Source organism: Arthrobacter sp. G119Y2, assembly GCF_038069765.1.
Classification (GTDB): Bacteria; Actinomycetota; Actinomycetes; order Actinomycetales; family Micrococcaceae; genus Arthrobacter_B.
Genome location: NZ_JBBPFS010000008.1, coordinates 115,344 through 160,718, shown reverse-complemented (window position 1 = coordinate 160,718; position 45,375 = coordinate 115,344). Strand labels below are relative to the sequence as shown.

The 45,375-nt window shown below is 67.4% G+C and carries 37 protein-coding genes and 1 riboswitch; of the genes, 10 read left to right on the top strand and 27 right to left on the bottom strand.

Annotation, left to right across the window (positions count from 1 at the left end):
* Positions 1–37 precede the first annotated feature (37 nt).
* Complete coding sequence (locus tag WKB88_RS16285; protein WP_341395606.1) at positions 38–1,444, bottom strand: xylulokinase; 1,407 nt, start codon at positions 1,442–1,444, stop codon at positions 38–40.
* A 115-nt stretch (positions 1,445–1,559) separates the two neighbouring features.
* Positions 1,560–2,747, bottom strand: coding sequence for a xylose isomerase (gene xylA / locus WKB88_RS16280; RefSeq protein ID WP_341395597.1), 1,188 nt, complete (start codon positions 2,745–2,747; stop codon positions 1,560–1,562).
* A 233-nt stretch (positions 2,748–2,980) separates the two neighbouring features.
* Between xylA and WKB88_RS16275 the strand changes: the two genes are divergently transcribed.
* On the top strand, positions 2,981–4,174 hold the full coding sequence (locus WKB88_RS16275; RefSeq protein WP_341395596.1) for an ROK family transcriptional regulator: 1,194 nt from the start codon (positions 2,981–2,983) through the stop codon (positions 4,172–4,174).
* A 45-nt stretch (positions 4,175–4,219) separates the two neighbouring features.
* Here the strand turns inward: WKB88_RS16275 and WKB88_RS16270 are convergent, their stop codons facing one another.
* On the bottom strand, positions 4,220–4,756 hold the full coding sequence (locus WKB88_RS16270) for a TIGR03086 family metal-binding protein (RefSeq protein ID WP_341395595.1): 537 nt from the start codon (positions 4,754–4,756) through the stop codon (positions 4,220–4,222).
* A 146-nt stretch (positions 4,757–4,902) separates the two neighbouring features.
* Here WKB88_RS16270 and WKB88_RS16265 point away from each other — a divergent pair, with 146 nt between their 5' ends.
* Positions 4,903–5,805, top strand: a complete 903-nt coding sequence (locus WKB88_RS16265; RefSeq protein WP_341395594.1) for a helix-turn-helix transcriptional regulator — start codon at positions 4,903–4,905, stop codon at positions 5,803–5,805.
* Here the strand turns inward: WKB88_RS16265 and WKB88_RS16260 are convergent.
* The 12 genes from WKB88_RS16260 to WKB88_RS16205 all read right to left on the bottom strand — a co-directional run bounded on the left by WKB88_RS16260 (position 5,702) and on the right by WKB88_RS16205 (position 22,516).
* Complete coding sequence (locus WKB88_RS16260) at positions 5,702–6,841, bottom strand: NAD(P)/FAD-dependent oxidoreductase (protein WP_341395605.1); 1,140 nt, start codon at positions 6,839–6,841, stop codon at positions 5,702–5,704. The two genes, WKB88_RS16265 and WKB88_RS16260, sit on opposite strands and share 104 nt — an antisense overlap.
* A 7-nt stretch (positions 6,842–6,848) precedes the next feature.
* Positions 6,849–8,426, bottom strand: coding sequence for a GMC family oxidoreductase (locus WKB88_RS16255; protein ID WP_341395604.1), 1,578 nt, complete (start codon positions 8,424–8,426; stop codon positions 6,849–6,851).
* Between the two features lie 44 nt (positions 8,427–8,470).
* Positions 8,471–9,157: a hypothetical protein gene (locus WKB88_RS16250; RefSeq protein WP_341395593.1), complete on the bottom strand. Its 687-nt coding sequence runs from the start codon at positions 9,155–9,157 to the stop codon at positions 8,471–8,473.
* The gene (locus WKB88_RS16245) at positions 9,154–10,191 is read right to left on the bottom strand and encodes an NAD(P)-dependent alcohol dehydrogenase (protein ID WP_341395592.1); all 1,038 of its coding nucleotides are present in this window, start codon (positions 10,189–10,191) and stop codon (positions 9,154–9,156) included. The genes WKB88_RS16250 and WKB88_RS16245 overlap by 4 nt, the downstream gene beginning before the upstream one ends.
* A gap of 92 nt (positions 10,192–10,283) precedes the next feature.
* A complete protein-coding gene (locus WKB88_RS16240) occupies positions 10,284–11,249 on the bottom strand; it encodes a D-2-hydroxyacid dehydrogenase (RefSeq protein WP_341395591.1) in 966 nt (321 codons plus the stop codon).
* A gap of 164 nt (positions 11,250–11,413) precedes the next feature.
* Complete coding sequence (locus WKB88_RS16235) at positions 11,414–13,576, bottom strand: zinc ribbon domain-containing protein (protein WP_341395590.1); 2,163 nt, start codon at positions 13,574–13,576, stop codon at positions 11,414–11,416.
* A gap of 189 nt (positions 13,577–13,765) precedes the next feature.
* A complete protein-coding gene (locus WKB88_RS16230; RefSeq protein WP_341395589.1) occupies positions 13,766–15,034 on the bottom strand; it encodes a zinc ribbon domain-containing protein in 1,269 nt (422 codons plus the stop codon).
* Between the two features lie 3 nt (positions 15,035–15,037).
* Entirely contained in the window at positions 15,038–16,405 is a 1,368-nt protein-coding gene (locus WKB88_RS16225) for a hypothetical protein (protein ID WP_341395588.1), read from the bottom strand.
* Between the two features lie 215 nt (positions 16,406–16,620).
* Positions 16,621–17,667, bottom strand: a complete 1,047-nt coding sequence (locus WKB88_RS16220; RefSeq protein ID WP_341395587.1) for an SGNH/GDSL hydrolase family protein — start codon at positions 17,665–17,667, stop codon at positions 16,621–16,623.
* Positions 17,667–19,718 carry a zinc ribbon domain-containing protein gene (locus tag WKB88_RS16215; RefSeq protein WP_341395586.1) on the bottom strand — a complete coding sequence of 684 codons (2,052 nt, stop codon included), beginning with the start codon at positions 19,716–19,718 and terminating at the stop codon, positions 17,667–17,669. Before WKB88_RS16215 ends, WKB88_RS16220 begins: the two co-directional genes overlap by 1 nt.
* Positions 19,719–19,760: 42 nt before the next feature.
* On the bottom strand, positions 19,761–21,821 hold the full coding sequence (locus tag WKB88_RS16210) for a hypothetical protein (RefSeq protein WP_341395585.1): 2,061 nt from the start codon (positions 21,819–21,821) through the stop codon (positions 19,761–19,763).
* A 317-nt stretch (positions 21,822–22,138) separates the two neighbouring features.
* Positions 22,139–22,516 (bottom strand): excalibur calcium-binding domain-containing protein, encoded by a 378-nt coding sequence (locus WKB88_RS16205; RefSeq protein WP_341395584.1) that lies wholly within the window; start codon positions 22,514–22,516, stop codon positions 22,139–22,141.
* Between WKB88_RS16205 and WKB88_RS16200 the strand changes: the two genes are divergently transcribed.
* The 8 genes from WKB88_RS16200 (at position 22,497) to WKB88_RS16165 (ending at position 32,519) form a co-directional block, all read left to right on the top strand.
* Positions 22,497–22,883, top strand: coding sequence for a hypothetical protein (locus WKB88_RS16200; protein ID WP_341395583.1), 387 nt, complete (start codon positions 22,497–22,499; stop codon positions 22,881–22,883). The genes WKB88_RS16205 and WKB88_RS16200 overlap by 20 nt on opposite strands.
* 715 nt (positions 22,884–23,598) lie before the next feature.
* On the top strand, positions 23,599–24,111 hold the full coding sequence (locus WKB88_RS16195; RefSeq protein WP_341395582.1) for a hypothetical protein: 513 nt from the start codon (positions 23,599–23,601) through the stop codon (positions 24,109–24,111).
* A gap of 129 nt (positions 24,112–24,240) precedes the next feature.
* A riboswitch (SAM riboswitch) is annotated at positions 24,241–24,329 on the top strand.
* Positions 24,330–24,422: 93 nt separating this feature from the next.
* Complete coding sequence (locus tag WKB88_RS16190) at positions 24,423–26,108, top strand: ABC transporter substrate-binding protein (RefSeq protein WP_341395581.1); 1,686 nt, start codon at positions 24,423–24,425, stop codon at positions 26,106–26,108.
* A 2-nt stretch (positions 26,109–26,110) separates the two neighbouring features.
* Positions 26,111–27,070, top strand: coding sequence for an ABC transporter permease (locus tag WKB88_RS16185; RefSeq protein WP_341395580.1), 960 nt, complete (start codon positions 26,111–26,113; stop codon positions 27,068–27,070).
* 23 nt (positions 27,071–27,093) lie between these two features.
* Positions 27,094–27,981, top strand: coding sequence for an ABC transporter permease (locus WKB88_RS16180; RefSeq protein ID WP_341395579.1), 888 nt, complete (start codon positions 27,094–27,096; stop codon positions 27,979–27,981).
* A 14-nt stretch (positions 27,982–27,995) separates the two neighbouring features.
* Entirely contained in the window at positions 27,996–29,738 is a 1,743-nt protein-coding gene (locus WKB88_RS16175) for an ABC transporter ATP-binding protein (protein ID WP_341395578.1), read from the top strand.
* A 55-nt stretch (positions 29,739–29,793) separates the two neighbouring features.
* Positions 29,794–31,137 (top strand): acyl-CoA dehydrogenase family protein, encoded by a 1,344-nt coding sequence (locus WKB88_RS16170; RefSeq protein WP_341395577.1) that lies wholly within the window; start codon positions 29,794–29,796, stop codon positions 31,135–31,137.
* Positions 31,134–32,519 carry an LLM class flavin-dependent oxidoreductase gene (locus WKB88_RS16165; protein WP_341395576.1) on the top strand — a complete coding sequence of 462 codons (1,386 nt, stop codon included), beginning with the start codon at positions 31,134–31,136 and terminating at the stop codon, positions 32,517–32,519. The genes WKB88_RS16170 and WKB88_RS16165 overlap by 4 nt, the downstream gene beginning before the upstream one ends.
* Before the next feature lie 318 nt (positions 32,520–32,837).
* On the opposite strand, the gene WKB88_RS16160 is transcribed toward WKB88_RS16165, so the two are convergent.
* From WKB88_RS16160 to WKB88_RS16105, 12 genes are all read right to left on the bottom strand, one after another.
* Positions 32,838–34,046, bottom strand: coding sequence for an alpha-hydroxy acid oxidase (locus WKB88_RS16160; protein WP_341395575.1), 1,209 nt, complete (start codon positions 34,044–34,046; stop codon positions 32,838–32,840).
* A 174-nt stretch (positions 34,047–34,220) separates the two neighbouring features.
* Positions 34,221–36,332: an NAD(P)/FAD-dependent oxidoreductase gene (locus tag WKB88_RS16155; RefSeq protein ID WP_341395574.1), complete on the bottom strand. Its 2,112-nt coding sequence runs from the start codon at positions 36,330–36,332 to the stop codon at positions 34,221–34,223.
* A 445-nt stretch (positions 36,333–36,777) separates the two neighbouring features.
* A complete protein-coding gene (locus WKB88_RS16150; RefSeq protein ID WP_341395573.1) occupies positions 36,778–37,209 on the bottom strand; it encodes a hypothetical protein in 432 nt (143 codons plus the stop codon).
* 5 nt (positions 37,210–37,214) lie between these two features.
* Positions 37,215–37,796: a hypothetical protein gene (locus WKB88_RS16145; protein ID WP_341395572.1), complete on the bottom strand. Its 582-nt coding sequence runs from the start codon at positions 37,794–37,796 to the stop codon at positions 37,215–37,217.
* Positions 37,747–38,745 (bottom strand): hypothetical protein, encoded by a 999-nt coding sequence (locus tag WKB88_RS16140; RefSeq protein ID WP_341395571.1) that lies wholly within the window; start codon positions 38,743–38,745, stop codon positions 37,747–37,749. Before WKB88_RS16140 ends, WKB88_RS16145 begins: the two co-directional genes overlap by 50 nt.
* Positions 38,742–39,239, bottom strand: coding sequence for a hypothetical protein (locus tag WKB88_RS16135; protein ID WP_341395570.1), 498 nt, complete (start codon positions 39,237–39,239; stop codon positions 38,742–38,744). Before WKB88_RS16135 ends, WKB88_RS16140 begins: the two co-directional genes overlap by 4 nt.
* Positions 39,240–39,355: 116 nt before the next feature.
* Complete coding sequence (locus WKB88_RS16130; RefSeq protein WP_341395569.1) at positions 39,356–39,967, bottom strand: phosphatidic acid phosphatase; 612 nt, start codon at positions 39,965–39,967, stop codon at positions 39,356–39,358.
* A 41-nt stretch (positions 39,968–40,008) separates the two neighbouring features.
* Entirely contained in the window at positions 40,009–40,440 is a 432-nt protein-coding gene (locus WKB88_RS16125) for a GlcG/HbpS family heme-binding protein (RefSeq protein ID WP_341395568.1), read from the bottom strand.
* A 113-nt stretch (positions 40,441–40,553) separates the two neighbouring features.
* Positions 40,554–41,387 carry an ABC transporter ATP-binding protein gene (locus WKB88_RS16120; RefSeq protein ID WP_341395567.1) on the bottom strand — a complete coding sequence of 278 codons (834 nt, stop codon included), beginning with the start codon at positions 41,385–41,387 and terminating at the stop codon, positions 40,554–40,556.
* The gene (locus tag WKB88_RS16115; protein ID WP_341395566.1) at positions 41,384–42,505 is read right to left on the bottom strand and encodes a FecCD family ABC transporter permease; all 1,122 of its coding nucleotides are present in this window, start codon (positions 42,503–42,505) and stop codon (positions 41,384–41,386) included. The genes WKB88_RS16120 and WKB88_RS16115 overlap by 4 nt, the downstream gene beginning before the upstream one ends.
* A complete protein-coding gene (locus WKB88_RS16110) occupies positions 42,502–43,542 on the bottom strand; it encodes a FecCD family ABC transporter permease (RefSeq protein ID WP_445818943.1) in 1,041 nt (346 codons plus the stop codon). Before WKB88_RS16110 ends, WKB88_RS16115 begins: the two co-directional genes overlap by 4 nt.
* The gene (locus tag WKB88_RS16105) at positions 43,539–44,558 is read right to left on the bottom strand and encodes an iron-siderophore ABC transporter substrate-binding protein (RefSeq protein ID WP_341395565.1); all 1,020 of its coding nucleotides are present in this window, start codon (positions 44,556–44,558) and stop codon (positions 43,539–43,541) included. Before WKB88_RS16105 ends, WKB88_RS16110 begins: the two co-directional genes overlap by 4 nt.
* Positions 44,559–45,375 lie beyond the last annotated feature (817 nt).

The following is a 45,375-nucleotide window of genomic DNA, read 5'->3' as shown; positions in this document are numbered from 1 at the left end:
GGGTGGGGTGGCCGGGGCGGGGCGGGGTGGAGGAAACTTACCGGGCGGCGGCGGCAGCCTGCCGGTAGCGTTCCAGGACCTGCGGAGCCGGCGGCACCTCCACCACTGATACATCGGCCGCAGTCCACTGCGGCCACTCGCCGGTGAGGACGGCGGCGGCCTGCCGGGCAGCGCCGTCAGCCACGTACTCCCCCGGCGCCGGCACGGTGACCGGCATGCCAAATACTGCCGAGACCGCACGCTGCAGGGCCTCGGACCTGGCCGCTCCGCCCACCAGGATGATGCGGCGGGCCTCGATGCCCAGATCGGCCAGCGCAGCCAAACCGTCCGCCAGCGAGCAGGCAATGCCTTCGACGGCGGCGCGGGCCAGGTTGGCCGGCGTGAAGTTCGCCAGGGTCATCCCGTGCAGCGACCCCGTCGCGTCGGGCAGGTTGGGTGTGCGTTCGCCCTCGAAGTACGGCACCAGACTCAGGCCGCCGGCGCCGTCGGACGCCCCGAGCGCCAGGCGGGTCAGTGCGGGGAGATCCACCGAGAGCAGTTCCGCCGTGGCGTCCAGGACGCGGGAGGCGTTCAGGGTGCAGGCCAGGGGCAGGTAATGGCCGGTGGCATCGGCAAAACCGGCCACCAGGCCGCTGGCATCGGCGGAAGGATCCGCTGCCACGGCGAAGACCGTGCCGGAAGTCCCCACGGAAACGACGACGTCGCCCACCCCGGCACCTACGCCCAGGGCCGCCCCGGCGTTGTCTCCGGTGCCCGGCGCAATGAGGGCGCCGCAGGCGGTCTGCTGATCCGTCTCGAGCGGGCCGAGGACCCGGGGCAGCAGCGGCACGTGGCCCAGCGTCTGCTCCAGCACTGCCGGCAGGTATTCTCCCGTGCGCGGAGACCAGTAGCCGGTTCCGGAAGCGTCGGAGCGGTCGGTGCGCAGCGCTTCGAGTCCCGCGCGGCCGCTGCCCGGCCCGTGCCCGGCCAGGCGCCAGCTCAGCCAGTCGTGCGGCAGGCAGACGGCTGCCGTGCGGGCCGCGTTCTCAGGTTCGTTTTCGGCCAGCCAGCGCAGTTTGGCCGCGGTAATGGAGGCCACCGGAACGGTTCCGGTCTCTTCCGCCCAGTACCGTGCGCCGTCGGGCCCGGCCTCGGAGATCAGCTTTTCGGCGGCTGCCGCGGAACGGGTGTCATTCCACAGCAGCGCCGGACGGACCACGGCGCCGTCCTCGTCCAGGCACACCATTCCGTGCTGCTGCCCGGAGACGGCCACCGCCTCCACGTCCGCCAGACCGCCGGCGGCCTGCAGCGCTTCCTGCAGGGCCGACCACCAGATCTCGGGGTCGATCTCGGTGCCGGCCGCATGCCGGGCGCTGCCCGAGCGGACCAGGGCGCCGGTGGCGGCATCCCGGATGACCACTTTGCAGGATTGGGTGGAGCTGTCCACTCCGGCGACCAGGGCCATGGCGGTACCTTTCGTCATTTTCAGCGTGTTCGATGGTTCGGGCGATCTTACCCGGACGCCCGAACCGCCGGGCCCGTGCAGACACGGACCCGGCGGCAGGAATCTGCTTCAGGGGTTAGCGGGCACCCATCAGGTGTTCCACGGCGAGCTGGTTCAGCCGGACGAAGCCGAAATCGCGCTCCCCGGCCTTGTCGGCGTCGTAATCCTCGAAGGAGGCGGTGTCCGCCAGGAAGTCGGCGGTGCTCTCCCCGGCATCGAGGGTGGACTGGCCCAGCTCGAAGACGCCGGAGACGGCCAGTGCTTCCTGCACCTCGGGATCGGCGCGGAACGCCACGGCGCGCTCCTTGAGCAGCAGGTACATGGACATGTTGGCCGCCGCGGAGGCCCACACGCCGTCGTAACCGTCGGTGCGGGAGGGCTTGTAGTCGAAGTGCCGCGGACCGTCGTAGGTCGGGCCGCCGTTGGGGAAGCCGTTCTCGAGCAGGTCCACCGTGAAGAACGCACTGGTCAGGTCGCCGTGGCCAAAGACCAGGTCCTGGTCGTACTTGATCGACTTCTGGCCGTTGAGGTCAATGTGGAAGAGCTTTCCGGACCACAGCGCCTGGGCAATGCCGTGGGTGAAGTTCAGGCCCGCCATCTGCTCGTGGCCGGTCTCGGGATTCAGGCCGACAATGTCGCCGTGCTCCAGCTGCTCGATGAAGGCCAGCGCATGGCCGATGGTGGGCAGGAAGATGTCGCCGCGGGGTTCGTTCGGCTTGGGCTCCAGCGCAATGCGCAGGTCATAGCCCTTTTCCTTGATGTAGCCGGCGGCGGTGTCAATGCCTTCCTTCATGCGGTCAAACGCGGCGGCGAAGTCCTTGGAGCCGTCGTACTCGGAGCCTTCGCGGCCGCCCCACATGACAAAGGTTTCCGCTCCCAGCTCGGCGGCCAGGTCCAGGTTGGCCAGGACCTTGCGCAGGGCGTAGCGGCGGACCGAACGGTCATTGGAGGTGAAGCCGCCATCCTTGAACACCGGGTGGCTGAACAGGTTGGTGGTCACCATGGGGACCTTCAGCCCGGTTTCCGCCAGGGCTGTGGTGAAGTTCTTCAGGATCTGCGTCCGCTCGCTGGCACTGGCGTCGAAGGGAATCAGGTCATTGTCGTGGAACGTGACGCCGTACGCGCCAAGTTCGGCCAGCTTGTGCAGCCCCTCGATCGGGTCCAGCTCGGAACGGGTCGGAGCGCCGAACGGATCATTTCCGGTCCAGCCCACCGTCCAGAGGCCAAAGGTAAAGCGGTCCGATGGCGATGGCGTCAGTGTCACAGTTCACTCCAAAATCCGGTATTAGTTGGATTCAACAACATATGGCCCGGAAGGGCTAGTGTCAATGGGGTGAACACAACTCCGCTGCTCATCCGGCGCCCCCTGCCGGGTTTTCCACCCCGGCGGGAGCAGGTGGCCCGGTCCGGGATACGCTGGAAAACCGCCGGCTCCCGCCACCGAAGCCCGGGCGCTTTCCATGTCCTTGTCATCCACTCCAAAGAAACGGCAGCAACATGAGTGCAGGCACCTCCCCGGGTACCGATATCCGCGGACAGAACCTTTCCCGGGTCCTGACCCTGCTCCACCGCCGGGGTCCGCTCTCCCGCGCCGATCTGACCCGCATCTGCGGCTTCAACCGCTCCACCGTGGGCGCCCTGGTGGGCGAACTCGCCGCGCTCGGCCTGGCCTACGAGACCGATCCGCCCGCGCTGAAACGCGTCGGCAGGCCCTCTCCCCTGGTGCATGCCAATGAGAGAGTCGCAGCGATCGCGGTCCATCCCGACGTCGACGCCGTCACCGTGGGCCTGGTGGGCCTGGGCGGCACGGTCCACCGCAGGGTCCGGTGCGATGCCGGCACCCCGCCCACCGTCGCGGACACCGTCGCCATGGCTAGGGGGGTGCTGGAAGACTTGCAGCCCGAGCTGGCCGGCATGACCCGGATCGCCGGTGTGGGCGCCGCGGTTCCCGGACTGGTCAACAGCCATGACGGTTCCGTGCTGCTGGCGCCTCACCTGATGTGGTCCGGCGAACCACTGGCCGCCGAGCTGTCCGCCGGCCTGGGCTTGCCCGCGCGCGCGGCGAACGACGCCAATCTGGGCTCACTGGCCGAAAGCCTCTTTGGTGCGGCGGTGGGGGCGTCCGACGTCGTGTATCTCAACGGCAGCGCGAGCGGCATCGGCGGAGGCGCCATTGTGGGCGGGATGCCGCTGCGCGGTGCCGCGGGTTATGCCGGCGAACTGGGCCATACGGTGGTTAACCCGCAGGGCATCCCCTGCCACTGCGGCCGGCGCGGCTGTCTGGAGACCGAAGTGAGCCTGGGGAGGCTGCTGGCCGTCCTGAAGCTGGACCATGCGGACCAGGACCAGCTCGAGGCCGCCATGGCCCGGGACAATTCCCCGGAACTCGTCGCCGAGACCCACCGCCAGCTGGATCTGCTGGCCGTCGCACTGACCAACTTCGTGAACATCTTCAATCCCGGCACGATTGTGCTGGGCGGCTTCCTGGGCGTGCTGCATTCGTTCGCCGCGGGCCGGCTGGAGGCGGCAGTGGCCGACGGCGGCATCGGCGGCCTGGGCAGCGAGGTCACCATCTCGCGGGCTGCCCTGGGCACGGATTTGCTGCTGGTGGGTGCCGCCGAACTGGTCTTTGCCGGGCTGCTGGCGGATCCGGCTTCGGTGGGCGCCCTGCCACAGGCCGCGCTGCGCTGACCCCGTCCGGCTCCGGACCGGCGGCCCCGAGGGGCCCGCGGGCTACTAGGCCCGGCGCCCGGTCCGGGCCAGCACCCGGCGGATCGGTTCGGCGTCGTCGGGCACCGGAACCGGCGGCGCAAACAGCCCGGGAGCGTAGGCCTGCTCGCCAAACCCGTCCATGGCCGCATCCACAGCCGCCAGGTCTTCTTCAGACAGTTCAGCGTCCAGCCCCTGGGAGGCGGCCAGATCCCAGCGGTGCACAATCAGGTCTCCCCCGTAGAACCCGGCAAGCGTTTCGCCGATCGTGCTCGGCCCGAAATACCCGGCAAACTCCCGGTCCGCGACGGCCGGATCAGCCAGCAGCTCCGCCACCCGGCGTTCGTGCTCCAGCCACAGCTTCCCGGGGTCGGCGGTGTCCGCCGCAGCGCCCGCCAGCCCGTGCTGCTCCAGAAAGTCCCGCTCGGTGGAGACCACGTGCTCCACCAGGTCCCGCGCGGTCCAGCCCTCGCAGGGCGTCTGCGCGCCCCAGTCCGAAGTCCGGGAGACGAGTGCGCTAAACGGCCCGGCGTTCTTGCGCCAGATCTCAAGAGATGCTGTCATGATCGCTCCTTAGGTGCGGGGTCTGGAGTGGTATCTGCGGTCCACGGTAGGCCGGTCCGGACAGCTGTGTCTTGAACAAATCCGACAGCGTAAATCCAAGAGCGCAAATCCAACAACAACCCGACGGCAGAAACGGAAGCGGCCAGGTGTTCGACGAGAGCGGGTTGAGCGAAATCGGCAGGGGCCACCTCAGCGACCCGTCCGACCGCTCCTTCACGATCCACCGCTACAGCCCCTCACCGCCGTCGGCCCCGTGGCTGCGCGTGTTCTGGATTCCCGTTTGGCGCGTTCCCGGCGGTGAGACCCGAGAACAGCGCATCCTCACCTACCCGACCTGCCTGCTCAGCATCACTGACACCTATGCGCGTCTGATCGGCCCGACGACGGCGGCGGCCCGGGTGGCGCTGTCCGGCAGCGGGTGGGCCTTCGGCGTCATGCTCCGGCCGGGCGCCGGCCGAACCCTGCTCGGCGGCGACGTGGCCACGCTGACCAACCGCCACGCCGATCTGGCGGAGTTCCCTCTCCTCGCCGGCCTCGTTCCGCTCATCCGGGAGGAGATGTCCGCAGACCCGTCGCGACCCGCAGCCCATGCCGCGGCCCGGCACCTGGTGGAGGACCGCTTCTCGTCCCTTCCCCCGCCGGCAGGGGATGCCGGTCTGGTGAACCGGATCGCCGCGCGCGTGGAGGAGGACGCATCGATCACCACCGTGGCCTCGCTCTGCGCGGTTTTTGAACTGCAGGAGCGCACGCTGCAGCGGTTGTGCACGCGGTATCTGGGGGTTGCCCCGCTGTGGCTGATTCGCCAGCGCAGGCTCCAGGAAGCCGGCGAGCAGCTGCGGCAGCATCCCGGCCCGCTCGGCGATTTGGCGGTGCGCCTGGGCTACGCCGACCAGGCCCACTTCTCCCGCGACTTCCGCCGGGCCACGGGATGGACGCCGGGTGAATTCACGGCGCTGGCGCAGCGCGGAAAACCGACAGAGCCGGGTCCTGCGCCGCCAGCAGCCGGTCGGGGCGGAACGGCGCCAGCACCGGATGCGGACGCCCGGTAAGGAGTTCAGCCGCCATCAGCTCCCCGGCGATGATGCCCAGCGTGGCCCCGGAATGCGTGAACGCCACGAAGCAGCCCGGCAGCCCGGGAACCCCGCCCAGGACGGGCAGCCCGTCGCCGGGCACCGGTTTGAGTCCGATCCGCCAGCTCTGCGGCACCAGCCGGGGATGCCCGGCCAGGAGCGAGGACGCTTCGTCCACCAGGTCCTGCGCCACCTGCGGATCCACGGTCCACCCGCCGTCGCCGGCCGGCGAAATCTGGTCCAGGTACCAGGTGTGATCCATCGCCAGCCGGGATCCGGGGTGCGGACGGACCGAGACCCTCGGGGTGTTCAGCACCGCCCGCAGTCCGTGGGCCTTGGGTTCGGTCACCACCAGCATGGCCAGATCCGACCGGTCACCGAGCTGATAGCCCAGCCGGTGAAGGACCGCCGAAGTGCCGGCACCGGCGGCCACCAGAACGGCGTCGGCGGGGTAAAACTCCCCGGCTTCACTGCGCAGCCCGACGGCGGTCCCGCCCTCGACGACGACGGCGGCGGTGCCCGCGCCGGTCACCAGGGCGCCGCCGCGGAGCGCAAACTCATGCAGCAGGTGCCGGATCAGGTGCGGCAGGCTCACCCATCCCTCCCCGGCATTGAACAGGACCGCGGGCGGCAGCGCCGCAGGATCCAGGCCAGGCACCAGAACGGGGACGTCGGCGGCGGGGAGCAGCCGCGCGTCGTACGCCTTGTTCCGCTGGCTCTCATACCGTTCCGCGAGCGTGTCGCTGTCCCAGTGCAGGCCGCCGTCGAACCGGATCCAGTCGATCCCCGGATTCCGTGTCAGCAGCGTCCGGTAGCGGTCCATCCCCGCCAGCCGCAGCTGATGGTAGGGCTCCGGGTACTCGCCGCCGGAATTCAGCCAGGACAGGGACCGGCCCGAGGCTCCGCTCGCCGGGTGCCCCTCCGTCACCAGCGTGACGCGGGCACCGCAGCGCAGCAGTTCCACCGCGGCCGAGATCCCCAGGATCCCGGCGCCCAGCACCGCCACGGATGTCATCACGCCCTCAGATCTCGCCGAGCGCCATCTGCGCCGCCAGGTACTCGGCCTGCCGGATGGCCAGCGCCACGATCGTCAGCGTGGGGTTGGCCGCGGCGCCGGTGGTGAATGCCGAGCCGTCGGAAATGAACAGGTTCGGCACGTCGTGGGTCTGGCCGAATCCGTTGCAGACCCCGTCTTCGGGGCGGGTGCTCATCCGCGCGGTGCCCAGGTTGTGGGTGGAGGGGTACGGCGGCGTCCGCACCGCCGACGTCGACCCCACCGCCTCGTACAGGGCCTGACCCTGCCCGTACCCGTGTTCGCGCATCGCGACGTCGTTGGGGTGGTCGTCGAAGTGCACGTTCGGCACCGGCAGTCCCAGCGGGTCCGTCACCGTGGTGTTCAGCGTGACCCGGTTGGTTTCCTGCGGCATGTCCTCCCCCACGATCCACATCCCCGCCGTGCGCCGGTAGCCGTCCAGGATCGCCGCGAACCCCGGGCCCCACGCACCGGGATCCACAAAGGACGCCAGGAACGCCGGGCCCAGCGAGATGGTCTCCATGTAGTAGCCGCCGGCAAACCCGCGGTCGGTGTCGTGCCGGGATTCGTCGGCGATCAGCCCAGCCATGGTCTCCCCGCGGTACATATGCACCGGGGATTCGAACTGCGCGTAGACCGACCCGGTGGTGTGGCGCATGTAGTTCCGGCCCACCTGGCCCGAGGAGTTCGCCAGCCCGTCCGGAAACAGCGGCGAACCCGAGAGCAGCAGCAGCCGCGGAGTTTCGATCGCGTTGCCGGCCACCGCCACCACCCGCGCCTTTTGGTGGTGCAGCTGCCCGTCGGCATCGGCGTACACCACCCCGTCCACCCTGCCCTCGGGGGTGTGGGTGATCTGCACGGCCTGGCTCTCCGGACGCAGGTCCAGGCGGCCGGTCTTCAATGACTTCGGGATTTCCGACACCAAAGTGGACCATTTGGCGCCGGACTTGTCGCCCTGGAAGTTGAAGCCGTCCTGCACCGAGGCCGGCCTGCCGTCGTAGGGCTCCGCGTTCGTCGCGTAAGGGCCGGTGGCAAAATGCCGGTAGCCGAGCTTCTCCGCACCGTTGGCGAACACCTTGTAGTTGTTGTTCGCCGGCAGCGGCGGACGGCCGTGGACGTGGGTGGACCCCATCTTCCGTTCCGCGCGGTCGTAGTACGGCTCGAGGTCCTCCAGCGTCAGCGGCCAGTCCAGCAGGTTGGCGCCGTCGATCCGCCCGTAGACGGTCCGGGAAACAAATTCGTGCGGCTTGAACCGCGGGGTGGCTCCGGACCAGTGCGTGGTGGTTCCGCCCACGGCTTTGACAATCCAGGCCGGCAGGTTCGGGAAGTCCCGGGCGATCCGCCAGCTGCCGGAGGTGGTGCGCGGATCCAGCCAGGCCATCTGGTTGAATGCTTCCCACTCATTGTTCACGTAATCCGAGTTGGTCAGGAACGGCCCGGCCTCGAGCAGCACCACGCGGATGCCCTTCTCCACCAGTTCATGGGCGAGGGTGCCGCCGCCGGCACCGGAGCCAATGATGACGACGACGGACTCGTCGTCGAGGTCAAAGTGCGCCGACGCCGCCATGGGGTCCGCGGACCCGCCGGGCTGAAAACTCGATATTTGTCCGCTCATGCCGCTCCTCCTCCTCCGTGCTGCCGGGGTGCCTGCGCCCCGGTGCCGGAATCCGGTGCCGGTCCTGCCGCCCGCGCCGCTGCCGGGCCTGCTGCGGCGTCGCGGTCCGGCGCACTGTCCGCGTTCCCGGCAGTGGCTTCGCTGCCGCCGGCGCCGGGTGCACCTGCCGCCGGACGCTGCCCGGGCCGGGACACCGGGTACGGCAGCGGGCCGGTGTCAGGTACGTAGCCCTCGGGTGCTTCGATCCGCGGGGTCGGCAGCCAGTCCAGGTCATCGAAGCCGCGGTTGAGGTAGCCGCCCTTATCGAAGGAGGGACCTTCGTAGCCCAGCACCTCCCACACCTGCGGGTCGTCATAGAGGTTCAGGACGGTGGTGCGGCGGATGAAGCCAAAAAACTCCAGGTCGGAAACCCTGCGCAGCACCGCCAGCGCGCGTTCGTCGGAGAGTTCCAGGAACGGCTCCTCGGACTGCGCTCCCAGGGCGATCAGTCCCTGGGTCAGGACAACCCGGAACCAGGTGGACGCATCAGCTTCGGTGACGATGCGGTCGGTCATCCGCTCATACGCGGCATCGGGGAAGTCCGGATGCGGAAAGGCGGTCCGGATGATCCGCTGCAGGATGGCCCTCGCTTCGGGGGTCAGATTGGTTTCGTTGAGGGTGGGATATTTGGCGGGGTACGTCATGATGTCCTTCCTGCTGCCGGCGGGATGAGGATGGCGCGGCCGGTGAGCTTGCCGGCGTCGAGGTCGTGCATGGCCTGGACAGCGTCTTCGAGGTCGTAGGCGGTGGTGTGCAGGGTGATGTCCCCGGCGGCGGTCAAAGTCATCAGTTCCACCAGGTCCTGGTAAGTGCCCACCAGGTTTCCCACCACGGAGATCTCCCGGGAAATCAGCTCAATGGTGGGAATTCGGATTTCACCGCCGTAGCCGATCGAGTAGTAGCTGCCCCGGTTGCGGAGCATGGCCACGCCCTGCGCTTCGGTGCCGTGTTCGCCGACAAAGTCGAACACGACGTGCGCCCCGCCTCCGGTGGCTTCCAGGACGGCTGCGGTGTCGGGGCTGCGCAGCACCGTGTCCGCGCCCAGCGCGCCGGCCAGTTCCAGGGCTGCCTCGGAAGTGTCAATGACGGTGATGTTTGCGGCGGTGAGTGCCTTCAGGGACTGCACGCCAATGTGGCCCAGCCCGCCGGCGCCGATCACCACGGCCTCGGTGCCGGGGAACAGCAGCGGCGCCGCCTTGCGGACTGCGTGATAGGCGGTGAGCCCGGCGTCGGCGAGGGCGGCGATGTCCGCCGGCTGCAGGGACGGATCGAGTTTCACGACGGCCCGGGCGTTGGTCTTGAGCTGCTCGGCCATCCCGCCGTCAGCGTTAAGACCGGGGAACACGGCGTTTTCGCAGTGCGAATCTTCCCCGGCACGGCACGGCGGGCACAGTCCGCAGGTCACCAGCGGGTGCATGATCACGGTGTCGCCGGGGGCCACGTTGACGACGGCGGAGCCTACTTCACGCACCCACCCGGCGTTTTCATGGCCCAGGATGTAGGGCAGCCGGGGATGCTGGATCGCGTCCCACTGGCCCTCGATCACGTGCAGGTCGGTGCGGCAGAGCCCGGCGGCGCCGACGTCCACAATCACGTCCCACGGACCGGTGATTTCCGGCTCGGGCACTTCATCGATCTGCGGATCCTCGCCGTAGCGGTGCACCCGGACAGCTTTCACGCCGCACTTCCTTCTCCCTTGAATTCCGTCAGCACTCGGACCCCCAGTCTTATCCGGAGCGGCGTACGGGTCAACGGTGCCGGGTTCCCCGGTCAGGACGGAACGAAGCCCAGCTGCTTGTCCACCACGTTGGCCAGCGGCCGCCCGGCCTTGAACGCTGCCAGGTTATCCGCGAACTGGCGGGCCAGCGCCGGGAGCTGGTTCTGCGAATCTCCGGACAGGTGTGGAGTGATCAGCACGTTCTCCAGCTCCCAGAGTCCGCTGTGCTCCGGGAGCGGTTCGGTCTCAAACACATCCAGGGCCGCTCCGGCGAGGGCGCCGCTGCGCAGGGCTTCCTCCAGCGCCGCCTCGTTCGCGAGGGCGCCGCGGCCCACGTTGATGAGGACCGCCGTCGGCTTCATGGCGGCGAGGACCTCCCGGCTGAGCATTCCGCGCGTGTCCGGCGTCAGCGGAGCCGCCAGGATCACGTAGTCGTAGGCGCCCGCCACGGCGGTGAGATCAGTGCCGGCATGGATGGTGCCGAAGTCCCCGTCTCCGCTGCGGGCGGTGCGGCCCATGCCGTCCACGCGCAGGCCGACGGCGGCCAGCAGCCGGGCGGTGCACCGGCCAATGCTGCCGGTCCCGACCACCAGCGCGGAAGCGCCGGCCAGGTCTGCGGTGGCATAGTGGCGCCACTGCCGCTGCCGCTGCTGGGCTGAAGCGTGGCCAAAGTCCTTGGCGAAGTGGAACATGGCCGCCAGGACGTGCTCGGCCATCGGCCGGTCAAAGATGCCCCGCGCGTTGGTGAGCACCACGTCCGAAGCCACCAGTTCAGGGAACATCAGCTTGTCCACTCCGGCCGCCGGAACGTGGATCCAGCGGAGGGAGTCCGCTGCCGGCCAGGCCCGCCGGACGCCGTCGGCAAAATAATCCCAGAGGTAAAGGATGTCGGCTCCGGCCAGTGCTTCGGCCAGCCCGGCGTCGGCGGTCACGCGGACTTCAGCCTCCCGCTGCAGCTCTTCCAGGCCCACGAGGGGACGGTTTCCGGCAAGGACGGCGATGACGGGCTGGGATTTCATGCCCCCAGCCTAGCGAGAGAACACCTGGCCATCGGACAATGCAGCGGCAGAACAAAAGAACCGGCCGTCGCGTCATGCGCCGGCCGGTTCCGTTTGTTTTGTGCTTATGGTGCTGCTGGGCCCCGCTGGAACTCTGCTGGAACTCCGCTGCGGGGCCGGGCAGCTTATTCGAAGGTGAGCGTGTAGTCGACTTCGCTGCCGCTGCCCGTTCCCTTGACCAGTTCCAGTTTCAGGATGTGTTCCTTCCCGTCATCCGGAACGGGGATAGCGAGTTCTTCCGGATCGTTGCCGACGGCGACGGTGTACTCCTTGCCGTCCAGCGTTGCCACCAGGCTGCCCGGCTTGTCCCATTCGGAGAAGCTGCCCATGGCCTCGAGCACCAGCTGCACGTCGTTGCCCTTGGGGACCTCGACGGTGATCTCTTCCGTGGGTCCGGGGTATTCGTCGAGCGTGAGGTAGCCGTATTCTTCCCCGGGGTAACCGTTGATCGTCGGATCCTCGACAACTCCCTCGAGGGTCATCGAGGTCGAGTACTGCACGTCGTTGCCGTTTTCGGCGAACTTCTCGGCCCACTCGTCACCGGCGTAAATCACCACTTTGTACTCTCCGGCGGGGGTTTCTTCCCGCAGGTAGCTGTCCGCAGAGGTGATGGTTTCCTTGCCGTCCGGCGAGTAGACCGTCAGGGCACTGTAGTCATCGGTGCTGTCCAGGATCATGGCCTCGTCCAGCTCCAGCTTCATGACGGCGTACCCGGCGGAGTTGAATTTCAGGTCGGTTTCCTCGCCCACCGTCATGGTTCCGGCGGCGTCCTCGCTGCGGGCCAGGTCCAGCATGGCCAGTGCCTGCTCGCGGGTGATGGAATCGAGCCACTGCAGTGTCCAGTCGGTGGTGGTGTCCATGAGGCTGACCTTCCAGTCGCCGTCTTCCTTCACGGTGGACATTCCCAGCGGCGGAAGGGCACGCACCACGGCTTCGCCGTCGACATTGCCCTCGAGCATGACGTACCCGGACTTCCCGCGGCACATTTCATCCGAGCCGTCGAGTTCGATGCAGTCGGAGGTCACCCGCAGCTTGTCCCCTTCCACCTCCGCTTCCAGGGTTTCCACAGTGGCGCGGCCGCGGTCGCCGTCCTGTTCCGCGTCCTTGAACGTATTGGCGGTCAGCTTCAGGTCGATGTTGGATCCGCCGCCCGCGGCATCATCCAGCGCACGCCCGTAGTAGTGGACGGCGTTGCCTTCGTAGCTGACGAGGTAGTTGCCCACGTCGGTGATCTTGCCGCTCTGCACAATGCCCGGCACTGCTCCGATCAGCGCCTGCACGGCTTCCGCCGGCGAGCCGCTGCCGTCAACACCCTCGGGCAGGGTGCCGCGCTCGTTGCCCGTGGACTGGGTAATCAGTTCCAGACCGGTGTAGAGCGGGCTGAGGTACCAGCGACCGTTGTCCTTGACGGCCGCCATCAGCAGCGGATCGCCGTCGATTCCCAGCTCGGAGAACTCGGTGGTCTCGTCGATCTTTTCCATCTCGTCAGCTGCTTCCAGCGCTGAACGGACGGCACCGGTGGTCTGCTCCGGATCCACCTGGACCCGGACGCTGCCGGAGTCAAAAGCCAGGACGGCCAGCTGGTCATCAACCTCGGTGACCTTCGGCTCCACATTCTCGAACGTCACGGTGATGCCGTCGAAGCTGATGTCGTCGTCCACGTCCTCAAGGTCTTCGCCAACCTTGTTGGCCGCCTCAAGGATGCCGAACTCCTCGACTTTCTCGGTGAGGCCTTCACGCAGCCGGTTGAGGGAGTCGCGCTCCGCCGGAGCAACCATGGTGGCCAGGGCAACGCCGTCCTTGGCTTCCACCGACTCCATCAGCTTTTCGGCAACCTGCCCGGGTGAACCGGCGCCGCCGCGGATGATGTTCTGGATGAAGAGGAAGGCGCCCACGCCGGCCACCACCAGGACGACGGCGAGCGTCGCCAGGACGAGTGTCTTGCGGCTGGCCTTCTTCCGCGGTCCGTCGGTGCCGTCGGTGCCGTCCCCCGAGCCGTCATCGCCGGGGCCGGGCTGTCCGCCGGTGCCACCGGGGCCGTTGCCTGGCCCACCGGGTACGGCTGCACCGGGCTGCGGCTGAGGCTGCTGGGTGGGGTTCTGAGACTGCTGGTCCTGCTCGGTGGAGTTCTCAGGGGTGGGGTTTTGCGGACCAGGCTGGCTGCCCGCAGGCGGCTCAGCGGCCGCGGAGCCCTGCTGCTCTCCGCCTTCGCCAACGGGGCGCCGGCAGTTGCCGCAGAAACGCCATTCAGGCTGCAGCGCAGTGCCGCAGGACATGCAGTAATTCATTTATTCCCCCAAGATCTACACGGGGAGGTAATGCAATGCAATATCCCCCCGGAAATAACAACGCAATTACCGGATTCTAACATGCGAAAGGGCCGCCCCTTTAAGCCGGGAAAAGCAGGCACGGGCATAATGACGCCTGCGCCTGCTCTCTCCCATCAACCGCCGGTCCGGACTTCGGCCCGAATTACCCTACGGACAATTGACCCGGCTCTCTTCGGGGGTAAAACCGTTCTGCAGCCATACCGCGTACGTTCCATTCGCCTCCGCCATCGCGCAGACCGACGCAGTGTCACTGCCCGCCGGCAGATAGGCGGCATAAATCGGCTCCCGGTTTCCGCGGTCATCGGAGGTCCGGTTGAACCCGTCGCAGGACAGGTCGGTGCGCAGATATCGCGCGCCGGGGTGCTGCTCAAGCTGCACTTTGATCTCCGCGGCAGCGTTCGCCGCACCGAAGCTGCTCACCAGCAGCACGGCGGCTGAACCGTCGCACTGCGGATAGTCGATCGGCTTCGCCAGGCCCAGGTCTCCGGGCCGGAACGGGTCCTGGTCCGGCGTGACGTAGGTGGTGACCTTGTCGCTGGCGATCACGTCGCCGTTCAGGGTAATCGTGAAGGCCGCCGGGCTGATCTCGTAACGGGTGTTGCCCAGCACCCCGGCATAGCCGGTGGGAGTTTTCTGGGCTCCGGTGCTCATCGTCAGCCCGTTGCTCTTGTCCAGGCCGCGGTAGACCATGCCTCCGTTGCGCATGCAGATGATGCCCTGGAATTTGGGTGAGTCCGCCACGGTGACAAATTCGCCGTCGTGCTGGCAGTACGCGGCGTTCAGCGCCCCGGTGTCCCATCCCGCGGCCCCGTAGCTTCCGGTGTTTCCGGACGGCGGACCGGCTGTCGCCGTCGGCCGCGGGGAGGAAGTTGGTGACGACGACGACGACGGCGAGGCCGAAGCCGTGGCCTTTGCCGGTGGCGTTTCGGCGGGGGTGGGAGCTGCCGTGGCCGAAGCCGCGGACGGCGAGGGTTGCCGGGTGGCAACCGCCTGGTGCGAACCGGGTTCGTCGCCGGAGGTGAGGTATCCGTAGCCAAAGTAGGCACCGGCGCCGAGCACCAGAACAACTGCCGCAATCATGGCGGTCACCAGCCAGGGCGACCGGCGCTGCTTCTCGTCGTCGTCGTCGTCGGTGCCGGTGCCGCCGTCGGTCCAGGCCTGCTCCGGTTCCCCGGTAACGTCTGCGGCCCATGCCGTGATGGTCTCCGGTGCAGCGGGCGGCGCCGGAGCTGCGGGAGTCTGCGCCGCCGGGAAGGCCTCCGTGGCTGCAAAAGCCTCCGTGGCCGGCGAGGAATCGGTCTCCGGCGGAAGAGTCTCCGCCGGAGCGCCGCAGGCCCGGCAGAACCGTGCGGCGGCGGGCAGCTGCTGGCCGCAGCGGGCGCAGAACTGCCCCGGTGTGTTTGTTTCAGGATTCATCGGTTACCACCACGGTCCCGGATAGATGCCGTTGTCATTGGCTTCAAGGGAGTACGTTCCGTCGCTCTCATCGGTCACGAGGGTCCAGTCGGCGCTGACGGCCCCGGCGGGCCGCACCTTCCAGTCGGCCGCCAGCTTTTCACCGGTCAGGGCATCCAGGACCGGCTGCTCGTCGGTGTTTTCGATGTAGAGCTTGGAGCCGAACAGATACAGCGTCTGCAGGTTCAGTGCCTCGCCCTGTTCGCTGGTCACCTCCAGGGTGGAGGCCCAGGTGGTGGTGTCATAGACGCGCAGCGCCGGCAGGGTGGCATCGGAGGTTCCATACTCGACAACCGCCAGCGGTCCGGCCGAATCGAACTTCACGCTTTGGGCGCCGGTGAGCTGGGTGCGCAGTGCTCCGCTGGCCGGGTCGACGACGGCAACGAAGTCTTCGTTGCCGTTCACCGCCACCGTGAGGCCGCCGGCGTCCAGCGCCGCCGAACAGCTCGGGTACGTCACCGTGCCGTAGTTGTTTTCCCACAGCTTGGCGCCCGTAGCGGTGCTCCAGGCCGAGATCAGGCAGTCGTCGTTCCGGTCGGACAGAATCACCGTCGTGCCGTGGTGCGCGGTGAACAGCCCGGCGCCTTCGCCGACCTGCTCGAGCGCGGCGTTGAAGAACCGCACCGACGGCTCGCTGTACGACTCGCTTTCCAGTGCGATCGAACCGTCGCTGCTTCCGTGCAGGGTCAGCTCGTGGAAGTCGTCGTGCTCGGTTCCCGTGACTGGTGCTTCCGCCAGCGGCGCCGTCTTTTTGTCGTCATAGGTGCGCAGCACCGTTGCGTACTGCTCCGGGTCCAGCCCGGAGGCCGGGGTGCGGATTTCCACCAGAGCTGCCAGCTTCGGTGCTTCGCCGGTGCCGATGATGTCGAGGGTGCTGCCGGATACTTCTTGGCCGGACGGCGCCGCGGGCAGCGGGTACGTACGCGCTATGGATTCGCCCGGGACGTGGGCGGAAACCCCGTTGGACGTCCGGTACACCACCATGCCGTCGCGGACTTCGGACGTCGACGGGTTGAAGCCGGAGAGCGGAATGCTGTCCGTTGCCTTGGCCGCTGCCGAGGAACCCGACGACGGCGATGCGCTGGCTGAACCGCTCGGAGAGGCGCTCGGGGTGGACTTGGCCGTAGAGCTGGGGCTGGCCTTGGCGGACGCTGAAGCGGAGGATGACGGCGACGGCACAGCCCCGGCTGCTTCCGTCTGGTCATTCCAGGGTTCCCACACATAGACGCCGGCAGCCAGCGCCGCCGCCAGGATGACGGACCCGGCGACTATAAGCGGGGTCCGGCGTTTTTTCGAAGACTTCGGATCGCCCTGCATTCCGGGCTGCGGCACCGGCTGCGGATCGTGCCGGGCGGGAGGCCCGGGAGGTGCGGGTGCTGCCGGTGGCGGCGGCGGGGCAGCCGCTGATGCCGCTGGGGCCGCCGTCCCGCAGTTAGTGCAGAAGCTGACTCCGGACTCCTGCGGTTCCCCGCATGCTGAACACTTCATGTTTTCCTTCCAATGGATCAAAGCGTTGTCTCAAGCTGCGGTTCGCCGCGTCGCCGGCGCTAGGCCGGATGTTCTTCCAGCCACTGCAGGAGGTCCGCAGTCAGAACCCGGTAGCCTTCCGCGGTGGGATGCAGTATTTCCTGGGATGCGGCAGCGGAGGCCGCTGCACCCAGGAGCGGTCCGATGCGGGCCGTCGTGACCAGCGGATCCGTGCTGCAGGCACCCCGCCGGGCAAAGGAGTCTTCCAAGGCATCGACGTACCGCACGTTCGGAAGCCCGGCTCCCAGCACCGACTGCTCGATCGTCCCGTTCAAGGCGTCGGTCACCTCCAGCCCGAAAGCCTGTTCCCCGCCGGTCAGCCGCCCGCAGTCCCCCGCACCGGCGTCGAACATCCGCGGATAGGGCAGAACGAGCACCGGGGAGCGGACAGCAGCGCCCAGCTTCCGGTACATGTCCTCGAGTTCGGGACGCAGCTGGTGCAGCCTTTGCTCGGTGTCCTCCCGAAGTCCCGGGTCCTGGCCGCACGGAGCTGTATCGGCGATGCACGCCTGCAGCAGGTCCGCGAAACCCAGATCGTTGCCGCCCAGATAGAGCAGGACAAGATCCGGACGGATTCCTGCCGTCTGCTCCAGCTGCGCCGGCACTCCCCCGGAGCCGTGCCCCTCCACCGGCTGCGTTGATTCCAGTGCGGAGATGCGCGCGCGGGAGCACGCGAAGTTGTGGAGAACAATGGCTGAGCCGTCCGCTCGGGTTCCCGCTGCGGCCGCTGCCAGCGACTCCGAGCTGCGGTGGCAGCGACTCTCCGCGACGCCGTCGACCGGTTCATAGGAGCCGGCGCCTTCACCGGATGCAAAGGAGTCCCCGAGCAGGACCACATGCGCGGCCCTCCCCGCTTTGGCGCCGATAAGCGGTGCCAGTCTGTCGCCGGCCTCGGCAGCCGGCGCAGGCGGAGCCGGCGGGTAGGAGGTTGCCGTCGTGTGCGGTGTTGCCGTTGTTTGCTGCGGGCCGCGGCCGGCGGACGGCGTGCTGTCTTCAGCGGCAGGGACGGGCGAGCAACCCGTCAAAAACATCCCTGCCAGAAGCACGCCGGCCGCCAGCTTTTTCATCAGCTGCGCTGGGCCAGTGCCTGGTCCACTGCGGGGTCACCCAGCTGGCCAAGCCAGGTCAGCAGTGCCGGGTAGGTGGACGGGTTGGCCGCCACGGCGGGGCGGGTCTGCGGATGGTTGGCCGCCAGTTCCTGCAGACGGGCCAGCGGTGTCTGCGGATTTGCCGCTTCAGTCATCAGCTCCGAACCGGCGGCATCGGCAGCCTGCGCTACCGCCCCGTCGGTGTGCCCGGGCTGGTGCTCTTCGGCTGCTGCAGCGGGGGTTTCCGCCTTGGCTGCGGTCCCGGCCTTGACGTCAGGCTGAGCTTTCGCCTCGGACTGGACCCCGGAGTCGGCCTGAGCCGGCTGGGGAGAGTGCTCGGCCTGAGCCGGCTGGGGAGAGTGCTCGGCCTGAGCCGGCTGGGTCTGTGCCTGCTGGGGAGCGTGCTGAACCGGCTGCGTCTGGCCGGCCGGCTGTACCGGCGCCTGCGCGGGCTGCGCTGCGGGAGCACCGGCAAAAGTGAAGCCGGACGTTCCGGAGGCGTTGCCGCCGGGCAGGGACCTGAAATGTTCACGGGAAGCCCGCGGCAGCCACAGAACCGAAAGGATGGCTGCGGGAACCACGAACGCCAGCAGCATGATGACCGCGCCGAGGTGGCCCTCATGCTGAACGGCCCAGACGATCATGAGCACCAGGCCCAGAACAAACAGCAGCCCGGCGTAGCCGGTGGGGATGATGTAGGCGGAGCGGGGCTCCTTGGCCATCAACCGCAGAGTCACCACAGCGCCCGCAGTCAGCAGCAGTCCGAAGAACAGGGCGAGGACCTCAGGAACATAGCCGTCGGAGTAGTCGCTGGTGACTTCGGTGATCAGGCCAATCGCCGCACCGATGGTGAGGACGGCGCTGAACCCGGCGGCCAGGAGCAGCCACGGCTGCAGCCGGCTGCGGGGATCGGTCGGTGCCACGGCCGAGCCTTCAGTGAGGCGGGCAATGGACGGTGCGGAAACGGCCGCCCCGAAGGCCATCCAGAACATCAGGGAGAACCCGGGAGAGATGGAGTTGAGGCTCAGGTTCAGCAGCGTCTGGTCTTCAAAGAGTGCCACCAGTGAAAGGAACGCAGCGCCGAAGGCCAGGACCACGCCCGCTGAACGCCAACGGTCCGAACGCTTGTGAACCTGCAGTGCGATGAAGACCAGGACGGCTGCGCTGGCCAGGGCCATCACGGTGGCCAGGATTCCCCAGCCGGTGGTACCGGAACCGGCATCGCCCATGGCCACCCAGTACCGGATGATCTGGACCAGGGCCACCGCGGCTGCCAGCGCCGCAACACCGAAGCTGACGTAAATCCAGCGCTGGTTGCGGGACTCGTCAACGTTTCCGGGAGCAATTTCCCCGCGCCGCGGCTGCGCCGCCAGCACAGCTCCGGCCAGGCCGAAGGCCATGGCCGGACCGAGCGTGCCAAAGGAGCTCTGCTCAAAGGTTCGGGACGTGATCAGGTGCAGGGCTACGTAAACCAGCACCAAAAGGAAGTACGGAATGTTGGCCAGGAGCTTCAGGTCCTGGATCTTGCGGTAGCCGACGCTGGGCCCGAAGACGCCGGCGCGCCAGATGTAGCTGATGCTCAGCGACAGCAGGCTGACCAGGGTGATCAGGATGACGTCCACACGGGTGCCCGCACGGGACTCCTCGTAGGAGCCGTAGCCGAAGACCGAATCGCCGTCGATCATCCAGACCATGAACAGCGAGATGATCAGCGCCAGGGCGGCAATGCCGTCCCGGACATAGTCACTCACCGGAATGCCGGCAAATGCCCCGTTGGACTTCTGTGGTGCTGCGGCCGGAGCCGGTTGCGTCTCCGAAGCGCCGCCGGCCGTGCCGTGCCCGTGTCCGCCCTCATGGACGGCACCGGCAGCAGCAAATTCAGGCTGCCGCAGGGCCTCCGCCCGGGTCGGCGCCCCGGCTGCGGAAGCCGCCGCCGTCGTCGTATCGCCGGATGGCGCCGGCGTACCGCAGCTGACGCAAAAGCGTGCTTCCGGTGCCAGCTGTTGTCCGCATTGAACGCAGAATTTCATAACACTTCCCTTTTGTGATGGATGTCGATCGCAGGCCGCGGCCTATTTACGAACAAATTCAAGTGAATAACTGACGGACCCGTATTTGCCGCCCATGTCCAGCTCCAGACCCATAATCTGGGTTTCGGAACCTGCGGGGTAGGGAATGACCTGTTCGACGTCGGCCCCTGTGACCGGCACCTGGTACCGGTTTCCGTCGAGGGTGAGAATGAGGACTCCCGTGGAATTCGAGCCGCTGGAATACAGATCGGTAATGGTGACGACGAGTTCAACGTTGTTGCCCTCGGGCACCTGCAGCTCAACTTCGTCAGTGGAGTTCCGGTTGTATTCGGTGTAGATGCTGCCGCTGTAGTCGTAGTCCGAGCCTTCAATCCGGGGCGGGCTGACGTATTTCGAGACCTTCACCGCCTCCGAATACTGCACGCCGCTGCCTTCGTCGGCGAACTTCTCACTCCAGTCGTTGCCGGCAAAGATGACCAGTTTGTACTCGCCCGCCTCCAGCTCCGCAGGATCGGCGTTGCCGCCGAGCGTCACCAGCCGCGCTCCGCTTCCGGCCGGGTACACGTGGGCCCGGCCGTAATTGCCCAGGATCTCAAGACGCTGCTTCTCCTGCAGCTTCACCGTTTTCACCGCGTAGCCGGCGGAGTTGAAAGCCACGTCGGTTTCCTCGCCGATGGACAGTTCCCCCGAGGAGTCTTCGCTGCGGGCTAGGTCCATCAGCGCCAGCGCCTGTTCCCTGCTCAGCGACCGGACCCAGCCCACGGCCCAGTCTGCGGCGGAATCCAGCAGGCTGACCTTGTATTTGCCGTCTTCCTTGACCGTGGTGAGGCTCCACTCCGTTGAGGAGTTCAGCAGGCTCAGGCCGTCCGGTTCCGGAGAGCCGCCGTACCGCAGTCCGTAGCCGGAACCGTTGGAGCACATCTGTTCCTCGCCGTCCTCCATGACGCAGTTGGAGGTCAGGGTGAACCGGTCGCCGTACTCGTTTTCCACCGTGACTTTTTCCATTACGGCCTTGGTCCGGTTGCCGTCCTTATCGCCGTCGCGGAAGGACACCTCGCCCAGGAGGAACTCGCCGCTGCCGGAGGAACCGCCCAGGACACCGTCGATCAGCCCGCCGTAGTAATGCAGGGCGTTGGCCTCATAGCTGGAAAGGTACGGAGCCAGCGGCATGACGCTGCCGCCGGAGACCAGCTGCGGAAGCACCGACACGGCGTTGCGGGCGGCGTCGCCGGGGCTGTCGCTGCCGGGCGCCGGCTCACCCGGGACGTATCCCCGGGAGCTGCTCGTGAACTGCTGGGAGAATTCCAGGCCGGAGTAGAGCGGGCTGATGTACCAGCGCCCGTCTGATTCCGTGGCCATCAGGGTCAGGCCCGAGTTGTTGACGCCCATGGAGGCAAAGGGGGTGGATTCGTCGACGGCGTCCATATCCCCGCCGGCTTCGAAGGCGCTCCGGATGGCGCCTGTGGTCTGATCGGGATCAATCTGCACCCGCAGTTCTCCGCTGCTGAAATTGACCATGGCCAGGTGCTCATCAATTTCCGTCACGACGGGCTGCGCGCCGCCGAGGCTGATGTCGATGCCGTCCAGGGAAAGGTCCATCCCGTTCTCCCCGCCGGAATCGCCGTCGGAAACCTTCGCGAAAGCGTCCATGACGCCGTGGTCTTCGGCCTGCTCTTCGGCGGCTTCCCGGACACGCTGCAAGGCATCGCGTTCCTGCGGGGGCACCATGGTGAAAACGCCCACCAGGTCTTTGTCCTCCACGGCCTCGATCAGCTTCTCGGCGGCGGATTCGGCCGAACCGGCGCCGCCGCGGATCATATTCTGGACGTAGAAGTAGCCGCCGATGCCGGCCGCGGCCAGGGTCAGGAGCACGCCGACGCTGATGATGACCCTGCGGCTGGGTTTCTTGAATCCGTCGGCGGTGTCGGCGGCGGCGGGACCGGCGGCGGCAGAACCGGCGGCGGGCGTCTGATGCCCGGTGACCGCTGCGGTCCCGGTCTCCCGGACAGCGGGCCCGCTCGGGGCGGCATCATCGCGGGGAACAGGTTCGCGGCATGAACCGCAGAATTTCCATTCCGGCTGGAGCTTGGCGCCGCAGGACATGCAGAAACTGGACAAAGTTTTTCCCCCGAAAAACAGGGGAATGCGAGTGTAGCTATCCCCCGATAAAACAACACTCTTACAGGGAGGAGCCTAGCATGCGGGTGCAGGAATAAATCCCTGCCAATAACGCTGCCAATTTGCAGTGCCTTGCACTAATTAACCTTGTGCTCATTAAAGCCGTCGGCCGTTCCCGGAATTATCTGCTGCTTCATCCTGCAGCGGCAGTTCATCAGGGGACGGAAGGTGCGGTGAAGGTATAGGACTGGCCTGCCCCTTCACCGCACCCACGGCTGCTCCGGCCGTCTGGTCAGGGGCCGCTACTCGCAGCCGACGCCGTCGCCGTCCCGGTCCAGATGCGTGCCGTAGCCGGGGCTGCCGATGTAAACCGGCGCCGCTCCGGCGTTGCGGGCTGCCGTGCAGTTCGGGTAGTAGGCCGGCGCGGGCGGTGCAGGAGCCGGGGCGGGCGCGGGGGCCGGGACCGGAGCCGGGGCGGGAGGCTCCGGGGGAATGTACTGCTGCGCCGCCTGCTCATCGGCCAGGCGCTGGGCCTCAGCAGCCTGGGCATCGGCTAGCGCCTGGTCATCGGCGATGCGCTGCGCTTCTGCTGCCTCTGCGGCTGCCCGCTCGTCAGCTTCCTTCTGGTCCGCTGCCGCCTGCCGGTCCGCGAGGATCCGGGTGGAACTGTCCTTGTCCATCCAGATCAAGGCGCCGTCGTCGTCCTCGGTGCAGACAAAGACCACCGATGTGCTGGACGAGAATGACGGCGTGGGAGTGCTGGTGGCCGAAGGCGAGGGGGACTTGGTGGGAACCCGCGACGCCGAGGCCGACGACGACGGCGTCGGGCTGGGGCTGGCCGCGGTCCTCACGGTCTCGGTCTTACCGGCTCCGAAGCACGGCTTACCGGCGACGACCGTGGAAGTCGCCGAAGGAGTCGGAGTCGGGGTTGCGCTCCTGGTTGCGGACGGGGAGGAGGAAGCCGCAGCAGGTTCCGCCTCTTCGGTTCCGCAACCCGCGACGGCCAGGACCACCGCTGTCAGGCCGGCAACCGCGAGAGCCCGCTGACGCCGATGCTGTTCCGATCTGCCGCCCTTGGCCGATTTTGGGCAGGACTGTATAGGTCGAAATAGCAAAGGATCCCCCGGGACGTTAGCAACATTTTTAGATGCAATTGCATCAGCCATAGAGTAACAGTGCCTGTGCAGGACGTTTGACCGTCATACAGTCCCGAACCTAGCCGCAGTGCCCGCTACCGCCGAAGGCCCTTTTTTACAGCCGCACGGTTTTACAGCCGCACGGTCCGAAAGCCCACCAGTTGGAAACGCCCGATCCGCAGCGTAAAGACCGGCCATTCGACCGCGGGCCCGCGGGCCGGCTCCGGCTTTGCCTTTCGCTCTCCGGTATCTCTTTCTCCGGTGTCTCTTGCCGCGGCGTCTCGTTCTCTGGCCACGCGCCGCGCCTCCCGCCACCTGCGTCTGGATTCGGCTTCCGCCAAGCGTTCGCGGTGCACGGCGCGGGCCAGGTCTATCGTCATTGCCATCTGCTTCTCCTCCGCTCGGGATACTTCACGCTAGGTCCGAAAAAAGCGCGGGTGCAGCGGCGATGCGGACATGTCGGGTCCGTATCACCAGAAAGGGCTTACGGCTGGGCTGCCGCAGTTGTCAGGATCCTGAGGGCTAGCCGCTAACTGCCCGCCCGCAAGCCGGGAACGGGCCGCAGCCCTGTCCTCCGGTCAGCCCCGCCGGGTACCGTAGAAGAACGCTTCTTCCGGAGGTCTTGTATGGACTGGCTGGCAGTGTCCCTCCTGGCCCTCGCGGCGCTCGTTCTGGGAACCGCCGCCGGCTGGAGCATCCGGGCAGGCATTGACCGCCGCGACGAAAATGCGGCCCTGAACGCACTCGTCACGGATCTGCACCTGAAGCGTCCGCTGGCCCCGATCGAACCGCAGGTGATCCAGGGCGCCGGCGACGAGGAACGCTGCCGCGCCACCGTGCTGGATGCACGCGAGCGCATGATCGAAACCCTCGCCCATCTGCGCAGCGGATCCGCCAACACCGATGTGCTGATGCGCATGTCCGCAGCCTGCACCCGCTACCTCCGTGATTCCTCCCGGGCGCCGGAGCGGTACCAGTTCGCACTGATGGAACTGCGCGAAACAATGGTCGACGGCGTGAAACTGCTCAGCGACGCCGGGCGGCGCGTGCGTTACCGGGCACCCGGGGAACGGTCCGCCGCCAAGCCCGCCCGCACGCCGTCGCGCCGGCCGAACCGCCTGCTCCGCGGACGTTTATGACACCTGTGTGACGCAGGAAGAGACGCATGACGTCACGCTGCGGAGTTTGCGGCAACGCGGCGTCATTCTCTTGCCCGGGCGGCCTCCGCCAAGCTTCCATGGTGGTGTCCGCTTCTCGAATCCGGACATTTCCCATCCAGAGCGGCTGAGAGACCTGGCTCGTTGACGCCGCAGCAACCACCCTTCGGGGCCGGTGCTCATGCCAGGACCGATGGACTCACTTCCCCGTTGGGCCCTAGCTGCAGAGCTGTGCAGCAGCGGCTCCTGCGTGCTCGAATGCCGTGTTCCTCGGTGCGACCCGAGAGGATCCCATGCACGACTCCCCCCGATCCCCCCGCATATTTGCGGCCCGCACCTCCCGCACCTCGGTTGCTTCCCGCACTCCCCTGCGGGTCGCGGCGCTCCTGGCCGCGGCGGCACTGACCCTGTCTGCCTGCGGATCCGGTTCCCAGACAGCAGGCGCCAACGCCCCAGCGGGTACGTCCGGTGAACCGGTCGACGGCGGCACGCTGGTGTACGCCGAGGTCACCCCCATCAACAACTGGCAGACCCAGGCCGCGCGGTTTTACGAGAAATCCAACGTGCTGAACTCGGTGCTGGACCGGCTGACCTACTTTGATCCGGAGAAGGGTGAGCTGGTTCCCTGGATCGCCTCGGCCTTCTCGGCCAACGCCGACAGCACCGAATTCACCTTCACCATCCGCCCCGGCGTCACGTTCAGCGACGGCACCCCGCTGGACGCCGCGGCGGTGAAGGCCAACCTGGACAGCTTTGGCCTGGGCCTTCCCGCCGCCCAGATCCAGCCGAACGTGGACTTCGCCGGCTACCAAACCAGCGAAGTAACCGGCACGGACCAGGTGGTGGTCACGTTGAACGCCCCGAACTCCAACTTCCTGCGCGCCACCTCCTCCGTCACTGCCGGACTCGTCTCCCCGGCCACATTGCAGAAGGACGCGGCCGGGCAGTCGGCCATCTCGTCCATTTCCGGCTCCGGGCCCTTCGTCTACGAATCCGAAAAGCCCGATGAGGAAGTCGTGCTCGCCAAGCGGGACGGCTACGCCTGGGCTCCGGACGGGGCGGAGAACCCGGGCGAGGCCCACCTGGACAAGGTGGTCATCAAATACCTGCCCGAGGTCGCGCACCGCGCCGGCGCCGTGCAGTCCGGCCAGGTAGATCTGGTCCGCGGCCTGCAGCCGGTGGACGAGGCCGCACTGGCATCCAGCGGCAACCAGGTGCTCGCGGCCGACGGCGTGGACCTCACGGTGAACATGGGAGCCGTGCGGACCGGCAGCGGAAAGCTGGCCGATCCCGCCGTGCGGCAGGCCCTGCAGGCGGGCATCGACCGGCAGACCATCAAGGACACGGTGCTCTCCGAGAGCTACACTCTGGCGGCGTCGGTCCTGAACCACCAGGCCCCCGGATTCGTGGACCTGAGCGCTGACCTGGCCTACAACCCGGAGAAAGCCCAGCAGCTGCTGGACGACGCCGGCTGGCAGGAAGGCAGCGACGGCATCCGCGAGAAGGACGGCGAGAAACTCGAGGTCACCGTCACCAGCTCCAACAACTCAGTGGTCATCAAACCGGCCTTCGAACTGATCGAGCAGCAGTGGCGGCAGATCGGCGTGAAGCTGAACAACCGTGCCGGCGACAACACCTTCCTCACCACGGCCATGCCCGATCCCAAGGTGGAATTCTTCGGCACCCGCCAGTTCATCTACGCCGGACTCGGTCCCATCTTCGAACCGGCCAACAACACCATGACGCACACCTCGGACCCGGAGCTGAACGCCCTGTTCGCCGCCGAGCGCGCCGCGGCCCCGGGCCCGGAACGGGACGAGGTCCTGGCGGCGGAACAGCAGGCGCTCGTGGTGGACAAGGCCTTCTCCCTGGTCCTCTGGGACGAAGTCCAGGTCTACGGCGCGCACCGCAACACCCACATTGACTTCACCTCCGGCACGGCGCCCATCTTCCAGAGCGCCTGGAAAGCGGACGGCTAAGCATGGCCCGCTATCTGGCGCACCGGATCGGGCAGGCCCTGCTGGTGGTCTGGCTCGCCTACACCCTGATTTTCCTCGCCGTGCAGCTGCTGCCCAGTGATCCGGTCACCATCTTCCTGACCTCCGATTCCGCGGTGGACCAGGCCGCGATCGACACCATGAAAGCCCAGTACGGCTACGACCAGCCGCTGCTCATCCAGTACCTGGCGCAGCTGGCAGCGCTGCTGGGCGGCGACGTCGGCTACTCCCTGACCTCGGGCGAACCGGTGACCGAGCGCATCGGCGGAGCCCTCGGTTCCACCCTCGCGCTGGCCGGCTCGGCGCTGGCGACCGCCGTCGTCATTGCCCTGGCCGTGGTCGCGGCGGCCACCCTGGCACCGTGGCCGGTGCTGCGGCGGGCTTTGGCGAACCTGCCGCCGCTGTTTTCCGCCGTACCGGTGTTCTGGCTGGGGCTCGTGCTCTTGGAGCTGCTCTCCATCCGGCTGGGCCTGCTGCCGCTGTTCCCCGACGGGTCCTTCCTGTCCCTCGCCGTCCCGGTGCTCGTGCTCGCCGTCCATGTCTCGGCGCCCATGGCGCAGGTGCTGCTCAAGAGCGTGGAGCAGGTTTACCGGCAGCCGTTCATTGACGTGCTCCGGGCCAAAGGCGCTTCTCCGGCCTGGATCTTCTGCCGCCACGCGCTTCAGAACGCCGCCGGACCCGCCCTGTCCATCCTGGGCATCACCGTGGGCACGCTGTTCGCGGGATCCGTGATCACCGAAACCGTGTTTGCCCGCGCCGGCCTCGGCTCGGTGGTCCTGCAAGCGGTCACCACCCAGGACGTGCCCCTGGTCCAGGGCCTGGTGCTGCTCACGGCCACGGTGTTTGTGGCCGTCAACCTCCTCGTGGATCTGCTGCACCCCCTGCTGGATCCGCGCATCCTCAAAGACGCCAGGCAGGGTTCAGCCCCCGCTTTGGCCTCCTGACACCGCTCTCCCGAGGACTTCCCATGACTTTGCTTTCCCCTTCCGCAGCACCCGGCGACGTTGCGCCCGGTGCAGCAGACCCGCCCGCCGCACCGGCACGACGACGACGGCGGCCGGGTTTCCGTCCCGCCCTCGCCCTGACCCTGCTGCCGGTGCTGCTGATCGCCGCGGCGGCGCTCTTTCCCGGGCTCTTCACCGGACAGGATCCGATCAGCGGGATCCCGCAGGAGAAGTTCCAGGCCCCCACTTTCGAGCACTGGTTCGGCACCGACCACCTGGGTCGGGACGTGTTTGCCCGCGTGGTGCACGGAACGTCGCAGACCTTCCTGACCGCCGGCCTGGCCGTGCTGATCGGACTCGTGGCCGGAACCGGAATCGGAGTCCTCGCTGCCACCGGCGGACGCGCCGCTGACGCCGTCACCATGCGTCTGGTCGATGTCCTGCTCGCCGTTCCGGGCTTCCTGATCGCGCTGATCATCGTCACGGCGTCCGCCCCGGGGCCAGTGTCCCTGGGCCTGGGGGTGGGCATCGCCGTCATCGCCTCCTTCGCCCGGGTGGTCCGGGCCGAGGTCCTGCGGGTGCGGAACCTGGAGTTTGTCGAGGCTGCCTTCCTCACCGGCGGCACCTACTGGACCGTGCTGCGCCGGCACCTGCTGCCCAACGCCGCCGGCCCGGTGCTCTCACTCGTCGCCGTGGATTTGGGTGCAGCCATCCTCGTGGTCTCGTCGCTGGGTTTCCTCGGCTTCGGCGCACCTCCGCCCGAGCCTGAATGGGGGCTGCTGATTGCCGAGGGCCGCCAGTATCTGGGCACCGCCTGGTGGATGACCACCCTGCCCGGCCTCGTCATTGTCGCCGCCGTGGTCCTGCTGGCCGCCCTCGGCCGGCAACTGCTCAAGAGCTTCCGGTTCTGAGAAAGGAATCCCGCATGAACTCCTCCACAGGACCATCCTCCCTCCCGTCCGCCGCTGACTCTCCTGTGCGCTCCCTGCTCTCGGTGCGCGGCCTGACCATCGAGTACGGCCGCGCCCTTTCCCGCTCCGGCAACACTGCCGCCCCGGCGGCCGCCGGCGTCGACCTCGAGGTGAACCGCGGCGAAGTGGTCGCAATCGTCGGCGAATCCGGGTCCGGAAAATCCACTCTGGCCAAGGCCATCATCGGGCTGCTGCCGGATACCGGGCGCATCACCGCCGGGACCATCACCTTCGACGGCCAGGACCTGACCGGCCTTGCCGACGGCGGCTTCCGGCGGCTGCGCGGCCGCCGGATCGGTCTGGTTCCTCAGGATCCCGGAGCCTCCCTGGACCCGGTGAAAACCATCGGAACCCAGGTTGCCGAGATCTTCCGCCTGCACCCCGAGGCCGTACCCCGCGGAAAACGGCTCACCCGGGCGGAACTGCGCGGGGAGGTTATCCGGCTGCTGGAACTCGTCGGCATCGACCGCCCGGAAGAACGCATGCGCCAGTATCCGCATGAACTCTCCGGCGGGCTGAAGCAGCGGGTCCTCATCGCCATCGCCTTCGCCCTGCAGCCGGACCTGCTCATTGCCGACGAACCGACCTCGGCCCTGGACGTCACGGTGCAAAGCCGCGTGCTGGAGGTCTTCGGGCGGCTTGCCACCACCTACGGAACCGCCGTCCTCTTTGTCACGCATGACCTGGCCGTCGCCACCGACTACGCCTCGCGGGTGGTCGTGATGAACAGCGGCCGCATCCGCGAGGACCGCCCGGTGCTGGACATCCTGACCCGGCCCGAGGACCCGTACACCGTGCAGCTGCTCGCGGGGGCCTCCCCCGGGCACCGGGCAGACGAACCACCCGCCCTGCCGCCGTCGTCGTCCGGCGTTCCCGCACTGGAAGTCCACAACCTGGCCAAAGTCTTTTCCCGCACCGGCACCGAACGCCGGGCCGTGGACGGAGTGTCCTTCGCGGTCCGCGCCGGCACCACCTTCGCGCTCGTCGGGGAATCCGGCTCCGGCAAATCCACCACCGCCCGGCTGATCCTGCGGCTGCTGGATCCCACCGGCGGCACCATCCGGATTGCCGGCGAGGACGTCACCGCCACCGCGGGAAAGGCACGGCGGGAGCTCTGGCGCAGCCTGCAGCTGGTCTACCAGAATCCGGACACCGCGCTGGATCCGCGGCTGAGCGTCGAGGACATCATCGGCGAACCGCTGCGCAGCTACCGGATGGGGTCCCAGGCCGAGCAGAAGGCGCGGGTGGCCGAGCTGCTGGAGCAGGTCAATCTGCCCGCCCGCCTGGGACGGAGCCGGCCGATGGAGCTGTCCGGCGGCCAGCGGCAGCGGGTGGCCATCGCCCGCGCGCTGGCACCGGGCGCCCGGACGCTGGTCCTCGACGAGGCCCTGAGCGCCCTGGATGTCCTCACCCAGGCACAGGTCCTGGAGCTGCTGAAGTCATTGCAGGAGGAGCTCGGCCTGTCCTACCTGTTCATTTCCCATGACCTGCACGTGGTGGAACAGGTCTCCGACGACGTCGGCGTCATGCACCGCGGGCAGCTGGTCGAAACCGGGCCCACAGCGGCGATCTTCGCCAATCCGGCCAGCGAGTACACCCGGCGCCTCCTCGCTGCCAACCCCGGCCACCGGCTCCGCGACCTCGCCGCATCCCGGAATCTGGCCCCTTCCCTAAATCCTGCTCCTTCCCGGGTCTGAACAGTTTCCTTCCTCCGTCTCTCTTCCTGCACTCTTCCCTTCCGAAAGGAACCGCATGACCAGCACCAGCACCCTTCCCCTGGACCACCGAACCGACACCCGTCCCGACACCCCTCCCGTCACCGGCGAGGCCCGGTACGCGGACCTCGCCGCCCGGTTCCGTCCGGTCTTTGACCGCATTGCCGCCGGAGCCCTGGACCGCGAACAGTCCCGGACCCTGCCGTTCGAGCAGGTGGGCTGGCTCAAGGACTCCGGCTTCACCGCGCTGCGCGTGCCGGCCGAGCACGGCGGAGACCCGGTCAGTGCCGAACACCTGTTCCGGCTGCTGATCGAACTCGCCGCAGCGGACTCGAATGTGGCGCACCTGCTGCGCTCCCACTTCGCGTTCGGCGAGACCGCCGCCCTGCAGCCGGCCGCCTTCCGGGAGCTCTGGTTTCCGCGGATCCTGGCCGGGCAGATCTTCGGCAACGCCGCCACCGAGCGCTCCGGCAACGTTCTGGGCACCACTTCCACCACGCTGCGGCAGGAGGACGGCCGGTGGCTGCTGCACGGGGAAAAGTACTACACCACCGGCAGCATCTTCGCGGACTGGGTGGTGGTCATGGCCAGCACCGCCGGGGTGGAAGGACGGCAGTACGCCGTCGTGCCCGCCGACGCCCCGGAGGTGAGCATCGCGGATGACTGGGACGGCTTCGGGCAGCCGCTCACCGGCACCGGCACCGCCGTGTTTGAGGACGTTCCGGTGGAACCGGGGAACATCCTGCAGCGCCAGGTCACCAGCACCCTGGAACCCGCGTTTTTCCAGCTGTTCCTGCTGGCCGTCCTCGCCGGGATCGGCCGGGCAGCCCTGCGCGACGCCGTGGAACTGGTGCAGTCCCGCACCCGCACCTTCAACACCGGCTCCGGTGAGCTGTTCCGCAACGATCCGATTATTCAGGAACACGTCGGCCGGCTCGCCGCCAAGGTGTACACCGCCGAGGCCGTGGTCACCGCAGCGGCCCGCGACCTGGACGCCGCGGCCGACCCTTCCCTGGGGCTTTCACCCGAGGAGGCGTTCCTGCGCGCCGAGCTGGCCGTGCAGCAGGCCCACGTGGCGGTGCCCGGCCTGGTGCTGGACGCCGCGAGCGCCCTGTTCGACGTCACCGGAGCCTCCGCCGTCAGCCGCGGCAAGGGCCTGGACCGGCACTGGCGCAACGCCCGCACCGTCGCCACCCACAACCCGAGCGCGTTCAAGGCCCGGTCCGTAGGCGACTACCTGGTCAACGGCACCATCCCCACCGGCCTGCACAGCATCGGTGACGCCCCGTCGTCGTCCGCTGTGCCCTCAACATCCGACGCGTCGTCGTCCACCGCACCGCAGTCCGCTGCCCCTTCCACCTCCGGAGTGACTTCCTCATGACAACTTTCACGCAACGCCCGCGACTGCTGCTGAGCGCCTTCGCCATGAACACCACCAGCCACATCCTCGGCGGCCTGTGGCGCCACCCGGAGGCGCAGCAGCACCGCTTCAACGAGCTCGGGCTGTGGACCGATCTGGCCGCCCGGCTGGAAGCGGCGAAGTTCGACGCACTGTTCCTGGCCGACGTCGTCGGGCTCTACGGCAATCACGACGGCGGCTGGGCCTCCCATGTGGAGCGCGGCCTGCAGGTGCCGGCGAATGATCCGCTGGTGCTGCAGTCGGCGCTGGCCGCGCGGACCGAACATCTGGGCCTGGCGCTGACCAGTTCGGTGGTGCAGGCGCATCCGTTCCAGTTCGCCCGGCAGCTGTCCACGCTGGATCATCTGAGCGGCGGCCGGGTGGCGTGGAACATCGTGACCAGCGTGCTGGAAAACGCTCACCGGAACTTCGGCGGCGACGGCCTGGCCGAGCATGACAGCCGCTACGACTGGGCCGACGAGTATCTCGAGGTTTGCTACAAGCTGTGGGAGGGCTCCTGGGACGACGGCGCTCTGGTTCAGGACAAGGCCTCCGGGATTCATGCCGATCCGGCGCGGGTGCACAAGATCCTGCACCGCGGTCCGCGCTACTCAGTGGACGGGCCGCACCTGTCCGCGCCCTCCCCGCAGGGCACTCCGGTGCTGTTTCAGGCCGGCAGCTCCGGGCGCGGGCAGCAGTTCGCCGCCGCCAACGCCGAGGCCGTGTTCATCTTCGCTCCGCACACCGCCTACGCGAAGAAAACCACCGATTCCGTCCGGGCGCTGGCCCGCGGTCTCGGCCGGCGCAACGAGGACATCAAGTTCTTTGCGGGACTGTCCTTTGTGGTCGGTTCCACCGAGGCCGAGGTGAAGGCGAAGCAGGCCGAGTACGACGAGTATCTGGACCTGGACGCGATCGTCGCGCACATCGGCGGCGGCATCGGCGTCGACCTCGGCGGCCTGCCGCTGGGCACCACGCTGGGCGATCTGCGGACCGACGGCGCCCGCGGCGTGCTGGAGGCGCTGTTCGCATCGGTGCCCGGCGGGAATCCGACCATTGCCGACGTCGCCCGCTACCGTGCCTACAACCAGCAGATCGCCGGAACTCCGGAGCAGATCGCGGACCAGCTGGAGGCCTGGCAGGACGCCGGTGTGGACGGCATCAACATCATCAACCAGATCCTGCCCGGATCCTACGCGGACTTCATCGACGGCGTGCTGCCGGAGCTGCGGCGCCGCGGCCTCGCCCAGACGGAGTACCGTCCCGGCACGCTGCGGGAGAAGCTGTTCGACGGCGATGCGCGGCTGCCGTCCCGGCATCCGGGCGCGAAGTACCGCGGGGCGTTTTCTTCGGTGGAGGTCTAGCCGGCGGGCCGGTCCCGGCTCTGGCCAGGGCCCGGCGGACGCTTAACAAACGGAACGAGCACGCGTTCCCACTCTCTGTGACTGGTGTTGCTGCTGAGGTACCACCAGCCCCGTCAGGTGACAAAGGGTGGGAACGTGTGTCACCGACTCGGGGAGAACCGGCCCGGTTGGACCTGCCTCCTAGTGGTGGAGCAGGCCGCCGACCCCGCCGTCAGGAAGGGAGCGAGCACGCGTTCCCACTCTCTGTTGCTGCTGTTACTGGTGAGACAACACCAGCCCCGTCAGATAGCAAAGGGTGGGAACCTGTGTCGCAAGGGGTCACACCCGCCGCACATGCTCCGGCGTCAGCTCCGCAAGGCTGGTGACGCCGAGCAGCTGCATGACCGTGGTCATTTCGGTGCGCAGCAGCCCCAGGGCTCGCTCCACGCCCTGCCGCCCGCCGACCATCAGCCCGTACAGGTAGGCACGGCCGATCAGGGTGAAGTTGGCGCCGGCGGCAATGGCGGCCACGATGTCGCCGCCGGACATGATGCCCGAGTCCAGGATGATCTCGGCGTCGGGCCCGACGGCGGCGCGGACGGCCGGCAGAATGCGCAGCGGCACGGGGGCCCGGTCCAGCTGCCGGCCGCCGTGGTTGGACACCACTATGGCATCCGCGCCGCGGGCGAAGACCTCGACGGCGTCGGCGGGGTTTTGGATGCCCTTGACGATCAGCTTCCCCGGCCACGTCTCGCGCAGCCAGTCCAGGTCAACCATGTTCAGTGAGGGTTCAAACATGGTGTTCACCGTCTCGGCCAGGGACACCCGCTCCCCCTCGAAGTTGGCGAAGCCGAGCGGTTTGGTGGTGAGGAAGTTGAACCACCACTCCGGCCGGTAGGAGGCGTCAAGGATCGTCTTCGGGGTCAGGGTGGGCGGCATGGTCATGCCGTTGCGGGTGTCCCGCAGCCGGGCCCCGGCCACCGGGGTGTCCACGGTGACGATCAGCGCGCCGTAGCCGGCGGCGGCCGCACGGCTCACCAGTTCCCGGGACCGCTCCCGGTCCTTCCAGAGGTAGAGCTGGAACCACTTGGCGGCGTCGGGCACCGTCTCGGTGAGTTCCTCGATGGATGCCGTGCCCATGGTGGAGAGCGAAAACGGAATGCCGAATGCCGCCGCTGCCTGCGCTCCCCCGATCTCGCCGTCGGAGTGCATCAGCCGGGTCAGCCCGGTGGGCCCGATGCCCACCGGCATCGCAGCTTCAGTCCCGGCGATCTTGGTGCTCAGGTCAACGCTGGTGACGTCGCGCAGCACGTTCGGCACGAATTCGACGTCGTCGAACGCCGCCCGGTTCCGGCGCAGCGTCTGCTCGCCGAAGGAGCCGCCGTCCACATAGTCGAAGGCCGCCGCGGGAATCCGCCGCTTGGCAATGTCCCGCAGTTCCCAGACGTTGGTGGCCCCGGCCAGCCGTGCGCGCCGGCGGTCCAAGTCGAAGGCCTTGAACTGGACGAGGCCGCGGAGTTCGGAGTACTGGGGAATTCGGCGTTTCATGGCTGCTTTCTGGCTCGGTGTGCCGCCAGTCTAGGACGGGCGGGACGCCGTGCAGCAGTGGAAAACCGTTCGTTACGCGAGTCCAAACACACGAACGCAAACGAATGCAGGCAAAAAGAGGCGGGCAGCCCGGTCCGTCAGAACCGTGCCGCCCGCCCCGCAGGTGCCGAGAAATCAGACCTCGGTGGTCACCTTCCAGGAGGAATGGATGGCGCCGTGGATGTAGTTGACCTCGCCGGCGTCACCAACGACGTCGACGGCGAAGCCCGCCTCCCGCAGCTCGTCCGCCAGGGGTGCGGCCGACGTCGTGCCGTCCGCGTAGACCACCATGGCGGCGGGTGCGGAGAAGCTCTGCTCGCCCTCGATCCATTCGACGGTCTTCTCCGTGATGCGGGTGATCTTCACGTTGCGGTGGATTTTCACGCCGTGCTCGGTGGCGTCCTTGACCGCGGTCCAGCGCCGGGGCATGGCCAGCGGCAGGCCCAGCTGCTGTGTCTCGTGCAGCAGCGTGACGTTGCGGCCGCGCTCGGCGAGGAACTCGGCGAGCTCCAGGCCCACCAGCGAGCCGCCGATCACCACCACGTTCTTGCCCATCGGCAGCCAGAACTTGGTGAACTGGCGGACAAACTCCGGGCTCTTGGTGACGCCGGACAGACGGCCCAGCTTGCCCAGGGTGCTCAGCACGGCGCCGGCCTCCTCGGCGGTGGCGGTGCCGAGCATCATGGCGCGCAGCGTGTCGCCGGTCTGGACGTTCGGCAGGTCGCCGCCCGGGAAGTCGGGCTTGGGCCGGACGGCGCCGGTCGCGACAATGACCTGGTCCGGGTGCAGGGCACGGATGGATTCCACCGTGGCCTTCGTGTTCAGCTTGACCGCAATGTTCAGGCGCTTGATCTCGGACTTGAACCACTTCAGCAGGCGTTCATTGTCCGGGGTGGTCATGGTGGAGAACCACATGGTGCCGCCGAGGCGGTCGGACTTGTCGATGACGGTGACCCGGTGGCCGCGCTCGGTCAGGACGCGGGCACTTTCCAGGCCTGCCGGGCCGGCACCGACAACCACCACGTGCTTGGTTGCCGAGGCGGGCTTCAGCGGCAGCAGCGCCTCGTTGCCGAGGGCCGGGTTCACCGCGCAGAACGGCGTGTCGTCAAAGAAGTTCTCCGCCACGCACAGGTAGCAGTTGATGCAGGGGCGGACCTGGTCGAACTTGCCCTCGCGGATCTTGTTCGGCAGCTCGGGGTCCGCCAGCAGCTGGCGGCCCATCGCGGCGAAGTCGATCTGTCCGGCGGCCAGTGCCTTTTCCGAGATTTCCGGCAGCATGCGGCCGACGGCGATGACCGGCACCGAGACGTGCTTTTTGATCTCGGCGGCGTTCTCCAGGTAGGCGCCCACCTTGTTGGGGAGCGGTCCGTCGGTGAAGTTGTCGAACGGGTTCCGGCCCCAGCCGGTGACGTGGATGGAGTCCGCGCCGGCCTGGACGAACATCTTGGAGGCGCCGATGGCTTCCTCGAGCGACAGTCCGCCCTCCTGCCCGTACTCTTCGCCGGAAACCCGGACCAGGATGGCCAGCTGGTTCCCGACCCGTTCCTTGACGGCCTTGATGACTTCGCAGGCCAGGCGGGCACGGTTGGCCAGGGAGCCGCCGTATTCGTCCGTGCGCTTGTTGTCCCGCTGGTTCAGGAACACACCCAGGATGTAACCGTGGGCGGCGTGGATTTCGATGGCGTCCGCCCCGGACTTCGCGATGCGCTCGGCGGCGTCCGCCCAGGTCTCGATCAGCCAGGAAATGTCCTCCGCCGTCATGTCGCGGTAGACAATCTGCTTGCCGGCGGTGGCTGCGCCCATTTTGCCGAGTTCGGCCGGGGTGCTGTCGGCCAGCGCGGACATGTCGTACTTGTAGTCCGGCTGGTTCGGAGCGAGCACCGGCCGGCCGTTGGCGGTATCCACTCGGGCCACTTTGCCGTGATGCGTGGACTGGATGCAGAGCTTGCTGCCGGCGGCGTGCACCGCGTCAGCCAGCGCCTTCAGGCCCGGGATGAACTTGTCCTCCGAGAGGCCCGGCTCCTTCATGGAGGCCGCGCCGAACGGGAAGGCGATCGCGCAGGCACCCGTGATGATCAGGCCGGCGCCGCCTTCGGCGCGGGCTACGTAGTGATCGATCTCGGCCTGTTCAATCTCGCCGTGCTCGGAGACGTTCATGTCCATGGCGGGCAGGACAATGCGGTTGGTCGTTTCCATCGGACCGATGCGGCCCGGGGCCATCAGGTGAGGAAAGGTTTTGGTAGTCACGATCATTATGTTACCGCTTACGTTTACGTCGTATACATACGACGGCGGGGTGCAGCACTGCGCGGCTGCGGGGGCGGCGTGCGGGGTGGTGCAGGGGGCGGGTGCCGAGGACATGGTGCAGGCGTGGTGTTGGCCGGATGCGGCGCGAGTGCGGTGCGGGTGCGGGACGGTTTCCGGGTCCCCTGACCCAACTAAACCGCCGCCGCAAATAAATGGACATAGGATCCCGCTGAATGGGACTGCCGTTGCTGCAGGGTTAAAGCAGCGAAGCCAGCGGAAATCATCCGCCGGCTTCACTTAGCAACATTCCGCTGACCCCCCACAGGCAGCGGATGTTACGGGATTCTTCGGTTTTCACTCGCGTCTCACACATGTGTGAAGCACGAGTGAAAATATAGCATCGGTCACATGCGGGGTCAAAGTTTTATTTCGCCCAAAGAATGGATCAGGAGTCTTCGTCCAGAATTGCTGCTATCGCTTTCAGCGCCTCGGGGTCCACTGGCCCGAGGGCGCGTGCGGCGAAATTGCGGACTTCCGCTCGGCGCAGGCTGCGGAGCAGCTCCAGCTCGGCTTCCACCCTTTCGGGTAGCTTGCCGCCGTCCTGCAGCAGATATTCCGGATCCACGTCAAAGACTGTGGCTATGGCGCGCAGGGCCTCGTCCGGCACCACTTGTTCCTTGCCGGACTTCAGCAGTGACCATCTGGTGCGGGAAAGGTAGTAACCGGCTTTCTGGGCGCCGTCCCGGATGGCCGGATAGTCAAAGGGTTTGCCCGATTCGGACATGATGACGTCCAAAAGGAGATTGATCTTCCTGGCAAGCGTTTCGGCTCGACGGAGGCCTGCAGTGCGCTCCGGGGAAAGATCAAAATCGTTCACGTATTTCAGCTCCAAGTCATAGCTGCGAGAAAACAGCAGAAGGTTGCCAGTCCAAGCGATGCACCTGACAGCGCCTCCCGCCAGGTATGTTCACGAAGGGACACCCGGCTGAATATCATCAACGGCGATAATATCAACAGCCACGCCCAAGCGCCCCCATATGTCGACATGACCCACAAGGCGGCAAAGGTAATGACCGATACGTGGGCTGAGACGTTGAGCCAGCGGCGGAAAAAGACAAGGCTCACGTTACCCAGGAACAGCGCTGCCACTGTGAGCGGCACCGGCGACGGGACCGGAATCAGGAAGCAGACCACCATGCCGGTGAACGTCAGCACGGCCAGAATCTTGATCCGCAGCCGGTCCGGCAGCCCCCTGCGCTGAAAGGGCCGCTTGGATGCCTTGTAAATGGTGCCCGGGATGCCCACGATGCAGGCGAGAAGGGCGACGACGCCGAGCGGCCCAAGTTCCGCTTCGATGCCGGCAAGGAGCACCAGGACTGCCAGGACCAGCGCCGGCGGCAGGACCTTGGAGACGCTAGCCGCCAGTGCGAGCCGTGCACCGGGCCGGTGAACCGTTGTGCTCAATTCTTCTGCCTATCTTGTCAATGATGTCGATTTCCTCGGGCGTCAGCAGCTCAGGATTCAGGACCCGGATGTCGCCGATGAAAATGAACCAGCGGTAGAGCTGGGTCTTGGAGGTGCGGCTGTCCAGGGAAATGCTGGCGGCGTCCATCGACCGCCGGCCTTCATCCGTCTGGATCAGGCGGGTGACAATGGGCCGCAGCTTGGCCAGGTCCTGCGAGCGCCGGGTCCGTGTGCGGAAGGTCCCCTGAATCCGTTCCCACAACGGAATGATGAACCCGACGGCGAATCCCATGATCATCAGTGCGAGAAGGACTTGGTATCCGATCACCAGCACGCCAACATAACCGGTGCCGCTTCCCAGTATCTCAGTACCGATCTGCACCATTTTGGCTGCTGCTGCGAGGACCCCTGCTAAGCAGCCGATGCTGAGGATGTCGAACCCGAGGCGGAACGCCCGGGATTCCCCGCGCCGGTTCCGGCGCAGCGTTTCCACGCCGGTGTATCCGGTGACTGCTCCGAACCAGACAAAGAACATCGCCTGGTACAGGGCGATGGTTGGCGCATCCCCGAAGGTGTCCGTGAAATTGGCGGCAGATCCGCGGGTGTCGGAAACCGCCAGCAGCACTATCTGCGCCAGTCCCAGGATCACCCCGATGCTGATCAGCACCTTCACCTGCCGGCTGGACCGTCCCGTGACCCGCAGCAGCAGACGGCTCAGCTCCGTCATGCCCACGCCCATGAGCAGGTGAACAATCAGGTTGAGGAGGTTCCGGCCGCCCAGCAGCTGGTCGACGGCGAGATACACCGGGTCAATGTTCAGGGTGGCCCCCAGCGCCACCAGCGAAACGGCCGGCAGGATGCCAGGCTTCCAGCCGAACCACAGGCCCAGCAGGCGGATCCCCACCACGCCCCACAGAATGCAGACCGGCAGGACTTGCAGGAGGGTCATATAAAGGTCCGCTCAAAGCCGCTGGGGCTCTGGCGCTCCTCGGGCAGCAGGGCGAGGGAGAGCAGGTAGGCAACGTGCTCGGCGGCCCGTTCGGTCTCATTCCAGTCCAGGGAGCGAGCCAGCATCCGCTTGATCCCTCTGCGGCTGCCGACGTGCTGGAACATGGACGGCATGGCCGTCTCCACCCCGCCGCACCCCTGGTGGCGCAGGAGAATATGCCCAAACTCGTGGCACGCCGCATGCGTGCGGTGCAGCCGGTTGTCGCCGGACGGCAGCAGGATGATCGACTTTGCATCCTTCTCGATCCACAGACCGGTGACGGCGGGAATTACCGAATGGTCGATATCGCGAAGTTCAATCGGTTTTCCATGGGCCTTCGTGACCACGTCCAGCAATTCATCAAAGGTCACGTGTTCGCCGAGACTGAGGGCAGCTACGGCTGCTTCCGAGGCTGCCCGTTCACCGCCGTCGGACTTCCTAAAACGCACTGCCATTAATTCCCCATCGTGTGTTTTCCACATTTCCTGCGTATTTATGGAAAGAGACTGCACCGACTTTATCCCAAAAGGGCTAAAGCGGGCACAGCCGGGCAGGCTTCAGGGGAAGAGCATCAGGGCAGGAGCAGCGCCGCGGCGAAGGCGAGGCATCCGGCTGCATGGCCTGCCAGAACCTGCGTGGGGGTGTGGTCCCCGAGCTTCACCCGGGACCATCCGGTGGCTGATGCCAGCAGCAGGGCGAGCGCCGATCCCACCAGCGGAACGGGAGCCAGCAGCGCCAGGCCCACGTAGGCCGCCACCGCGGAATGGACCGAGAGCTTCCACACCAGGTTTGCCGCCAGGCACAGGACCAGCCCGATGAACACTCCCCCGATTTCGCCGAACAGTGCCGCCGGAGCATCCAGGAGGATGAGAAGCAGCGCGCCGACGCCGATGGACGCCGCGGACGCGACCAGGATCGGTGCGCGCTGCTCGCGCCTGCCCACGTGGTGGTCGGTGACCGCCCCGCGCCGCTTCAGCCAGAGGATCCCGGCAAAGGGCAGTCCCACGGTGAAACCCGCCGCCACGATGCCCTGCAGCCAGGTGACGCCGGGGCTGAGCAGGGGCTGCAGCAGCAGGAGCAGCCCCACGAGGACGGTCGGGGCGGTGGTTTCGGTGACGATGCGTGCTGCCCGGGTGGAGGCAGCGGAGACGCCCGACGTCGGGACTTGCGTGGTTTCCGGCATCAGACGATTCTACGGGGAGCCGCGGCGGCAGTCGGGCTCCGTTACCGGCCGACCGCCGCCACCCGGGCAGCGGTCAGGGCAGCCCGTGCGCATTCCTCGTCCTGTTCCGGCAGCGCTCCGCTGACTCCCACGGCCCACAGCGGCTGCGCGGCAGAGTCGACGACGCCGCCGGCTAGGACGGTGGGCTGGAAGGACAGCTGGTCGGCAATCAGGGGAATCAGGCCGGGGAACCGTGCATCCAGGTCAGCGAGGGCTGAAGTGTCTTTTTTCATGGCGGCAGCCGTCTGTGCCTTGGCCCGGGCAACACCTGGCGTGAACCACGCCGCTCCGTCACCCCGGATCGTCAACAGCTCGTGGCCGGCGGCATCGACGACGCAGACGCTCATGGTGACGCCAAGCTCCCGTGCTTTGTCCAGCACGGCCTCGGCAAGGATCCGGGACTCGGACAGGGTGGGAACAGCTGGCATGGACATACGTACGCTCCTTTGCGGGGGCGGACCGGGACAGCCGCGCCCCTGCGATCCTAGCGGCCGTGATCCTAGCGGTGTGCAGGCTCAGCGGTGTGCAGGCTCAGCGGTGTGCAGGCTCAGCGGTGTGCAGGCTCCCCGGACATCGAGTCCGAAAGCACGTGGTGCCGGCCCAGCGGCAGCATCAGCGGTTTGCCGGAGGACGGATCCGTGATCACCCGGTTCTCCATCCCGAACACGGTCCGCACGGTGTCCTCGGTCAGCACGTCCTCGGGCCGGCCGGCAGCATGCAGCTTCCCGCCGGCCACGGCCACCAGATGGTCGGCGTAGCGGGCGGCCAGGTTCAGGTCGTGCAGCACCATCACAATGGTGGTGCCGCGGGAGCGGTTCAGGTCGGTGAGCAGGTCCAGCACCTCAATCTGGTGGCTGACGTCCAGGAACGTGGTCGGCTCATCCAGCAGCAGCAGATCGGTCTGCTGCGCCAGCGCCATGGCAATCCAGACCCGCTGCCGCTGCCCGCCGGAGAGCTCGTCCACGGCCCGGTCCGCGAGCGCGGCGGTTTCGGTGGCGTCGAGCGCGGAGGCGACGGCGTCGTCGTCGGCCTTGCTCCAGCGCGCAAAGATGCCCTGGTGCGGATGTCGCCCGCGGCCCACCAGGTCCGCGACCGTGATCCCTTCGGGCGCGATGGGCGACTGCGGCAGCAGCCCGAGCGTGCGGGCCAGCTGCTTCGCCGGAATCGAGTGCACCGCCTTGCCGTCCAGCAGCACGTGCCCGGAGCGCGGGGTAAGCAGCCGGGACATCGAGCGCAGCAGCGTGGACTTGCCGCAGGCGTTGGCGCCGATGATCGCGGTGACTTTGCCCGGCGGAACCACCAGGTCCAGGGAATCGATGACCGTGCGGTCGCCGTAGCCCAGCGTGAGGTTTTCGACGTTCAGGGAATGGCTTGCGGTCACAGCGAGGCTCCTGCGCGGTTGACGCGGACAATGAGGTAAACGAGGAACGGGGCGCCGAGCACCCCGGTGATGATGCCCACCGGCATCCGGGTGCCAAAGGCGTACTGGCCGCAGAAGTCTGCCACCAGCACCAGCAGCGCTCCCACCAGTCCGGCGGGAATCAGCAGCGACGGGCCCGGGCCCACCAGGCGGGCGGCGATCGGCCCGGAGAGGAACGCGACAAACGCGATCGGTCCGGCAGCCGCGGTGGCAAAGGAAATGAGGCCGACGGCGGCCACAATCACCACAATCCGGGTGAGGTTCACCCGCACGCACAGGGCGGACGCGGCGTCGTCGCCGAGCCGGGTGACGGCCAGGTTTTTGGACTGTCCCAGCAGTACCGGCGTCAGTACCAGCATGGCGGCGAGCACCGGGAGCACCTGGTTCCAGGACGCGCCGTTGAGGCTGCCGGTCAGCCAGCGCATGGCCTCCTGCAGCTCCCATTCCGGCGCCTGGTTCAGCACGTACGCGGTGACCGAATCCAGCATCGCGGCAATGCCGATGCCCACCAGGATCAGCCGGGTGTCCGCCACCCCCCTCTTATAGGACAGCGCATAGACGGCCAGCGCCACGATCAGTCCGGAAACAATGGCAAACGTGGACACCGCTGCGCCGCCGAGGCCGAGGCCCACAATGGCGAAGGCAGCGCCCGCTCCGGCGCCGGAGCTGATGCCGATGATGTCCGGGCTCGCCAGCGGGTTGCGCAGCATGGTCTGGAACGCGACGCCGGCCAGGCCAAAGCAGGCGCCGGTGAGCACGGCCAGTGCCGCGCGCGGCAGGCGAAGGCGTCCGACGGCGAAGGAGGCGCCGGGCACGTCCTCGCCGAGGATCACGTTCAGCACGTCCGCCGGAGCATAGAAGGTGCGGCCGGCCATCAGGCTCAGCGCGAAGACGGCCAGGATGCCGACGGCGAGCAGAGTAACCACCAGCCGGTAGCGGCGGGCGGCCCCGGAGCGGACACGCGCGACGGCGGCACTTGTGGTTTCGCTGCCGGCGGCGGTTCCTGTGGCGGCAGCGGCGGTTCCTGTGGCGGCAGCGGCGGTCTCCGGCGCGGCGGCGGCGGGGCTTGCGGGGTTCACAGGGCACGCACCTTCTGCCGGCGGACGATGTAGATGAAAACGGGGGCGCCGATCAGCGCGGTGAGGATGCCGACGTCGATCTCCGCGGGGCGGGCGATGATACGGCCGAGCACGTCGGCGGCGGTCACCAGGGCGGCTCCGGCGACGGCGGAAAAGGGCAGCAGCCAGCGGTGGTCCACCCCGGCCAGCAGCCGGCAGGCGTGCGGCACCACGAGTCCGACAAAGGCGATGGGTCCGGTGACGGCGGTTGACGCGCCGCAGAGGATGACGGCGCCGAGCGAGGCGGCGCCGCGGGCCAGGGCTACCCGCTCCCCCAGCCCGGCGGCCAGCTCGTCGCCCAGGGCCAGGGAGTTCAGGCCGCGGGCCGAGAGCAGGCAGATGGCGAAGCCGACCAGCAGGAAGGGCAGGATCTGGGTGATGCTCTCGTACGAGCCCCCGCCCACACCGCCGATCTGCCAGGACCGCACGCCCTGCGCCATGTCGTTGCGCGGCAGCACAATGGCGCTGACAAAGGAGGCCAGGGCGGCCGACGTCGCGGCGCCGGCCAGCGCAAGCTTCAGCGGGGTGGCGGGGCCGCGGCCAATCGAGCCGACGGTGTACACGAAGACGGCGGTGACGGCGGCGCCGGCAATGGCGAGCCAGATGTAGCTGGAGGCGGCGGCCAGGCCGAAGAACGCCATGCCGGCAACAATGGCGAGCGAAGCGCCCATGTTGATGCCGAGAATGCCCGGATCGGCCAGCGGATTGCGGGTCACGCCCTGCATCACGGCGCCGGAGAGGCCCAGGGCGGCGCCGGCGACGACGGCGAGCAGCGTGCGCGGAATCCGCTTGGCGACGGCGGCTTCGTCAAAGCCGTCGGAAGAACCGCCCAGAGCGGCAAGAATGTCGTTCCAGCCGACGTCGCGCGCTCCCACGGTGATACTGGCGAGCATCAGGGCGGCGAGCACGGCGACGACGGCCAGCAGCCAGAGCGCACGCAGGCGCCCCGGGCGCCGTCGTACCGCGGCGTCCGGGGCTGCAGGTTCCGTCAGTGTCACTTGGCCTTGGCGGCTGCGTCGGAGAGCAGGGCGAGGTAGTCGTCCAGGACCCAGGAGATCGCCAGCGGCGTCGGGTTGGCGGCGGTGCCCAGCGGGGTGTCGGGCAGCAGCACGATGGAACCGTTGGCGACGGCGGGGATCTGCGAGAGCAGCGGATCGGCTTCCAGCGCGCTGACGAGTTCCTCGCCGCCGTAGCTGACAATCACGTCCACGTCGTTGAAGGCGTCGGCCTGCTCGGCGCTCTGCGTCAGGGAGAACTTGTCGGTGGCGTCGGAGGCGGTCTTGACGCTGCCGGCCACTGCCATGCCCAGGTCCTCGAAGAACATGGTGCGGGTGTCCTTTGTGGTGTAGAAGCTGACCTCGCTGAGGTCGGTGGTGTCCACGTGGGTCAGGAACATGGCGTTTTTGCCTTCGAGCTCCGGGTGCTCGGCGGCGGCTTCGGACATTTCGGTTTCGAGGTCGGCAATCAGTTCTTCGCCTTCCTGCTGCATGCCCAGGCCTTCGGCGTTCAGCTCGATCATTTCGCGCCAGGAGGTGCCCCAGGCGGTTTCCGGGTAAGCGACCACGGGGGCGATTTCGCTCAGCGTGTCGTAGTCCTCCTGCGTCAGGCCGGAGTAGGCGGCCAGGATGACGTCCGGCTGGGTGTCGGCCACGGCTTCAAAGTCGATGCCGTCGTTTTCGTCGAACAGCACCGGGGTTTCACCGCCGAGTTCCTCGAGCTTTTCGCTGACCCACGGAAGCAGGCCGTCGCCGTCGTCGTCGCCGTAGTTTGCTGCGGCCATGCCCACCGGGACGATGCCCAGGGCCAGCGGCACCTCGTGGTTGGCCCAGTTGACCGTGGCCACGCGCTCGGGCTTGGTCTCGATGGTGGTGGTGCCCAGGGCGTGCTCGATGGTGATGGGCTCAAACGCGGAGCCGGTGGCTTCGTCGCTGCTGGCGGCCGGGGTGGAGCAGGCCGCCAGTCCAGTGGTGAGCAGTGCGGCCGCGCAGACGGCGGTGATACGGGAGAGGCGCAAGGTGGTGTTCCTTCGTCAACAGGAGGGTGCAACCCGGCTGGTACCGAAGCGAGCCGGGGCGCCGCACTGGTTTTAGGGCTGCCTAACAACTCAAGAGTAAGGCATGCCTAACCATACTTGTGACAGTTGTTACGACTGTGACACCTGCGGGACGGAAGTATGTACCGGATGCGCCATTGTTGCGCTCCGCCGAAGGCACCGATGCCGCGGCGCTGAGGGCCCTACCGGTCCGTGGTCCTTCCAGCGCGACTCGATGAGTACGCGGTCGCTGAAGAATTTGTGGGACTCCTTCGAAGGCCACGGCCGTAGCCGCCAGCTCCAGCCGGTATTCCCCTGGGGTTAGTTTTTGAGCAACGTCTCGGTAATTGCTCTTAGTGACTCCACGATCCAACTCGTAGTCTCCGCAATCCGAGGTGTCGATGAGGACTTTGTAGCTACCCGTCCCCTTTCTGGAGGCCCTGTGGTAGGGGTCGGCTCGGGTAACCGTGCAGTTGTGGAATGTACTGGGGTGAGTGTTGTTGTATTCCTGCATTGAAAGGTCAGTTCCCGGCAGGACCACAAAGATTCCGAGCATCAGCAGCCGAATGACCAGTAGCAAGCCGGATTTTGAGCGACTTTGGCTTCTTGGCTTCCTTACCCAAGGAGTCCTTGCGTGTTTGCGGTTCCCTGATCGCTTCTGGGGATGCACTTCCCGGATTCATGGTTGTCCATTCATGTGCGGCCGGAGATAGTCCGGCAGGCTGCAGGCTGGATAAGGAAAATCGTCGATAGGTCGAAACTACGGTAGATTTCCGCGGGGAGAATGCGCACCAGCAAC

Coding starts and splice junctions, on each gene's coding strand:
- WKB88_RS16285 (WP_341395606.1), bottom strand. CDS start 1,444: ATGGCCCTGGTCGCCGGAGTGGACAGCTCCACCCAATCCTGCAAAGTG.
- WKB88_RS16275 (WP_341395596.1), top strand. CDS start 2,981: ATGAGTGCAGGCACCTCCCCGGGTACCGATATCCGCGGACAGAACCTT.
- WKB88_RS16270 (WP_341395595.1), bottom strand. CDS start 4,756: ATGACAGCATCTCTTGAGATCTGGCGCAAGAACGCCGGGCCGTTTAGC.
- WKB88_RS16260 (WP_341395605.1), bottom strand. CDS start 6,841: ATGACATCCGTGGCGGTGCTGGGCGCCGGGATCCTGGGGATCTCGGCC.
- WKB88_RS16255 (WP_341395604.1), bottom strand. CDS start 8,426: ATGGCGGCGTCGGCGCACTTTGACCTCGACGACGAGTCCGTCGTCGTC.
- WKB88_RS16250 (WP_341395593.1), bottom strand. CDS start 9,157: ATGACGTACCCCGCCAAATATCCCACCCTCAACGAAACCAATCTGACC.
- WKB88_RS16240 (WP_341395591.1), bottom strand. CDS start 11,249: ATGAAATCCCAGCCCGTCATCGCCGTCCTTGCCGGAAACCGTCCCCTC.
- WKB88_RS16235 (WP_341395590.1), bottom strand. CDS start 13,576: ATGAATTACTGCATGTCCTGCGGCACTGCGCTGCAGCCTGAATGGCGT.
- WKB88_RS16230 (WP_341395589.1), bottom strand. CDS start 15,034: ATGAATCCTGAAACAAACACACCGGGGCAGTTCTGCGCCCGCTGCGGC.
- WKB88_RS16220 (WP_341395587.1), bottom strand. CDS start 17,667: ATGAAAAAGCTGGCGGCCGGCGTGCTTCTGGCAGGGATGTTTTTGACG.
- WKB88_RS16215 (WP_341395586.1), bottom strand. CDS start 19,718: ATGAAATTCTGCGTTCAATGCGGACAACAGCTGGCACCGGAAGCACGC.
- WKB88_RS16210 (WP_341395585.1), bottom strand. CDS start 21,821: ATGTCCTGCGGCGCCAAGCTCCAGCCGGAATGGAAATTCTGCGGTTCA.
- WKB88_RS16205 (WP_341395584.1), bottom strand. CDS start 22,516: ATGGACAAGGACAGTTCCACCCGGATCCTCGCGGACCGGCAGGCGGCA.
- WKB88_RS16195 (WP_341395582.1), top strand. CDS start 23,599: ATGGACTGGCTGGCAGTGTCCCTCCTGGCCCTCGCGGCGCTCGTTCTG.
- WKB88_RS16190 (WP_341395581.1), top strand. CDS start 24,423: ATGCACGACTCCCCCCGATCCCCCCGCATATTTGCGGCCCGCACCTCC.
- WKB88_RS16185 (WP_341395580.1), top strand. CDS start 26,111: ATGGCCCGCTATCTGGCGCACCGGATCGGGCAGGCCCTGCTGGTGGTC.
- WKB88_RS16180 (WP_341395579.1), top strand. CDS start 27,094: ATGACTTTGCTTTCCCCTTCCGCAGCACCCGGCGACGTTGCGCCCGGT.
- WKB88_RS16175 (WP_341395578.1), top strand. CDS start 27,996: ATGAACTCCTCCACAGGACCATCCTCCCTCCCGTCCGCCGCTGACTCT.
- WKB88_RS16170 (WP_341395577.1), top strand. CDS start 29,794: ATGACCAGCACCAGCACCCTTCCCCTGGACCACCGAACCGACACCCGT.
- WKB88_RS16165 (WP_341395576.1), top strand. CDS start 31,134: ATGACAACTTTCACGCAACGCCCGCGACTGCTGCTGAGCGCCTTCGCC.
- WKB88_RS16160 (WP_341395575.1), bottom strand. CDS start 34,046: ATGAAACGCCGAATTCCCCAGTACTCCGAACTCCGCGGCCTCGTCCAG.
- WKB88_RS16140 (WP_341395571.1), bottom strand. CDS start 38,745: ATGACCCTCCTGCAAGTCCTGCCGGTCTGCATTCTGTGGGGCGTGGTG.
- WKB88_RS16135 (WP_341395570.1), bottom strand. CDS start 39,239: ATGGCAGTGCGTTTTAGGAAGTCCGACGGCGGTGAACGGGCAGCCTCG.
- WKB88_RS16130 (WP_341395569.1), bottom strand. CDS start 39,967: ATGCCGGAAACCACGCAAGTCCCGACGTCGGGCGTCTCCGCTGCCTCC.
- WKB88_RS16125 (WP_341395568.1), bottom strand. CDS start 40,440: ATGTCCATGCCAGCTGTTCCCACCCTGTCCGAGTCCCGGATCCTTGCC.